General features: G+C 65.4%; 43 protein-coding genes and 1 pseudogene (1 of these 44 running past the window's edge). 18 read left to right on the forward strand and 26 right to left on the reverse strand.

The annotated features are described in order from the left end of the window. Window positions 1-172: 172 nt before the first annotated feature. Window positions 173-2,344: a TonB-dependent receptor gene (locus tag QRN25_RS21985; RefSeq protein ID WP_285021440.1), complete on the reverse strand. Its 2,172-nt coding sequence runs from the start codon at window positions 2,342-2,344 to the stop codon at window positions 173-175. Window positions 2,345-2,852: 508 nt separating this feature from the next. Here QRN25_RS21985 and QRN25_RS21990 point away from each other — a divergent pair. Next, entirely contained in the window at window positions 2,853-4,988 is a 2,136-nt protein-coding gene (locus QRN25_RS21990) for an acetate--CoA ligase family protein (protein ID WP_285021368.1), read from the forward strand. Then, the gene (locus QRN25_RS21995; RefSeq protein ID WP_285021370.1) at window positions 4,985-6,676 is read left to right on the forward strand and encodes an acyl-CoA dehydrogenase family protein; all 1,692 of its coding nucleotides are present in this window, start codon (window positions 4,985-4,987) and stop codon (window positions 6,674-6,676) included. The genes QRN25_RS21990 and QRN25_RS21995 overlap by 4 nt, the downstream gene beginning before the upstream one ends. A 151-nt stretch (window positions 6,677-6,827) precedes the next feature. Here QRN25_RS21995 and QRN25_RS22000 read toward each other — a convergent pair whose 3' ends face one another. Further along, a complete protein-coding gene (locus tag QRN25_RS22000) occupies window positions 6,828-7,586 on the reverse strand; it encodes an SDR family NAD(P)-dependent oxidoreductase (RefSeq protein ID WP_285021372.1) in 759 nt (252 codons plus the stop codon). A 178-nt stretch (window positions 7,587-7,764) separates the two neighbouring features. Between QRN25_RS22000 and QRN25_RS22005 the strand changes: the two genes are divergently transcribed. From QRN25_RS22005 to QRN25_RS22015, 3 genes are all read left to right on the forward strand, one after another. Beyond that, a complete protein-coding gene (locus QRN25_RS22005) occupies window positions 7,765-9,306 on the forward strand; it encodes an SDR family oxidoreductase (protein ID WP_285021373.1) in 1,542 nt (513 codons plus the stop codon). 99 nt (window positions 9,307-9,405) lie between these two features. Then, window positions 9,406-10,167: an enoyl-CoA hydratase/isomerase family protein gene (locus QRN25_RS22010; RefSeq protein WP_271183682.1), complete on the forward strand. Its 762-nt coding sequence runs from the start codon at window positions 9,406-9,408 to the stop codon at window positions 10,165-10,167. Window positions 10,168-10,207: 40 nt separating this feature from the next. Beyond that, the gene (locus QRN25_RS22015; protein WP_285021375.1) at window positions 10,208-11,524 is read left to right on the forward strand and encodes an MFS transporter; all 1,317 of its coding nucleotides are present in this window, start codon (window positions 10,208-10,210) and stop codon (window positions 11,522-11,524) included. Window positions 11,525-11,549: 25 nt separating this feature from the next. On the opposite strand, the gene QRN25_RS22020 is transcribed toward QRN25_RS22015, so the two are convergent. The 7 genes from QRN25_RS22020 to QRN25_RS22050 form a co-directional block, all read right to left on the reverse strand. Then, complete coding sequence (locus QRN25_RS22020) at window positions 11,550-12,020, reverse strand: hypothetical protein (RefSeq protein WP_285021376.1); 471 nt, start codon at window positions 12,018-12,020, stop codon at window positions 11,550-11,552. A 217-nt stretch (window positions 12,021-12,237) separates the two neighbouring features. Next, window positions 12,238-12,519 carry an AbrB/MazE/SpoVT family DNA-binding domain-containing protein gene (locus QRN25_RS22025; protein ID WP_285021378.1) on the reverse strand — a complete coding sequence of 94 codons (282 nt, stop codon included), beginning with the start codon at window positions 12,517-12,519 and terminating at the stop codon, window positions 12,238-12,240. 31 nt (window positions 12,520-12,550) lie between these two features. Then, complete coding sequence (locus QRN25_RS22030; RefSeq protein ID WP_285021379.1) at window positions 12,551-12,982, reverse strand: acyl-CoA thioesterase; 432 nt, start codon at window positions 12,980-12,982, stop codon at window positions 12,551-12,553. Further along, window positions 12,979-14,127 (reverse strand): iron-containing alcohol dehydrogenase, encoded by a 1,149-nt coding sequence (locus QRN25_RS22035; RefSeq protein WP_285021380.1) that lies wholly within the window; start codon window positions 14,125-14,127, stop codon window positions 12,979-12,981. Before QRN25_RS22035 ends, QRN25_RS22030 begins: the two co-directional genes overlap by 4 nt. Further along, window positions 14,124-16,142, reverse strand: coding sequence for a 3-hydroxyacyl-CoA dehydrogenase NAD-binding domain-containing protein (locus QRN25_RS22040; protein ID WP_285021381.1), 2,019 nt, complete (start codon window positions 16,140-16,142; stop codon window positions 14,124-14,126). Before QRN25_RS22040 ends, QRN25_RS22035 begins: the two co-directional genes overlap by 4 nt. Window positions 16,143-16,175: 33 nt before the next feature. Continuing rightward, a complete protein-coding gene (locus QRN25_RS22045; protein ID WP_285021382.1) occupies window positions 16,176-16,946 on the reverse strand; it encodes an enoyl-CoA hydratase/isomerase family protein in 771 nt (256 codons plus the stop codon). 179 nt (window positions 16,947-17,125) lie between these two features. Beyond that, complete coding sequence (locus QRN25_RS22050) at window positions 17,126-19,093, reverse strand: alkyl/aryl-sulfatase (protein WP_285021384.1); 1,968 nt, start codon at window positions 19,091-19,093, stop codon at window positions 17,126-17,128. A gap of 212 nt (window positions 19,094-19,305) precedes the next feature. Between QRN25_RS22050 and pcaF the strand changes: the two genes are divergently transcribed. Further along, window positions 19,306-20,517, forward strand: coding sequence for a 3-oxoadipyl-CoA thiolase (gene pcaF / locus QRN25_RS22055; protein ID WP_285021386.1), 1,212 nt, complete (start codon window positions 19,306-19,308; stop codon window positions 20,515-20,517). 159 nt (window positions 20,518-20,676) lie between these two features. On the opposite strand, the gene QRN25_RS22060 is transcribed toward pcaF, so the two are convergent. Further along, window positions 20,677-23,052 carry a TonB-dependent receptor gene (locus QRN25_RS22060; RefSeq protein ID WP_285021388.1) on the reverse strand — a complete coding sequence of 792 codons (2,376 nt, stop codon included), beginning with the start codon at window positions 23,050-23,052 and terminating at the stop codon, window positions 20,677-20,679. Window positions 23,053-23,278: 226 nt separating this feature from the next. On the opposite strand from QRN25_RS22060, the gene QRN25_RS22065 reads away from it, so the two are divergent. After that, window positions 23,279-24,994: an arylsulfatase gene (locus QRN25_RS22065; RefSeq protein WP_502910491.1), complete on the forward strand. Its 1,716-nt coding sequence runs from the start codon at window positions 23,279-23,281 to the stop codon at window positions 24,992-24,994. Window positions 24,995-25,140: 146 nt separating this feature from the next. Here QRN25_RS22065 and QRN25_RS22070 read toward each other — a convergent pair whose 3' ends face one another. Continuing rightward, complete coding sequence (locus QRN25_RS22070) at window positions 25,141-25,914, reverse strand: SDR family oxidoreductase (RefSeq protein WP_271183693.1); 774 nt, start codon at window positions 25,912-25,914, stop codon at window positions 25,141-25,143. A gap of 138 nt (window positions 25,915-26,052) precedes the next feature. Between QRN25_RS22070 and QRN25_RS22075 the strand changes: the two genes are divergently transcribed. Continuing rightward, complete coding sequence (locus QRN25_RS22075) at window positions 26,053-26,952, forward strand: LysR family transcriptional regulator (RefSeq protein WP_285021391.1); 900 nt, start codon at window positions 26,053-26,055, stop codon at window positions 26,950-26,952. A 229-nt stretch (window positions 26,953-27,181) separates the two neighbouring features. After that, complete coding sequence (locus QRN25_RS22080; RefSeq protein ID WP_285021393.1) at window positions 27,182-29,650, forward strand: TonB-dependent receptor; 2,469 nt, start codon at window positions 27,182-27,184, stop codon at window positions 29,648-29,650. 148 nt (window positions 29,651-29,798) lie between these two features. Here QRN25_RS22080 and QRN25_RS22085 read toward each other — a convergent pair whose 3' ends face one another. Then, complete coding sequence (locus QRN25_RS22085) at window positions 29,799-30,083, reverse strand: hypothetical protein (RefSeq protein WP_271183696.1); 285 nt, start codon at window positions 30,081-30,083, stop codon at window positions 29,799-29,801. Window positions 30,084-30,113: 30 nt separating this feature from the next. On the opposite strand from QRN25_RS22085, the gene QRN25_RS22090 reads away from it, so the two are divergent. The 5 genes from QRN25_RS22090 (at window position 30,114) to QRN25_RS22110 (ending at window position 35,522) form a co-directional block, all read left to right on the forward strand. Then, window positions 30,114-30,890 carry a TonB-dependent siderophore receptor gene (locus QRN25_RS22090; RefSeq protein ID WP_285021395.1) on the forward strand — a complete coding sequence of 259 codons (777 nt, stop codon included), beginning with the start codon at window positions 30,114-30,116 and terminating at the stop codon, window positions 30,888-30,890. Next, the gene (locus QRN25_RS22095) at window positions 30,863-31,027 is read left to right on the forward strand and encodes a hypothetical protein (protein ID WP_285021396.1); all 165 of its coding nucleotides are present in this window, start codon (window positions 30,863-30,865) and stop codon (window positions 31,025-31,027) included. The genes QRN25_RS22090 and QRN25_RS22095 overlap by 28 nt, the downstream gene beginning before the upstream one ends. Window positions 31,028-31,258: 231 nt before the next feature. Continuing rightward, window positions 31,259-33,544, forward strand: a complete 2,286-nt coding sequence (locus QRN25_RS22100; protein ID WP_285021398.1) for a TonB-dependent receptor — start codon at window positions 31,259-31,261, stop codon at window positions 33,542-33,544. Continuing rightward, entirely contained in the window at window positions 33,541-34,143 is a 603-nt protein-coding gene (locus tag QRN25_RS22105; protein WP_285021400.1) for a hypothetical protein, read from the forward strand. The genes QRN25_RS22100 and QRN25_RS22105 overlap by 4 nt, the downstream gene beginning before the upstream one ends. Next, the gene (locus QRN25_RS22110; protein WP_285021402.1) at window positions 34,140-35,522 is read left to right on the forward strand and encodes a PepSY-associated TM helix domain-containing protein; all 1,383 of its coding nucleotides are present in this window, start codon (window positions 34,140-34,142) and stop codon (window positions 35,520-35,522) included. The genes QRN25_RS22105 and QRN25_RS22110 overlap by 4 nt, the downstream gene beginning before the upstream one ends. 157 nt (window positions 35,523-35,679) lie before the next feature. Here QRN25_RS22110 and QRN25_RS22115 read toward each other — a convergent pair whose 3' ends face one another. Continuing rightward, window positions 35,680-36,432: an SDR family NAD(P)-dependent oxidoreductase gene (locus QRN25_RS22115; RefSeq protein ID WP_285021403.1), complete on the reverse strand. Its 753-nt coding sequence runs from the start codon at window positions 36,430-36,432 to the stop codon at window positions 35,680-35,682. A 114-nt stretch (window positions 36,433-36,546) separates the two neighbouring features. Here QRN25_RS22115 and QRN25_RS22120 point away from each other — a divergent pair, with 114 nt between their 5' ends. After that, entirely contained in the window at window positions 36,547-37,449 is a 903-nt protein-coding gene (locus QRN25_RS22120; protein ID WP_285021405.1) for a LysR substrate-binding domain-containing protein, read from the forward strand. A 6-nt stretch (window positions 37,450-37,455) separates the two neighbouring features. On the opposite strand, the gene QRN25_RS22125 is transcribed toward QRN25_RS22120, so the two are convergent. The 9 genes from QRN25_RS22125 to QRN25_RS22165 form a co-directional block, all read right to left on the reverse strand. Next, entirely contained in the window at window positions 37,456-39,783 is a 2,328-nt protein-coding gene (locus QRN25_RS22125; RefSeq protein WP_285021407.1) for a TonB-dependent receptor plug domain-containing protein, read from the reverse strand. A 126-nt stretch (window positions 39,784-39,909) separates the two neighbouring features. Further along, a complete protein-coding gene (locus QRN25_RS22130) occupies window positions 39,910-41,241 on the reverse strand; it encodes a dicarboxylate/amino acid:cation symporter (RefSeq protein ID WP_285021409.1) in 1,332 nt (443 codons plus the stop codon). 403 nt (window positions 41,242-41,644) lie between these two features. Then, entirely contained in the window at window positions 41,645-43,006 is a 1,362-nt protein-coding gene (locus tag QRN25_RS22135) for an NtaA/DmoA family FMN-dependent monooxygenase (RefSeq protein ID WP_285021410.1), read from the reverse strand. An 11-nt stretch (window positions 43,007-43,017) separates the two neighbouring features. Continuing rightward, the gene (locus QRN25_RS22140) at window positions 43,018-44,709 is read right to left on the reverse strand and encodes an ATP-binding cassette domain-containing protein (protein WP_285021412.1); all 1,692 of its coding nucleotides are present in this window, start codon (window positions 44,707-44,709) and stop codon (window positions 43,018-43,020) included. Continuing rightward, entirely contained in the window at window positions 44,706-45,527 is an 822-nt protein-coding gene (locus QRN25_RS22145) for an ABC transporter permease (RefSeq protein ID WP_285021414.1), read from the reverse strand. Before QRN25_RS22145 ends, QRN25_RS22140 begins: the two co-directional genes overlap by 4 nt. 4 nt (window positions 45,528-45,531) lie before the next feature. After that, complete coding sequence (locus QRN25_RS22150) at window positions 45,532-46,563, reverse strand: ABC transporter permease (RefSeq protein WP_285021415.1); 1,032 nt, start codon at window positions 46,561-46,563, stop codon at window positions 45,532-45,534. Next, entirely contained in the window at window positions 46,560-48,086 is a 1,527-nt protein-coding gene (locus QRN25_RS22155) for an ABC transporter substrate-binding protein (RefSeq protein WP_285021416.1), read from the reverse strand. Before QRN25_RS22155 ends, QRN25_RS22150 begins: the two co-directional genes overlap by 4 nt. Beyond that, the gene (locus tag QRN25_RS22160; RefSeq protein ID WP_285021417.1) at window positions 48,083-49,459 is read right to left on the reverse strand and encodes an LLM class flavin-dependent oxidoreductase; all 1,377 of its coding nucleotides are present in this window, start codon (window positions 49,457-49,459) and stop codon (window positions 48,083-48,085) included. Before QRN25_RS22160 ends, QRN25_RS22155 begins: the two co-directional genes overlap by 4 nt. A gap of 47 nt (window positions 49,460-49,506) precedes the next feature. Further along, on the reverse strand, window positions 49,507-51,864 hold the full coding sequence (locus tag QRN25_RS22165; RefSeq protein WP_285021418.1) for a TonB-dependent receptor: 2,358 nt from the start codon (window positions 51,862-51,864) through the stop codon (window positions 49,507-49,509). A 369-nt stretch (window positions 51,865-52,233) separates the two neighbouring features. On the opposite strand from QRN25_RS22165, the pseudogene QRN25_RS22170 reads away from it, so the two are divergent. Continuing rightward, window positions 52,234-52,448 (forward strand): annotated as a pseudogene (locus QRN25_RS22170) (tyrosine-type recombinase/integrase); the annotation flags it as partial. Window positions 52,449-52,966: 518 nt separating this feature from the next. Continuing rightward, window positions 52,967-54,619, forward strand: a complete 1,653-nt coding sequence (locus QRN25_RS22175) for an FAD-binding protein (protein ID WP_285021419.1) — start codon at window positions 52,967-52,969, stop codon at window positions 54,617-54,619. A 67-nt stretch (window positions 54,620-54,686) separates the two neighbouring features. Here QRN25_RS22175 and QRN25_RS22180 read toward each other — a convergent pair whose 3' ends face one another. Further along, window positions 54,687-55,289 (reverse strand): TetR/AcrR family transcriptional regulator, encoded by a 603-nt coding sequence (locus QRN25_RS22180; RefSeq protein WP_285021420.1) that lies wholly within the window; start codon window positions 55,287-55,289, stop codon window positions 54,687-54,689. 224 nt (window positions 55,290-55,513) lie between these two features. On the opposite strand from QRN25_RS22180, the gene QRN25_RS22185 reads away from it, so the two are divergent. Continuing rightward, entirely contained in the window at window positions 55,514-56,179 is a 666-nt protein-coding gene (locus QRN25_RS22185) for a helix-turn-helix transcriptional regulator (RefSeq protein WP_285021421.1), read from the forward strand. 35 nt (window positions 56,180-56,214) lie between these two features. On the opposite strand, the gene QRN25_RS22190 is transcribed toward QRN25_RS22185, so the two are convergent. The 3 genes from QRN25_RS22190 to QRN25_RS22200 form a co-directional block, all read right to left on the reverse strand. After that, complete coding sequence (locus QRN25_RS22190) at window positions 56,215-56,721, reverse strand: YybH family protein (RefSeq protein WP_285021422.1); 507 nt, start codon at window positions 56,719-56,721, stop codon at window positions 56,215-56,217. 63 nt (window positions 56,722-56,784) lie between these two features. Continuing rightward, window positions 56,785-57,261, reverse strand: a complete 477-nt coding sequence (locus QRN25_RS22195) for a VOC family protein (RefSeq protein ID WP_285021424.1) — start codon at window positions 57,259-57,261, stop codon at window positions 56,785-56,787. 113 nt (window positions 57,262-57,374) lie between these two features. Continuing rightward, a protein-coding gene (locus QRN25_RS22200; RefSeq protein ID WP_285021425.1) for a TonB-dependent receptor crosses the window boundary here: on the reverse strand, window positions 57,375-57,671 show its end. 1,959 nt of this gene lie beyond the right edge of the window; 297 of the gene's 2,256 nt are visible here — the last part of the coding sequence; its start codon lies off the right edge, out of view — the gene reads right to left on this strand; its stop codon occupies window positions 57,375-57,377.

Raw genomic sequence — 57,671 nt, forward strand, 5'->3', positions numbered from 1 at the left:
GAATCCTGCGCGCCATCAATTCGGAATGGTGCGCGCGATAATCCCGGAATCCGCATGCTTGAACAGGCTCAGCAAGAGCGGAATGGATAGCACAGGTGGGTCGTGGGTATTCAAAAGCCGGCCGGCGGGCAGTTGGTGGGTGCAAAACCCGCCGGCCTTGGCGTCGTCGGCCTCAGAACTTGGCCGAGACCTCCACGCCGTAGACGCGGCCCTTGTTGAGCGGCGAGAAGGTGGAGCCGCTGAAGAACGCCAGCGGGGCCTCGGCGCCGAAGGTGGCCTCGTTCAGCAGGTTGGTGCCGTAGAACGAGATCGAGTAGTTGTCGTAGCGCACCGCGATGTTGGCATCGACCATGGTGGCCGCGCGCATCAGGCCGGTATTGGCGTCGTTGTACCAGTCGGCGTCGCGGTAGTTCGCGGCGACGCGGGCGTCGAGGCCGAAGTCGCCGAACTGGCCGGTCCACGCGATCGAGCCGCCGTAGCTCCAGGGCGACAGGCGTGGAAGCTTCAGGTTGTAGTCGGTGTCGTTGATGACGCCGTCGTTGTTGAGGTCGTAGAACACGTCGGTGTACTTGCCCTCGGTATAGCCGAACTGGCCCGCCAGGGTGAAGCCGGCGCCGGGCTTCAGCGTCAGTTCGCCTTCCAGGCCGCGGATGCGCGCGTCGGCCGAGTTGGTGATGATCTGCGCGGTGCCCACGCCCACGACGGGGATCTGGATCTCGCGCTGGACGTTGTCGATGGTGTTCCAGAACGCCGCGAGGTTGATGCGGGCGATGCCGAAGAGATCCTTCTTCACGCCGATTTCATAGGAGTTCTGGACTTCGTCGTTGAACGGGCCGGGATCGACCTGGGTGTAGACGTTGCGGAAGTTGTAGCCGCCCGAGCGGAAGCCCTTCGACCAGAAGCCGTAGACCTGCGTTTCGGGATCGGGCTGCCACTGCATGCCGACGCGCGGGGTCAGGCCCTTCCAGGTGTGCTTGTCGTTGAAGGTGTAGTTGCAGGTCTGCGCCTCGTAGTCGCAGCCGGTCGCGGTCAGGTTGGCGACCTTCACCGCCTTGGTCTCGGCGGTGTAGCGCGCGCCCACGTTCAGCGTCAGCGTATCGGTGAAGTGCCAGTCGGCCGAGGCGAAGATGCCGTAGGTGTCCTGGTTCTGGATGCCGCCGCCCGACAGGGTGCGGGTGCCGTTGGAAAGCTTGCGCTGTTCCTTGTAGTCGATGCGCTGCGTGAAGTAGTACAGGCCGGTGGTCACGTCGACCTTGCCGAAGGTGCCGGCCCAGCGCAGTTCCTCGCTCATCTGTTTCTGATGCGTGGTGTTGCCCGAGTGGAACGCATAGGACGGCGAGGCGTCGATGTCGTTGAACACGCGCGCATTATATTCGCGGTAGGCCATGATGTTGGTGATCTTGCCGTCACCGAATGCGGTATCGATGTTGGTTTCGTTGGACCCGAAGTGCCAGTAGTTATGCGCGAAGCCTTCTTCGTCGATGTTCACCTTGAAACTGTCGCGCGGGTTGAGGCCGTGGTTGCTCGCCACCGCGCCGTCGCCGTCGTACTTGCCGTATTCGTAGCGGAACACGGACTCGAACCCGTCGATCGGCGTGAAGCGCAGGGCCGGGCGCACGATCAGCGTGCGGTTCTTCCCGAGATCGTGGTTGTTGTTGTAGTCGTTGACGTAATAGCCGGTGTCCTTGTCGTAGTAGACTGCCAGCTTGGCCGAGATCTTGTCCTGCACGATCGGGCCTGTCACGGTGCCGCTGATCTTGTATTCGGGGCCGGACGAGACCGAGGCGCGCACGTCGGCGGAGAAGGTGTCCTTTGGCGTGGTGGTGCGGATCACCATGGCGCCGCCGGTCACGTTGCGGCCGAACAGCAGGCCCTGCGGACCGCGCAGCACTTCGAGGCCCTCGATGTCGAAGTTGCCGAACACGACACCGGCGCTGACGCCAAGGTACACGCCGTCGACGAAGACGCCCACGGTCGGGTCGATCGAGGGGATCGAGGAGTTGATGCCGAGGCCGCGGATCGAGAAGTTGGCATAGCCCGGCGTCGTGCCGACCGCGTTCAGCTGCACGTTGGGCATGTTGTAGCTGAGCGACTGCAGCGTGGTGAAGTGCTGTTCCTCAAGCTGCGCGGCGCCGAATGCGGTGACGGCGAAAGGCACGTCCTGCACGTTGGAGGCCTGGCCGCGCTTGGTGGCGGTGACGACGATGGTGTCGAGGGCGCCAGAGTCATTGGCCGAAGAAGAGGCGCTGTCGGCGGCGGCATCCTGCGCCATGGCGGCAGGTGCGATGGCGAACGCCAGCCCTGCACTGGTCGCGAGCAGGCCGCACTTGATGATCGAGGACATCTTCACTCTTCTTCTCCCACAAACCGTGGCGCTCACTCGCGCCTTGTTATCTGGCCCCGGCGCGATGCGCCTTGTTCTCTCACGTCGCGGTTCGCAAGCGGCAGATGCTGCGCAGCATGCTTCGTGACGGGACACTCAAGTCCGCGCTCGGGGCGTTTCGTTCAATCTGCGGGGCGGGTCCGGAGGGGAATATCACAAGGCTGATATCCCGGGCCGGTCGGCGCGCGGCGGCGCTTATCACGGATGGGATGGCGGCCGCGCGGTGGCCCTTCCATTCGTCATTGCGAGCGGAGCGAAGCAATCCAGGGCAACGCTCACCGCCCTGGATTGCTTCGCTGCGCTCGCAATGACGAAAAAGGGTGCCTGATGACCGTTCAAGGTGAGCGTGTTCATGTCCAGGCGTCATATCACGGATATGAAACAGGGCGCGTTGGCGCCTTGACGATACCGACGCGCGAGGGCCCGTGACAAGGCTTCGCCTCGAACGAATGTGAGAGGAAAAGCCGACGTGACGACCTGCGAAGACATCCGGCCCGGAGCGCAAACGGCAACCGGCGGCCTCGACGCGCTGTTCGCGCCGCGCTCGATCGCGCTGGTCGGCGCCTCGGACGATGCCGCGCGGATCGGCGGACGCCCGCTGCGCTATCTGCGCGCCAGCGGCTATCAGGGCCGCGTCTACCCGGTGAACCCCAAGCGCGAGACGGTGCAGGGCGAGCAGGCCTGGCCTTCGGTCGCCGCGCTGCCCGAAGTGCCCGACCTCGCGCTCCTCGCCGTGCCCGCCGCCGCCACCCGCGCGGCGGTGGAGGACTGCGTCGCGAAAGGCGTGAAAGCCGCGATCATCTTCGCCGCCGGGTTCGCCGAGATGGGCGAGGAAGGCCGCGAGGAACAGGCGCGCATCGTCGCCATCGCCCGCGCCGGAGGGCTGCGCCTGCTCGGCCCCAACTGCCTTGGCGCGGCGGACAGTTCGATCGGCTACTACGGCACCTTCTCGGTGATGCTCGACGACGGGTTCCTCGAACCCGGCCCGGTGGCGATCGTCTCGCAGAGCGGCGCCTACGGCTCGCACATCGCGCAGCTGGCACGCAATCGCGGCCTCGGCATCCGTCACTGGATCACGACCGGCAACGAATGCGACGTCGACATGGCCGAGGCGCTGCGCTGGGTGATCGACCGCGAAGGCGTGAAGGTCGTCATGGCCTATGCCGAGGGCGTGCGGAACCGCGCGGTGTTCTTCGAGGCGCTCAACCTTGCGCGCAAGCGCGGCATCGCGGTGGTATTGCTCAAGGTCGGCCGCTCTGAAGTGGGCGCGCATGCGGTGGGCAGCCATACCGCCGCGCTGGCGGGCTCCGACGGCGTGTTCGACGCGATCTGCCGCCAGTTCGGCGTCCACCGCGCGCGCAGCACGGCGGAGCAACTCGACATCGCCTACGCCGTGGCCCGGGCGGGCCTGCCGGGCGGGAACAAGCTGGGCATCTTCTCGATGTCGGGCGGCCTCGGCATCCAGATGGCCGACGACGGCGACGAGGCCGGGCTTGCCGTCACCCCGATGCCCGCCGGGGCGCAGGCGGAACTGAAGGCGCTGCTGCCTTACGCCTCGCCGGTCAACCCGATCGACGCGACCGCGCAGGCGATGACCGACCTGCCGCTGATGACGCGCTATATCCAGGTCGTGCTGGAGCAGGGCGGCTATGACATCTTCGTCGCGATCCTGGGCACCACGCCCGCACTGCCCAGCTATTCCGCACGGCTGGCCGAGGCGTTGGAGGCGGCAGGGCCGGGCGGCGAGGGCCTGATCCGCGCCGTCACCATGAGCGCGCCGCCCGAAGTCGTGCGCGCCTATGAGGAACGTGGCTTCCTGGTGTTCGAGGACAGCGTCGCGCTCACCCGCGCGCTCGGCGCGGTGGCGCGCTTTGCCGAGAGCTTTGCGGCTGCGCGTGCCGAGCGCCCGGCGCTCCCCGCCTTGCCTGCCCCGCTGACCGCCAGCGGCACGCTCAGCGAGCGCGCCGCCAAGCAGGTGCTGGCCGAGGCCGGGATGCCGTTCCCCGACGAGCGCCTTGCCGCCACGCCCGATGAGGCGGCGGCGGCGGCCGACGCGATCGGCTATCCGGTGGTGGTCAAGATCTGCTCGCCCGATATCGCCCACAAGACCGAAGTGGGCGGCGTCGTGGTGGGCCTCAAGGACGCCGCCGCCGTGCGCGAGGCAAGCGCGCTGGTGCTCGAACGCGCCCGCACCGCGATGCCGGGTGCCATGATCGAAGGCGTGCTGATCGCGCCGATGATTGCGGGCGGGGTCGAGGTGATCGCGGGCGTCAGCGTCGATCCGACGCTCGGCCCGGTGGTGATGTTCGGCCTCGGCGGGGTGCTGGTGGAAGTGCTCAAGGATGTGACTTTCCGCGCCGTGCCCTTCGATGCCGAGGAGGCGCGCCGCATGATCGCCGAGACCACGGCAGGCAAAGTGCTGCAGGGCGTGCGCGGCGCAGCCCCTTCGGACATCGCCGCGCTGGCCGAGAGCCTTGCCGCTCTGTCGCGCTTCGCTGCCGCCAACGACGGTCGCCTTGCCGGGGTGGACATCAACCCGCTCAAGGTCATGCCCGAGGGTGAAGGCGTGGTGCCGCTCGACGCGCTGGTGTTGCTGCAGTCATGACGTGCCTGCTCGACCGCGAATTCCTCGACCTGTGCCTGCACGACTGGCTCAAGGTCGGGGCGCTTGCCGAGCGCGATACGGTGGACGCCGTGCTCGACCTGTCGGAAACGCTGGCGCGCGAACGCTTCCTGACGCACTTCAAGGCGGGTGACGCGCAGGAGCCGCAAGTCGGCCCGCAGGGCGTCACCGTCCACCCCGAAGTGCGCGTGGCGCTGGGCGAATATGCCGAGCTGGGCCTGTTCGGCGCGGGCTTTCCCGAGGCGCTGGGCGGCCACGGCCTGCCGTTCGTGGTGAGCTGCGCCAGCTTCGCATGGTTCGCGGCGGCGAACATCGCCACGTCCTCCTACGCGATGCTGACCGTCGCCAACGCGCGGCTGATCGCCGAGTTCGGCAGTCCTGCGCAAGTCGATGCCTTCGCGCGTCCGCAGATCGCGGGCGCGTGGCTGGGGACGATGTGCCTGTCCGAACCGCAGGCCGGGTCCGACCTCGGCGTCGTGCGCACCCGCGCGACGTTCGAGGGCGAGGATGATCTCGGCCGCCGCTACCGGCTGGTCGGCTCGAAGATGTGGATCTCGGGCGGCGAGCATGACGTGGGCGGCAACATCGTCCATCTCGTGCTGGCGAAAGTCGCGGGCGCAGACGGCGCGTTGCCCGAGGGGACGGCGGGCCTCTCGCTGTTCATCGTGCCGCGCGTGCTGCCCGATGGCATGCGCAACGACGTCGCGGTGGCGGGGCTCAATCACAAGATGGGCTACCGGGCGATCCCCAACTGCCTGCTGGCGTTCGGCGAGAACGGCGGCGCCACCGGCTGGCTGGTCGGCGCGGAAGGGCAGGGCCTGCGCCAGATGTTCATGATGATGAACGAGGCGCGTATCTCGGTCGGCCTCGGTGCGGCGGCGCTGGCGTGCCGGGGCTATGGCCATGCGCTGACGTACGCGCAGGAGCGGTTGCAAGGGCGCGGGAGCGATGGCGCCTCGGTGCCGATCATCGCGCACGCGGCGGTGCGGCGCATGCTGCTGGCGCAGAAGGCGCTGGGCGAGGGCGCGCTGGCGCTGTGCCTCTACGCCGCGCGGCTGGTCGACGCGGACGATGCCGACAGCGCGGCGCTGCTGGCGCTGCTGACGCCGGTGGTGAAGACGTTCTCGTCCGAAATGGGGCTGGAGGCCAATGCCATGGCGATCCAGGTCCACGGCGGCTACGGCTACACCCGCGACTTCGACGTCGAGCAGGTCTACCGCGACAATCGCCTCAACCCGATCCACGAAGGCACGACCGACATTCAGGCCATCGACCTGCTGGCCCGCAAGCTGCTGAAGGGCGGCGAGGGGCTGGCGGTGCTCAAGGCGCGGATCGCGGCGACGCTGGCTGCGGCGGACGGCTTCGCTGCGGAGACCGAAGCGCTGAGGGCGGCGTGGGCCGAGGTCGATGCCGCACTCGAAATGCTGCGCGGCTCCCAGAGGGCACTGGAGGTGGCGACGCCGTTCCTCTTCGCTTTCGGGCATGCCGTAGTGGGCTGGATCTGGCTCGACCTCGCGCTGGCTGCGCGCGGCAAGGGCGCGCGGATCGCGGCGGGCACGACAGCGGCATTGCGTTACTTCACCGCCTGCGAACTGCCGCGCGTGGGCGCATGGCTGGCATGCTGCACGGCCGGGGGTGAGGTGTTGGAGGTCGATCCGGGCTGGCTGTGAGCGGGAGGGGAGGCCCTTCTCCCAAAGCTCCGTCACCCTGAACTTGTTTCAGGGTGACGGGATGAGTTTCGTCATTGCGAGCGAAGCGAAGCAATCCAGGGCGGTGCGGAACTGTCCTGGATTGCTTCGCTTCGCTCGCAATGACGAGCTGTCAAAGGATCGCGTTCGCCAGCCCGCCGTCCACCGTAATCATCTGCCCTGAAACGAACGCCGAGTCCGCCGAGGCCAGCCACAGCGCCGTCTGCGCGATGTCGTCGGTCTCGCCCAGGCGGCCCAGCGGAATGCGCGCCTTGCGCTGCGCCAGTGCCTCGTCATCCAGCATCGAGAGCACGCCTTCGGTCGCCACCGTCGCGGGCGAGATCGCGTTCACGCGGATGCCCTGCGCGCCCAGTTCCACCGAGGCCGCGCGGGTCAGCCCGCCGACGCCCGCCTTGATGCCGCAGTAGAGCAGCGCATTGACCATGCCCTTGAGCGCCGAGACCGAAGCGATGTTGATCATCGATCCGCCGCCGCGCTGCGCCATGAAGGGCGCCGCCGCCTGCGTCATCCACACGATGCCGTCGAAGCCCACGCCCGACATGCGTGCCAGCGTCTCGGGGGTGATGTCCGCGATCGGCTCGTACTTGTTCCACATCGCGCTGCTGACGGTCACGTCGAGCCCGCCGAGTTCCTCTACCGTACGGGCCACTGCCGCCTGCACCGCGTCGCGATCCGACACGTCGCAGCCGATGGCGATGGCGCGGCCGCCCTGCGCGGTGATGCCGTCGACGACGGCCTGCGCCCAATGCTCCTTGAGATCGAGCACGGCGACGGCGGCGCCCTGTGCAGCAAAGAGTTCGGCAATGGCGCGGCCCAGCCCGCGCGAAGCCCCGGTGACGAGCGCGACGCGCCCCGACAGTCGTTGCGACATGATGGTCTCCCTAATGAATGACCGCAGCCTTGGACCGGCCGCCGCGCGCGCCCAAGCGGGCGCCGCCCGGGCCGCCGCCTTATCCCATAGGTGATAGCCGTGGCGCCGCGCCGGAGCCGGGTTGAGGCGCCGCCGCCGCGGTGCTTCGCTGACGCGAACACGAGAACGGGAGAAGACGATGGAGCGGCACGGTGTACGAGTGGTGCTGGTGACGGGCGCGGCGGCCGGGATCGGCCTTGCCACGGCGCGGCTGTTCGCGGCGCGCGGCGATACCGTGGTGCTCGCCGATCGCGATGCCGGGGCGGTCCGGCGCGCGGCGGCCGATCTCGGCGCGCCGCATCAGGCATTGGTGCTCGACGTGGCCGACGAGGCCGCCGTGGTCGCGGGCGTGGCGGAGATTGCTGCGCAGCATGGCGGGATCGACGTGCTGGTGAACAACGCCGGGATCGTCGATCCGGCAGGCACCTCCGCGCTCGACCTCGATGCCGCGACGGTGGAGCGGCTCCTGCGGGTGAACCTCACCGGAAGCTACCTTCTGGCGCGAGAGGCGGGGCGCGGCATGATCGCGCGCGGGTCTGGCGCGATCGTGAATCTCTCCTCGGGCATCGCGTTGCAGGCGATCGCGGGGCGTACGCCTTATGCGATGTCGAAGGCGGCGATCCTCGGCTTCACCCGCGCGCTTGCCTGCGAGTGGGCGCAGCACGGGGTGCGCGTCAACGCGGTGCTGCCGGGCTACGTCGCGACCGAGATCGTCGAGGCGTTGGTGGCCGAAGGACAGGTCGATCCCGCCACGGTGGCCGCGCGCATCCCGTTGGGCCGCATGGCGCGCCCGGCCGACGTGGCGGAGGCGATCGTATGGGCGGCCGGCAACGCTTACGTCACCGGCGGCAGCATCGCGGTGGATGGTGGCTATTCTGCCTATGGCGGCACCGCAGCGGCGGCCACGGCAGAGGCGCCCGCAGCGCCGCAGCGTGACCGCCCGGTGGTGGTGATTTCCGGCGGTGCGCGCGGCATCGGTGCGGCCACGGCGGACCGTTTCGCGGCAGACGGTGCGCGGGTGATCGTGCTCGACCGCGAACTTGGCGCGTTGCCCGAGGGGCGCGAGGGGCATGTGCTCGACATCACGGACGAGGCCGCGCTGGTCGCCGTCATCGAGGCTATTGCTGCGCAGCATGGTTGGATCGACGTGCTGGTCAACAACGCCGCCATCGCCGACGATTTCCAGCCGACCACCGAACAGACGCTCGCCGCCTTCGAGCGTGGCCTTGCGATCAACCTCGTCGCCCCGCTGCGGCTCGCCACGGCGGCGGCGCGGGTGATGCGGGGGCAGGGCGGCGGCGCCATCGTCAACCTCTCCTCGATCGCGGCGCGTGGCGGGCTGCCCCGCCGCAACAGCTATTGCGCGGCCAAGGCGGGGGTGGAGGCGATGACGCGCCAGCTCGCCTGCGAATGGGCGCAGCATGGGGTGCGGGTGAATGCCGTTGCCCCCGGCTACATCGCCACTCCCGGCGTCATGGCGCTGGAGGCCGAGGGCAAGCGCTCGCTGCGCGGCGTGCGGCGGCGCATTCCGCTGGGGCGGCTCGGACGGCCGGAGGAGATCGCCGACGCCATTGCCTTCCTCGCCTCGCCGCGTGCGGGCTACATGACGGGCACGATCGTGCCGGTGGACGGGGGCTGGTCCGCCTTCGGCGACGCGGGCGATGCTGCGGATGTGGAGTGAGCCTCATCGCATATGGGATTCTCCCGCGCGCGGGCTGCCGATGCGCGACGGGAGGGCCGCAGTTGCGGCTAGATGGCCGCCAAACCTGAGGATGCCGAAATGACGATCAGACTCGAAGTGGCCGACTATGTCGCCGTGGTCACGATGGACAATGCCCCCGTCAATGCGCAGTCGATGGAGATGATCCACGGCCTCGCCGATGCCTTCGACGAGATCAGCGACCGCGACGACGTGCGCGTGGCGGTGCTGACCGGCGCGGGCAAGTGCTTTTCCGCCGGTGCCGACCTCAAGAACCGGCCCGACGTCTCCGCCCCCGGCGCCACCTGGAAGCGCAACCGCGCGGTGCGCGAATCGAGCTATGCCATCATCGAGTGCAACAAGCCGGTGATCGCGGCGGTCAATGGCCCGGCGCTCGGCGGCGGGCTGGGGCTGGCGGCGAGCTGCGACATCATCGTCGCTTCCGAAACCGCCGTGTTCGGGCTGCCCGAGGTGGACGTGGGCCTGATGGGCGGCGGCAAGCACGCCGCGCGCATTCTGCCGCATTCGATGGTGCGCCGCATGATGCTGACGGGCTGGCGCGCGCCTGCGGCGGAACTCTATCGCCGCGGCGTGATCGAGGCGTGCCTTCCGGTCGAGGAACTGATGCCCTGGGTCATGGAGATGGCGCGCAGCATCGCCTCCAAGAGCCCGATGGCGACGCGGCTCGCCAAGGATTCCATGCGCACGATCGAGAACATGACCCTGCGCGACGGCTACCGCTACGAGCAGAACAACACCAACGCGTTGTCGAAGACCGAGGATTCGAAGGAAGCCATCGCCGCCTTCAAGGAAAAGCGCGCGCCGGTGTTCCAGGGCCGCTGATCGCGGCTATAGCGCTACAATAACGGGTCGGGAGAAGAACATGGCAACCACGATGCAACCGGCGAGCGCGCCTGCCTCCTCTCGCGAGGTGGGCGGTTACGACTGGTACGTCGTCGCCATTCTCTTCTCCGTCTCGGTGCTGGGCTACATCGACCGCGTGATCCTCAGCTTCCTGGTGGAGGCGATCAAGGGCGATCTGGCGCTGAACGACGCCGAGATCGGCGCGGTGACCGGCATGGCCTTCGCGGTGCTCTACGTGTTCGGCGGGGTGTTCATCGGCCGTATGCTCGACAAGGGGCGGCGGGTGACGATCCTTGCCGCCTGCATCCTCGTCTGGTCGATCGCCACGGCGGCGAGCGGGTTCGCCACCGGCTTCGTGACGCTGTTCCTGGCGCGCATGTTCGTGGGCGTGGGCGAGGCGGGGCTGAACCCGGCGGCGATCGGCATCATCTCCAGCCGCTTCCCGCAGGACAAGGTGCAGAAGCCGATCGGGCTGTTCACCACCGGGCTCTACGTCGGTGGCGGCATGGCGATGATGCTGGGCGCGCACCTGCTGGGCAAGTTCAGCGCGGCCGGGCCCTATGACCTGCCGCTGATCGACACCGCAGAGCCGTGGCGCGTGGTCTTCCTGCTGCTCGCGGTGCCGGGCCTCCTGGTGGCGCTGCTGGTGCAGACCACGGTGCGCGATCACGGTGCCGCGCAGCGCGCCGCCGCTGCGCCTGCCAAGGGCGAGGCGCTGGCCTTTGCGCGCGAGAACCGCACGCTGATAACGCTGCTGGCGCTGGGCATCGTCTCGTGGTCGATGAACAATTACGGGCTGCTCAACTGGTATCCGGCGATGCTGATGCGCTCCTACGCGATGACACCCGCGCTGGTGGCGACGAGCTACGGCCCGGCGTTCCTGCTGGCCGGGATCGCCGGGTGCCTGGCGGTTCATCCCTACCATGCGTGGCTGCGCAAGCGTTTCGGCGGCAAGGCGGCGTACTGGCTGACCTTCACCTCGATGGCGGTGCTGAGCGTGACCACCATCCTCGGCCCGATCGTGCCGACGGTGGGGCTGGCGGTGTTCATGTCCTACGCGAACCTGTTCGTGAGTTCGATGTCGGTCGCCTCCATCTTCGTGCTGATCGTGGCAGTGGTGCCGCCGACGCTGCGCGGGCTCTACACCGGGCTCTACATGGCGCTGGTGAACCTGACGGGCGGCGCCTTCGGCTCGGTGCTGGTGGGGCTGATGACCGACCACGTCTACGGCGCCAAGGGCCTGAACCTGGCGCTGACGACGATGGCGGTGGTGTTCGGCCCGCTGGGCGCGGGGCTGCTCTACGCGGCGCTGAAGCGGGCGCCGGAGCGGGGGTGAAGGACGGCTTTGAGTGTTCTAGCGTTCAGTAACGCGGCAGCGGCAACTGTTCGAAGGTACGGCGCAGTTGGCTATTCCGTGTCGCATGACGCTTGGGATCGCATCCGAAATCCATCAGGAAGTGCATGTCGTACTCCGGGCCTCTCCACCGTATATGCATGGCACCCGCGTCCGTTATACGAGGCACTCTGGGTGGGCACGGGTTCTTGATAAAGCGCAAAGCGCTCTCGTCGGTATAAGGTTCTGCTTCGGCCCGGTACGGCTCAAGACTGGATAACAAGCTCACGAACTGCTCGTGCGTCATTTTGAAGGTGCCACTTTGCCCTTCGGGGTAAGGCTCGCTGATATGATAATTGCCGAGGCCCGTGGAGGCTATGGTCACATCCTCAGATTGCCAGCCTGATTGCCTGATCTCGATTTTCTCAATTTCAGGACGATCGGCTTTGCCGCAAGCAACGACGAATAAGATGACGATCGATGCAACGAACAAGCGCATTCTGAACTCTGTCACAATGGGCCAGTGTCTGCAAAGCGGCGCGGGCGGCCTGACCGAAATCCACATCAAAGATCGCCGCTCAGAGTAGGAGAATGGCGAATACTGTTACTTAGAGGCGGTCCCCACAATGTGAGATGCGAGTTCGAATCTCATCGCTGGCCATGGCTGTAATGGCACGGTTGTATGACCCCGATAATGCCTGGAGCCATCTTACGTCTCAGCAGTCGCGCTCGTTGGCGTCCTCCCGATCGAAGGTCCACCCCGGAGGCCAGGTGCGGCGTAGGCGGCGAATGTGTTCGAGAGCGGCGGCGCGGCTGGCGGCGCGGTCAACGGTAAGTGCCCGGTCGTCCGAAACGCGGACCTCGATGTCGTCGCCCTCTTTGAGAGCCAACGTCTCGACAACGGCGGTAGGCAGGCAGATCGCCAGACTGTTGCCCCAGCGGATGACCTGCATCAGCACCCTTTCGACGATATATTGACGCGAGAAATATGCCTCCACAGCGCAATGTCGTCAAACCCGAGCCAAATACTCAGCCAATCCCCTGCAGCACCGCCCGCCACGCCTCGGGCAGCGGGGTCGGGCGGCGGGTGTCGCGGTCGACGTAGACGTGGGTGAAGTGTCCTTCCGCCGCCGGTTCCTGTGCCCCCTCGACGAAGATGCCGAGGTGGTAGGTCACGCTGCTCGAACCGAGGCGCGCGACTTTCAGGCCGACTTCGACCTTCTGCGGGAACTCCACCGAGGCGGCGTAGCGGCAGCCGGTCTCCACCACGAGGCCGATCGGGTTGCCGTTCTCGATGTCGAGCAGGCCGACCTCGATCAGCCAGGAATTCACGGCGGTGTCGAACCACGAATAGTAGACCACGTTGTTGACGTGGCCGTAGACGTCGTTGTCATGCCAGCGGGTGCTGATCGGGGTGAAGTGGCGGTAGGCGCTGCGCGGGCGCAGGGGTTCGCGGCTCAAAGGGCGGCCTCGTAGAGTTTGCGCGCGTCATCCAGCGTGATCGGGCGCGGGTTGTTCTTCAGCAGGCGTTCCTGCAGCATCGCGTCGGCGGCGAGCTGGTCGAGGTCGTCGGCGCTCACGCCCACGGCGGCCAGCTGCGCGGGCATCCCGGCCTTTTCGGCCATATCGCGCAGCGCTTCGAGCAGGCCCTGTGCCTGCGCCTGCTGGCCGAGACCCTCCAGCGCCGGATCGACCAGTGGGCCAAGCTCGGCATAGAGCGGCATCGCCGCGCTCATATTGAAGCCCAGCACATGCGGCAGCATCAGCACGTTTGAAAGGCCATGCGGCACATGGAAGCGCCCGCCGAGCGGATAGGCGAGGGCGTGGACCCCTGCGACCGGGGCGTTGGAGAACGCCACCCCCGCCAGATGCGCGCCCAGCAGCATCGCCTCGCGCGCGGCCATGTTGCCCGGCTCCTCGCAGGCGGGGAGCAGGTTGGCGGCGAGCAGGCGCAGCGCTTCGCGGGCGAGCAGGTCGGACATAGGGTTCTTGAGATGCGCCGAGGTATAGGCCTCGATCGCGTGGACCATCGCGTCCATGCCGGTGGCGGCGGTGACGGGGCGCGGCAGGCCGAGCGTCAGCGCCGGGTCGAGCACCGCATGCCCGGCGACCAGCGCGGCCGAGGATACGCCGCGCTTCTCGTCCCCCGGAAGCGTGATGATCGAGACGGGGGTGGCTTCCGAGCCGGTGCCCGCCGTCGTCGGCACCAGCACCAGCGGCAGGCCCTTGGCGCGCGCATTGCCGACGCCCCAGATCGCGTCGAGATCGTCGCCCGAGCCGAGCAGGTAGGCGGCCAGCTTGGCGATGTCCATCGGGCTGCCGCCGCCGAAGCCGACGACGCTTACCGCGCCGCATTCGCGGCCGCGTGCGACCACGGCCTCCAGCGTGGCGCGCGAGGGATCGGCCTCGACTTCGGAGAAGATCGTCACGTCCCGGCCCGAGGCGGCCAGCGCTGCCAGCGCGCCGCCGGCAAGGCCGAGCTTCACGATCATCGCATCGGTGACGAACAGCACCGGGCCTTCGGGCAGCAGATCGGCGATGCGATCGGCGCTGCCCGCGCCGCTGACGAGGCGCGGGCCGTAGGAGAAGGCGAAGCTGCCCGTCATGCGACCGGCTCGGGCTGGGGGCTGCGCAGCAGCGGGGCGATGGAGAAACTTTCGGGCATGCGGTCCGTGTAGTGCTCCAGTCCGGCGACGATCTTGGCGAAGCCTTCGCGCTCGCCCCAGAACATCGGGCCGCCGGTCCAGCGCGGCCAGCCATAGCCGTAGAGCCACACCACGTCGATGTCGGACGAACGCTGGGCGATGCCTTCCTCCAGGATCAGCGCACCTTCGTTGACCATCGTGTAGAGCGTGCGCGCGACGATCTCCTCGTCCGAGATGGCGCGCGGGGTGATGCCTTCACGCTCCCGGAACTCCTCGATCAGCGCGGCGACGACGGGGGAGGTGCTGCGCTTGCGGTTTGCGTCGTAGTCGTAGAAGCCGGCCTTCGTCTTCTGGCCCCAGCGGCCCTGCGCGCACAATGCGTCCTTGAGGTTGTCGATGCGCGTCTCGTCGCGGTGCCAGCCGATATCCACGCCCGCAAGGTCGGTCATCTGGAACGGGCCCATCGGCATGCCGAAATCGGTGTGGACCTTGTCCACCTGCTCGGGGCTGGCGCCTTCCATGACGAGGGCGAGGGCGTTGTCCTGGCGCGGGATCAGCATGCGGTTGCCGATGAAGCCGTAGCACACGCCCGCGACCACCGGCACCTTGCCGACTTTCTGGCCGAGCGCCATCACCGTGGCGAGCACGTCGGGCGCGGTCTTGGCGCCGCGCACCACTTCGACCAGCTTCATGACGTTGGCGGGCGAGAAGAAATGCATTCCCAGCACGTCCTCGGGCCGCGAGGTGCAGGCGGCGATCGCGTCCACGTCTAGGTACGAGGTGTTCGAGGCAAGGATCGCGCCGGGCTTGGCCACCGCGTCGAGGCGGCCGAAGACCTGCTTCTTGACGTCCATGTTCTCGTACACGGCCTCGATCACGAGGTCGCATTCGCCCACCGCGCCGAATTCGAGCGTGGGCGTCAGCAGCGCCATCGCGGCCTCGACCTGATCGGTGGTGAGGCGGCCCTTGGCGGCGGTGGCTTCGTAATTGCTGCGGATCAGCGCGGCACCGCGCTCCAGCGCCTCGGCATTGGTCTCGACCATGGTGACCGGCAAGCCCGCCGAGAGGAAGTTCATGGCGATGCCGCCGCCCATCGTGCCCGCGCCGATGATGCCGACGCGCGCGATGTCGCGCTTCACCGTGTCCTTGGGCAGATCGTCCACTTTGGCGGCGGCGCGCTCGGCGAAGAAGGCGTGGCGCAGGGCCTTGGACTGATCGCCCGCGACGAGTTCGAGGAACAGGCGGCGCTCCACCGCCATGCCTTCGGTCAGCGGCAAGGTGGCGGCGGCCTTTACCGCCTCGACGCAGGCAGTGGGTGCGGTGAAGCCCTTGAACAGGCGCGGGTTGGCGGCGGCGAAGGCATCCGCAGCAGCGGCGTCGCCCGAGACGGCGCGCTCGCCGGTCGGGCGGGCAGGACTGTCGGCAAAGCCGGCGGCGGCGGTGAGCAGGTCAGCGGCGTTCTCGACGACCTTGTCGACGAGGCCGCTGGCGAGCGCCTTGGCGACGGACACCGGATCGCCCGAGACGATCATCTTCAGCGCCGCCTCGACGCCGACGAGACGCGGCAGGCGCTGGGTTCCGCCTGCGCCGGGCAGGATGCCGAGCTTCACTTCGGGCAGGCCCAGCTTCGCCGAAGCCAGTGCGACGCGGTAATGGCAGGCGAGCGCGACTTCGAGGCCGCCGCCGAGCGCGGTGCCGTTGATCGCGGCGATGACCGGCTTGGGGCAGGCCTCGATCGCGGCGAGGACGTCGGGCAGCTGCGGGTCGGCGAGCGGCTTGCCGAATTCGGAAATGTCCGCGCCCGCGCTGAACAGCTTGCCGCTGCCGGTGACGATGATGGCGCCGACGGAGATGTCGTCGGCGGCCCTGGCGATGGCCTTGGCCAGCCCGCTGCGCAACGCGGCGCCCAGCGCATTGACCGGGGGATTGTCGAGAGTGATCGTCAGGATCGGGCCGGTCTGTTCGGTACGGATCATTGTGGGCTCCATGGAAGAGGGATGCGCGGGCGGTCAGCCGGCGTTGAAGGTGGGCGCGCGCTTGTCGCGGAAGGCGGCTACGGCATCGCGGTGGTCGCGGGTCTGGCCGAGCAGCGGCTGCATCGCCGCCTCGAAGTCGAGGAAGCTTTCAAAGCTCATCGCGGGCGCGGCGGCGAACTGGCGCTTGGCGAGGTGGAGTGCGGTGGCCGGGCCGTCCGCGATCATCCGCGCCAGCTCCATCGCGCGCGGCAGCAGCGCCTCGGGGGCGAGCACTTCCATCGCGAGGCCGAGTTCCAGCGCCTCGGCCGCGTGGACCTCGCGGCCGGAATAGACGATCTCCTTCGCGCGCATCGGGTTGATGGTGTGCAGGAAGTGCCAGGCAAGCCCGGCGTCGGGGGCGTAGCCGATGCGGCGGAAGGTGGCGGCGAAGCGCGCACGCTCGCTGGCGAGCACGATGTCAGCGGCCAGCGCGAAGCCCCACGCCGCGCCGATGCACACCCCGTCCACCGCCGCGATGACCGGCGCGGGGAAGCGGGCGACCGCGCGGGCCATGGCGTGAAGCTGGCGCATGCGGCGCAGGAAGTCGTCGGGGGTGGTCTCACCCATCTCGCCGATGTCCGCGCCCGAGCAGAACGCGCCGCCGGTGCCGGTCAGCACCACCGCGCGCACGCCGGGGTCGGCTTCGAGATCGGCGAAGGCGGCGATGAACTCCCCGCGCATCGCCATGGTGAAGGCGTTCTTCGCGGCGGGCCGGTCGAAGGCGACGACGGCGGCGGCGCCGTCACGGGTTACGGTGATGGTCATGGACGAGGCTTAGGCCCGTCGCCCTTCGGGCGGGGAGGCCCGGCGCTTTGGCCGGGCCATATTCACGGATATGATGGTGTCCTCTCCCCTTTCGTCATTGCGAGCGAAGCGAAGCAATCCAGGGCCGCGTAAATCGCCCTGGATTGCTTCGCTGCACTCGCAATGACGAGGGGTGTGGTTCAGGGGTTCGGGGTCACCAGTCCGAACGTGCCCTTGGGCGCCTCCACCAGCGCGAGGAACGCGCTCAGGCGCTGTGCCGTGTCGGCGGGCAGTGCGCTTTCCTGCGGCTTCTTCGTGATCGCCGCGACGAGCTGCGCGCGCGTCAGTTCCAGCTTCTGCGCGGAAGCCTTGCCGATAGGCTGATGGATCAGCACGCCGTTGCGGATTTCCACGTGCTCCGCGACGCCGTCCAGCACGAGGTCGAAGGCCATCGGCGCCGCCAGCGCCCGCTCGGGCACGAGGCGCACCGCCAGCAGGTCGAGGATGTCCGAAAGCGGCATCGCCGGGATGGCGCCCGCGACCGAATCGAAGCCGCCGGTCTTCACGCCCTCGCGCAGTTCCTTGGCGCTGGTGAGGAAGGCATTGCGCCACATCGAGCTGGTCGCCTGATAGCCCTGCTGTTCGAGGCTGTCGGCCAGCGCCAGCTTGGCGGCGTGGTTTTCCGGCTGCGCGAAGACGAGGCGCGAGAGCAGTTCCGAGGCCCAGCGGTAATCGCCCGCCGCCACCGCCTTGCGGCCCAGCGCCAGCACCGCATCCGGCCCGCCCATTGCCTCGACGTACTTGGTCGCCACGGCCTCGGGCGGCAGCGGGTTGAGGTTCGCCGGGTTGCCGTCGTACCAGCCGAGATAGCGCTGGTAGACCGCCTTGGCGTCATGGCTGAGCGTGCCGTAATAGCCCTGATTGAACCAGCGGTCGGCCAGTGGCTTCGGCAGCTTGAGGTTCTCGGCGATCTCCTCGCCGGTCATCCCTTCGTTCATCATCCGCACCGACTGGTCGTGCAGATACTTGTACATGTCCCGGTGTGCGCCGAGGTAGTCGAGGATCTTCGCATTGCCCCAGTGCGGCCAGAAGTGCGAGGTGATGAGCGTGTCAGTCCGGTCGCCATAAAGCGCGATGGACTTGGTCAGGTCATCCGCCCAGGCCTTGGCATCGCGGACCTGCGCGCCGCGCAGGGTCAGGATGTTGTGGAGCGAGGAATTGGCGTTCTCGGCCATGTCCAGCACGCGCAGCTGCGGCATGTAGATCGCCATCTCGGCGGGCGCCTCGGTATCGGGCATGTACTGGAATTCGAGATCGACGCCGTCGATCGTCATCGTCTCGCCGGTCTTCGTGACTTCGTGCGTGGGCGGCAGCATCTGCACCGCGCCGGTCGCGTTGCCGAGGCGGTTGAAGGCCGGGCCGATGCCGTCGCTGATGTCGGCCTTGGGACCGGTGCCGATGAGGTGCCCGAACGCATAGATCGCGCGGCGGCTCATGGCCGGGCCGGCGATCACGTTCTCCGAGATCGCTTCCTTGAGGAAGCCGCCCGGCGCTACGATCGGCACCTTGCGCGCGGCGACCTCCTCCGGGCTGATGACGCCCGCCGCGCCGCCGAAGTGGTCGATGTGCGAATGGGTGTAGATCACGCCCATGACCGGCTTGTCGCCCAGCTTCGCGCGGACGAGGTCCATCGCCGCCTTCGCGCTCTCCACCGTGGTCAGGGTGTCGATGACGATATAGCCGGTCTTGCCGAGCACGACCGTCAGGTTCGCCAGCTCGATCCCGCGCACCTGATAGACGCGGTCGGTCACCTTGAAGAGGCCGGATTGCGAGAGCAACTGCGCATTGCGCCAGAGGCTGGGGTTCACGGTATCGGGGCGCTTGCCCTTGAAGATATCGAGTTCCTTCAGGTCGCGGATGCGCTTGCCGTCGGACTTTGTGATCTCGCCGCCGGGAATGCCTGCGACGAAGCCGCGCGTGGCGAGGTCGAAGTCCTCCCTGTCGTTCCACGGCAGGCTGGCGGTTGTCTCCTCGAAGTAGCGCAGCGTCGCGGCCGAGGCGGGCTTCTGCGCGCTATCCGCATCCTGCGCGCCGACATGGCCGCCCGCGCCGAGGGCTAGGAGCGAGACGGCGGCGATTGCCGCTGCGAAGCGTGGGCGATGGTCCATGGACATCCTCTTTTATGCGACCGTAGCGCAAACCCTCACGGCCCGCGCCTGACAGGCCGGACGCACTGTCGGGATGCCGCCGGGAGAGGCAAACGCGCCGGTCTGCGCGCGCCATCTTTCCCGGTTGTGATATTCCCCCGGAGCGCCTCGCGTAAGCCCCTCGCTCGCCCATCCGCTTGCTAAGCGGCGAAAAAAGCGAGCGAGGACGAGCGATGAGTGGAACTGCCTATATCTGCGACGCGGTGCGCACGCCCATCGGCCGTTACGGCGGCGGTCTGGCCGCGATCCGTGCCGACGATCTGGGCGCGGTTCCGCTGAAAGCGCTGCTGGCGCGCAATCCCGGCCTCGATCCGGCGGCGGTGGAGGAAGTGTTCTACGGCTGCGCCAACCAGTCGGGCGAGGACAACCGCAACGTCGCGCGCATGAGCCTGCTGCTGGCGGGCCTGCCGCATACGGTGCCGGGCGTGACGCTCAACCGCCTCTGCGCCTCGGGCCTCGAAGCGGTCGGCGCGGCGGCGCGGGCGGTGGTCGCGGGCGAGATGGACCTGGCCTTCGCGGGCGGCGTCGAGAGCATGACGCGCGCTCCCTTCGTGATGGGCAAGGCCGACAGCGCCTTCGGCCGCGCCCAGAAGCTGGAAGACACGACGATGGGCTGGCGCTTCGTCAACCCGGTGCTCGATGCGCTCTACGGCACCGAGACGATGCCGCGCACCGGCGAGAACGTGGCGAAGGACTTCGGCATTGCGCGCGCCGATCAGGACGCCTTCGCGCTGCGCAGTCAGGATCGCGCGGCGGCGGCGCAGGAATCCGGCTTCTTCGCCGAGGAGATCGTCACCACCCCGGTCCCCGGCCGCCGCAGCGGCGACGTGGTGGAAGTCTCGGTGGACGAACATTTGCGGCGCGGCACCACGCTGGAGACGCTCGCCCGCCTGAAGCCTCTGTTCGAGCCGGGCGGGACGGTGACGGCGGGCAATGCCTCGGGCATCAACGACGGCGCGGCGGCGCTGATCGTCGCCAGCGAGGCGGCGGTGAAGGCCCACGGCCTGACCCCGCGCGCACGTATCCTGGGCATGGCTTCGGCCGGGGTGGAGCCGCGCGTGATGGGCATCGGCCCGGTTCCGGCTACCTGCAAGCTGCTGGCGCGGCTGGGGCTGACGATCGGAGACTTCGACGCGATCGAACTGAACGAGGCGTTTGCCAGCCAGGGCCTTGCCGTCATGCGCGAACTGGGTCTGGCCGATGATGCGCCGCAGGTGAACCCGAACGGCGGCGCGATCGCGCTGGGCCACCCGCTCGGCATGTCGGGTGCGCGGCTGGCGCTGACGCTGGTGCACCAGTTGGAGAAGACCGGCGGCAGGCGCGGCCTCGCCACGCTGTGCGTGGGCGTGGGCATGGGTCTGGCGCTGGCGGTCGAACGGGTTTGAGGTTTCTGCCGAGCGCGCCATGAATACATCGATTTCCTGAAGCAGCAGCGCTGCATCGACGAAGTTGCTGCCCGCACTTGCACGGCTTTGAACTCTGCTCAAAGCCGTGCTGGTTCTCCGCAGATCAGGTGGAGTGCTGAATGATGCTCATGCCGGATTTCAGAACTTGGTCCTGAGCGTCACACCGTAGGTACGAGGATCGCCCAGGGTGCCGGTGACCGCACCGGTGTTGCCTGCCGACAGGCTCAGGTAATAGAGCTTGTCCGTCAGGTTGCGCGCCCACAGCTGGATGTCGAGCACCCCGTCCAGCGCCCGCACGCCGATGCGTGCGTTGACCAGCGAATAACCGGGAATCAGCGAATAGCGCGAAAGGCTGGCGGTGGTGTTGAAGTCCGAGCGGTAGCTATAGTCCGCGCCGAAATAGACTTCGCTATCGCGGCCCAGCACAGATCCCACCCCCTGACGCGCCTCGCCGCCTGCCGAGGCCGCCCACTTCGACACGCCCGGCAGGCGCTTCCCGCTAAGGTCGCAGGTGGTCTGCCCGGTGACCTCGATCGGGCACGGCGCATTGGGATAGTCCACGTACTTCGCATCGGTGAACGCGCCCGAGGCGTAGAGTGAGAGCCACGGCGCCGGATTTGCGCGCAGGTCCGCCTCGAAACCGCGCGTGCGAACTTTGCCGACGTTGGTGAAGTAGGACTGGTTGTTGCGCTCCACATCGACCACGGTAGTCTGGTAATCGCTGTCGTCGGTCCAGAACGCGGCGAGGTTGGCGGTCAGTTTATTGCCGAACCATGCGGTCTTCACGCCCAGTTCGTAGCTGTCGATCGTCTCGGGCTTGATGACCGGATCGGCGGCGAAGGCGCCCGTCGTCACGATGTTGGCAAGGTTGAGGCCGCCGAACTTGTGGCCGCGCCCATAGGTCGCATAGACCAGCGCATCGGGCGAGACCTTCCACGACAGCGTCGCCGAGCCGGACAGGCGGCCTTCCTTCGTGCTGGCGGAATAGGAATTGGCGATGCCGTAGCGCGAGCGGATCGTATTGGCGGCGGCAAGCTGCGCGGTGGTCAGCCCGTCGAGACTGGCGCCGGTGGCGGTCTGCTCGAACCAGCCGGTCTTGGTCTCGTAGGTGTAACGCAGGCCCGTGGTGAGATCGAGCGTGGGCGTCACGTGCCAGATCGTCTGACCGAAGGCGGCGTAGCTGTTGGTCACAGGACGCGAGTGGCCGAGGATGGTGTAGCCGTTGAGTGCGGCTGCGGCGGCTGTGCGGTCCACGCTGGGCGCCACGAACCATGCGGCGGCGTCACTGCCATAGGCATTCAGCGACTCGGCATCGATTGCCTGCCACAGGTAGTAGAGGCCCGCGACGTAATCGACCTTGCGCGTACCTTCCGAGGCGATGCGCAGTTCCTGGCTGAATTGACGCTGCTCATTGCTCTGGTGGAAGTCGGTGCCGGCATCGAGGCTGGTGGAATCGCCGTCGTTGTGCGGATACCAGTTCCACGCGCGGTAGGCGGTGACCGAGGTGATCGTATTGCCCGGGATGGTGAGGTCGGCGATCGAGGTTACGCCCCACTGGTTCATCTTGTAGCGGGGGTTGGCGTCCACATCGACCTGCCGCGCCGAAGGATCTATCGGAAGCGGCGTATAGCCGGTGCGCGCGGCGCGGGCGTAATAGTTGTTCGCGAACGCCGTGCCGTTGTCGTACTGGGTCAGCACGTCGGTCAACACTGCCGCCGCCGTCTTGGAATGCTGGCGGCCATAGTCACCGATCAGGCGCAGCTTGAAATTGCTGGCGGGGGTGAACAGCAACTGCCCGCGCAGGCCGAAATCGTGGTAGTCCTGCGTGTCCGAACCGTCGTAGCGGTTGGTCATGTAGCCGTCGCGGTCGGTCTTCGAGACGTAGAGGCGCGCGGCCAGCAGATCGTCCACCAGCGCGCCGCTGGCATAGGCGTGGACCTGCCGGAAATCGTAGTTTCCGAAGGTCACGTCGCCGCCCGCCTCGGGCTCGAACGTCGGCGACTTGGTGGTGACGACGACCGCGCCCGCCGACGTGTTCTTGCCGAACAGCGTGCCCTGCGGGCCGCGCAGCACTTCGATGCGCTCCACGTCCGAGAGGTCGAACACTGCCTGTCCGGGCCGCGCGAGGTAGACCTGATCGACATAGACGCCGACCGCCGGCTCCAGCCCGTCGTTGTAGACCGAGACGTTGTTGCCCAGCCCGCGGATGTTGATGCTGGTGTTGCGCGGGTTGGTGTTGGTGACGACGAGGCTGGGAGTCAGTTGCTGCAGGTCGCGCAAGTTGTAGGTGCGCGTCGCGGCCAGCTGCTCGCCGCCGAAGGCATTCGCGGCCACCGGTACGTCCTGGATGCGCTCGTTGCGGCGACGGGCGGTGACCATGATATCGAGGCCTCCACCACCTTCTGCGTCGGCAGCGGCTTCGGCGGCTGGTGCCTCTTCGGCGTATGCGGGGACGGCAGCCAGCGCGCTCGACCCGAGCAGGACGAGCGTGGTGGCACGCAGGAACGTGTTCATGGAAAGACCCTCATTGCATGGCGCGACCGGCGACCGGGCGGCCGCCTGAAACTCAACCGTTTGAGTAGAGAACTCATGGTGCGCGGCAACAAAGATTCTCTACATAACTGGTAGAGTAAAACTTTGTGGGCCGCCGGAACTGCTCCCGTTAGGTCTCACGCTCCCACGCATCGCCACGAACGGAACCGACGTGACCCGCAAGGCCGCCCTGATTGCCGCCGCTCTCATGAGCACCCTGATGACCCGTCCCGCCGCCGCGCAGGTTGTGAATGCCGCCGCGCCTGCGCCTGCATCAACCGCCGCTCCGGGCGCTGCGCAGAGTGCAGCGCGCCCGAACTTCCTCGTCATCGTCGCCGACGATCTCGGCTGGTCGGACCTCGGCGCCTTCGGGGGCGAAATCGCGACGCCCAACCTCGACGCGCTAGCCAACAGCGGCGTGCGTTTCACCGGCTTTCACACCGCGCCGACATGTTCGCCGACCCGCTCGATGCTGTTGAGCGGCGTGGACAACCACGAAGCCGGGATCGGGACCATGGTGGAATCGCGCCCCGCCACCCTTGCGGATCGCCCCGGCTATGAAGGCTATCTCAACGACCGCGTCGCCTCGATCGCGGAGCTGCTGCAACAGGGCGGCTACCGCACGCTGATGTCCGGCAAGTGGCACCTCGGCCTCACCGAGGATCGCGGCCCGGCCGCGCGCGGGTTCGACCATTCCTATGCGCTGCTGCAGGGACTGGGCAATCACTTCGGCGCCGACCAGAACGCGGCATGGACAAAGGCCAAGGCCAATTCGCTCTACCGGCAGGACGGCAAGCTGGTGAAGTTCCCGGTCGGGCACTACTCGGCGGACCAGTTCGCCGACAAGCTGATCGGATTCCTTGATGACGGAGCCGCTGACAAGCGCCCGTTCTTCGCCTACCTCACTTTCACCACGCCGCACTGGCCGATGCAGGCCCCGTCCGAGACGATCGCGAAGTACAAGGGCCGCTACGACGCGGGCTACGAAGTGTTGCGCGCACAGCGGCTCGAACGGCAGAAGAAGCTTGGCCTCGTCGCGCTCGACCAGCAGCCCCATGCGCTCGACGGCGTGAAGCCGTGGGACAGCCTGACGGCCGAGCAGAAGGCGTTCGAGGCGCGCAAGATGGAAGTCTACGCCGCGATGGTGGACCGCATGGACCAGAATGTGGGCCGCGTGGTCGCCGAACTGAAGCGCACCGGCCAGTACGACAATACGGTCATCGTGTTCCTGTCCGACAACGGCCCCGAGGGTAGCGAGATCGATGCGCCGTTCCAGGTGCGAGGGCTTCCTGACGGCGCGAAGAAGCTGGGCATCGACAACCGGCTGGAGAACATCGGCAACGCCACCTCCTACGTCGGCTACGGCGCGGGCTGGGCGCAGGCCAACAGTACCCCGTCGTGGCTGGTGAAGGGCTATCCCACCGAAGGCGGCACGCGGGTCTCGGCTTTCGCCTCGGGCAAGGACGTCGTCGGCAATCGCATCGCACGCGGCTATCTGAGCGTCACCGACATTGCGCCGACCCTGCTCGACCTTGCCGGGCTGACCCAGCCGACCACTTATAAGGGCCGCACGATCCTGCCGTTCGAGGGGCACAGTCTGGTCCCCGTCCTTGCCGAGAAGGCCAGCGAAGTGCGCTCGCCGGACGAGCCGGTCGGCACCGAGCTGTTCTATCGCCGCGCGCTGCGCAAGGGCGACTGGAAGGCGGTCTACCTGCCGAAATCCGGCTCAACCTACCCGCGCGACGGCGTTGGCGAGGGCAAGTGGCAGCTCTTCAACCTCGCGACCGATCCGGCGGAAAGCACCGACCTTGCCGCCACTCATGCCGAAAAGTTGGCCGAACTCGTGGCGGACTGGGATCGCTACGCTGCGCAGAAGGGCGTCGCGCTACCACAGGATGCCGCGCCCTCGGCGGCAAAGCCCTGAAGCGCGTGGCGTGCCGGACTCAATACTCGGCACGCCGCCAGCCGTAAGGCTTCGATCGATTTGTTCCGGCACACTGATGAAAGCTGCAGACGACGCCCTGTATGGCGCCAAAGGTATGGGCGGGACACAATGGACCGCCCATACCTTTATTTGGTGGTATAGCCGCCATTGACGAGAATGGTCTGCCCGGTCATCCACCAGCCATCCGAAACCATGAAGCGGATATAGGGAACTATGTCCTCAATGTCGGTCAGTCCGGTCTTCGAGAAGCCCGACAGCGCTGCAGCAGTTTTGTGATAAGCGACCGCATCTGCGCCCTCGGCCGGGTAGAAAAATGGCGTATCCATCGGGCCAGGCCCAATTGCCGTCACCGAAATGCCGCGTTCGCCGAATTCCTTGGAGGCAGCGCGGGTGAAGTGTTCGACCGGCGCCTTGGTTCCGGCGTAGCTTGAATAGAAGGATGTGTAGGCGCCCAGAAGAGAAGTGACGAGCGTTACCAGCTTTCCATTGTCATTAAGGTGCTTGCCTGCTTCCTTTATGAAGAAGAAAGCCGCCTTTGCATTGACCGCGCTCATCTCGTCATATTCGGCTTCGCCGATTTCGAGCATGGGCTTCTTCAGGACCTTTCCAACCGTGTTAATGGCAATGTCCGGGCGGCCGATGGCGGCAACGGCGTCGGCAAAGAGCTTTTCGACGGCAGCTGCAGTGGTCATATCCGCCTGAAATGCAACCGCTTCCGCGCCAAATCCCTTGATTGCTGCGACCGTCGCATCTGCCTCTTCCTTTGAAGTGGCGCTGTTATAATGAATGGCGATGGCCTTCGCGCCTTGCTCGGCAAGATCCCGTGCGATCAGGCCGCCGAGATTTTTTGCCCCACCGGCGATGATGACGGTTTTCCCTTTAATGCTATGGTTGGTCATTCACTGCCTCTTTTACCAGATGGCCGACCATTTATTGGCCCCCTCGAGGTGCGAACATATGTTCAACATTTGAACGATAAAGTTGTTTAATTTGAATTAACTTGTCTGAAAATCCGAACAATGGATATTCAGGGTAATATGGATCGTATCGAACTGTTCCGGGTTTTCATCCGTGTCGCCGAATGTGAGAGTTTTACGCGCGCGGCAGATACCCTCGGGGTTCCCAGATCATCCGTTTCGGCAGCCATACAGGCGCTTGAGGACCGTGTCGGGGCGCGACTGCTTCATCGTACAACCCGCAAAGTTTCACTGACGTATGATCGCATAGCATTTTATGAGCGCTGCCAGCGGGTTATCGCTGAGGTCGAGGATACCGAAAACCTGTTTCGTCAAAACGCAACTCAGCCAACGGGGCGTCTGCGCATCGACGTTCCGGGCCGGATCGGCCGGTTGATAGTGGCGCCTGCACTACCCGGTTTTTTCGACACCTACCCCAAGATCGAAATCGACATGGGGGTCACTGACCGCGCCATCAATCTGACGGGGGATGCAGTCGATTGCGCGCTTCGTGTTGGTCCACTGGCCGATTCCGGACTGATCGCGCGACCGATCGGTAAACTGCCACTGATCAATGTGGCAAGTCCGTCTTATCTGGCACGTCATGGGATACCAAAGTCGCCCGATGACTTACGCAATCATCATGCGGTCAACTATGCCTCGCCCTCTACGGGAAAAGTCGAGGCTTGGGAGTGGGGCGAAGACAGAGGTCTGCGCACTATGTCTCTGGGTGGACCCGTTACGGTCCACAATGCTGAAGCCTATATTGCTTGCTGTCTTGCTGGCCTCGGCCTGATCCAGATCCCGGCCTATGACGTCAGATCTCATGTGGAGGCGGGCGAATTGGTCGAGGTGATGCCAGATAATCGGGCTGCCCCGATGCCGATGAACTTGCTTTATCCTCATCGCCAGCATCTGTCGCGCCGATTACAGGTGTTTGCCGATTGGCTCGAAGAATTGCTCAAGAAGCGACTGGCGTAGCACGCGGATTGCGCCTGCGAAGGTGCTCCAAAGTCTGGCAAGGTAAGGGGCTGCCCTGTTGCTCCGCAGTGCACGGGCTTTCGGTCATCATGCGTTCCCGGCAGCATGATTAGAGCGCCAAATGTCTCGGAAAGGCCGTCCCTGAAACATGAGCGCAAATCAGCTGAAATATTTCATTGATAATGAGACTGACTATCAGTATCAGCCGCCTTGTTCACAAGGGGGAATTATGCCAATCAAGCCATCCAAGGCGACCGCGCGTCGCACTTTCCTTGCGCTGTCCTGCATCGCGCCGGCTTTCGCGCCGGTCGCTCATGCGCAGCAGGCGGATCCTGCCGATCGCAGCCTCGGCGGCGTCACCGTTTCCGATTCCGCGATCACCGAAGCCCCTGGCCGCAAGCTTGAATCGCCCAAGCGTACGCGGTCCGTTCGCGACACGCCGCAGACGATCACGGTACTGTCCAACGAAGTGATCGAGCAGCAGAATCTCCTGACCCTGCGCGATGTGCTCTCCACCGTGCCCGGCATCACTTTCGGCGCGGGCGAGGCGGGCACCGGCCCCGGCGACAACATCACCTTCCGCGGCTACAGCGCGGCCAACGACATCACCGTCGACGGCGTGCGCGACAGCGCCCAGATCACCCGCACCGACCCGTTCAATCTCGACCAGGTCGAAGTGACCAACGGCGCCAACTCGGTGATCTCGGGCGCGGGCTCGGTCGGCGGCAATATCAACATCGTCACCAAGCGCCCCAAGGCCGATGACGCCTATGTCGCCACGGCGGGCATCGGCACCGACAACTACTATCGCGCGACCGTCGATCTCAACAAGCGCGTCAGCGACCTCGTCGCCTTCCGTTTCAACGGCATGTGGCACCGCAACGACGTGCCCGGCCGCGATGTCGAGGACTACAAGCGCTGGGGCATCGCGCCTTCGGTGACCATTGGTATCGACAGCCCGACCCGTCTGACGCTGCAGTACAGCCACCAGGAAGACGACAATATCCCGCAGTACGGCCTGCCGTATTATGCGGCAGCAGGTGGTCTGATTTCCGGCGTCCATCGCAGCGACTACTTCGGCTACCGCAACGTCGACAAGCAGAAGATCAATGTCGATCAGCTGACCGCGATCTTCGAGCATGAATTCAGCGACACCGTCTCGATCCGCAACCTTGCCCGCTGGCAGGATTCGCGCCAGCTCACCCAGGTCGATCCGCCGCAGGGCACGTACTGCCTGTCGAGCGGCGTGACCCCGCTCGGCGCCGCGTGCACGGTCAACATCGGCACGACCGCCGCGCCCAACAACGTCCTCGTCCCTGCCGGATACTACTATCCGACCGGCCCGCGCGGCACCACGCGTGACACGCGCAACCAGCTGATGTTCGACCAGCTCGACATCAAGGCCGTCTTCAACACCGGCGCGATCGAGCACACGATCACGCTGGGCGGTGCCGTCACCTGGGAAAAGTATGATCTCTACAACGGCAACGTGCTGCGCAATGCCGACGGCACCAACGCCTTCACCCGCCTGCCGCTGATCAACATCGACAATCCGAACGAGGTGATCACCGGTCCTGCGACTCCGGCGTTCACTTATGGCAGCAACGTCTACACCGGCGCGGTCAACTTCATCCGCACCGGTCACACCATCGGCGAGCAGACCAACGTGGCGGGCTACCTGTTCGACACCATGAAGCTGGGCAAGTTCGAATTGAGCGGCGGCGCCCGCCTCGAGCGCAACACCGGCACCTCGCGTACCGACACGCTGTGCGGCCTCGCCGTCGGCTGCGCGGTCAGCGGCGTGCAGTACGGCTTCGGCGATGTCAGCGCGACCACCCGCGGTCGGAACGCCAACACGCTGTTCTCCTACCGCGTCGGTCTGAACTACAAGCCGGTCGAGGCGGTCAGCCTTTACGTTGCCTACGGCAATTCGCGCACGCCTTCCAAGAATTCGGTCAACGGATCGTGCACGGCTGACGGGCTCGCCGCCGATGGCTCGGCGATTCAGAACACGACCTGCAACATCAGCCCGGAATCGGCCAAGAACTACGAGATCGGTGCCAAGGCGGAGCTGTTCGACGGCGGCCTGTTGCTGACCGCATCGGCCTTCCGCAACGAGCGTGACAAGTACGCGGTCGTCTCGGGCGATCCGACGGTGCCGAACCAGCAGCTCGACGGCAAGTCACGGGTGGACGGCATCGCGATCGGCGCGTCGGGCACCATCACGCCTGCATGGACGATCACGGCCAACTACACGTACCTCAAGGCCAAGCTGATCCAGTCCGTCTCCGACTTCTGCCTTGCTAACCCCGGCGCGGTGACGGGCACGCGGACCTGCACCAATACGGCTGCGAACCCGAACCCGGGTGCCGGACAGTACCTGCCGCAGACGCCCAAGCACTCGGCCAGCCTGTTCACCACCTATCGTCTGCCGTTCGGCCTGACTGTCGGCTACGGGTTCACGTATCAGGGCAGCTTCCTGCTGACCGCCGCGACCCCGACGGCCGAGGCGATCAACGCGAAGGACTACCTGGTTCACCAGGGCTACCTGTCCTACGAGTTCTCGCCCAACCTGTCGGCGCAGCTCAACGTCAAGAATATCGGCGACAAGCTGTACTTCACCCGTATCCGCAACAATGGCTGGGCCACGCCGGGCGATGCCCGATCGGCGGTCCTGACCCTGACCGCGAAGATGTGACACGAAAGCATACCGTCACGAAACGCTTCAAGCGTTTCGTGACGGTATGCGGTTCGATTATAAACAAAAGACGGCTTGAGCAGACGTCAGATATTCCTACTCAAGCCTTACGCTGCTGCTGTTCTGCGTGGCCGAACGAGGTCTCGCGTCAGTACAAATTATCCTTGTAGTCCTTCTCCAGGCCTTTCCGCATCAGCGCGCTCATTCCGGGCACAGCGATACTCGCGCGGGCCAATGCAGCAGCGACGCCTTTGTTCTTGTTGAGCTTGATGTGCTCGATGAAAGGCTTCGTCGGCTCGATGCTCGTCCCGGGAGTGACCGGCCATAGCGCGGCGCGCTTCAAGGCGGGGCTTTCGCGCAATTCGAGGGCCTCGATCTGCACGCCGATCGCCAGTGATGGGACTTTGCCTTGTACCGTGAAATGTTCGCGCATGACGGGGTCGGTGGTGAGGTGTGCCCGTCCGTGGACGCGGGCGACGCAGGCAGAACCCGGCACCAGCAGAACCGTCGCACCTACTTCAGCGCCGGCGACTACGATTCCACGCATTTCCCGCTGAACATCGCCAATCCCGATTACGACGAAGCATACGATACCGATTCCGTGCTAGGCTCGTCCGGCGGCAGCAAGGCGCACCAGACCGGGATATATCTGCAGGACCACCTGAAGTTCGGGGAGTTCGCCACACTGACCCTTGGAGGCCGCTATGACTGGGCCGAAGCATCCGGGCAGAAGGATGACGCTTTCAGTCCGCGCATCGGCGCCACCGTGAAGCTGGCTGGCGGTGTGAACGCCTATGCCAGCTGGTCGAAGTCGTTCCTGCCGCAGCTCTATACCCTGCAGGTCGTGGGCTTCGACGGTGAGGGTAATCCCATTGGCGGGCCGGTGCCGCCCGAGCGGGGCAGGAACATCGAACTGGGCGTGAAGTTTGCGCCGGACGGCACCCGGTTCAGTGGTAGCTTGGCCGTCTATCAACTGACTCGGCAGAACGTGACGACGTCCGACGCGGGTTATCTCGACTTTTCGGTCGTGACCGGCGAGCAGCGGGCACGGGGGATCGAGGCGGAGTTGCAGTGGCAGCCGATCGGCGGCTTCAGCCTGAACTTTGCCTACACCTACACCGATGCGGAGGTGACAAAGGATAATTTCTTCACTGTCGGCGCGCTGCTCTCCAACATTCCCCGTCACATATCGGGGCTTTCGCGCAGTACGAGTTGCAGGACGGCCCGTTTGCCGGATTAGGCGCGACACTGGGCATCACTTACAACAGCAAGCGCAACGGCAACATCTACTCGGTAAATTCCGACGGTTCGGTGCTGCTCTGGCTGCCTGCCTACACGCTGGTCGATGCAGGGGTGTCGTGCAGGCGTGAGGGCTGAGGGGTGCAACTGACCGTCGCCAACCTGTTCGCCGAGCGCTACTTTCCCGACACCGGTGGAATCGATCGCGTGACCCCCGGCAATCCGCGCAACTGGAGGCTGACGCTCTCACGGACTTTCTGAGCGGTCCCTTCCCGGTGTCGGAACATTTGCCGTATCGCTTCACTGGAGTGCAATTGACTCGCAATATCGGAAAAGCCATATGCGCTGCTGACAGTCCATGGGGGGTGCATGATCCGTTTTTCCGTCTTTCTTTCGAGCGCTGCTGTGGCCGCGCTCTCGGTTTCCGCACATGCACAGCAGATGGCATCCGCCGATGAAACGACGATCCGGCCGGCCGATATTATCGTTACCGGCGAAAAGTCGACGCGCACACTGCAGGAGACCCCGACCAGCATCGCCGTGACCACTGCGGAGAAGATCGAGCGCGAGACGTTGATCTCCATCCAGGACGTCTACAACCGTACCGCGAACCTCTCGGAGACCTATGGGTCTTCCGGCTTCACCATTCGCGGCGTGAGCAATACCGGCGTCGGCGCGGGCGGGCAGGCCGATGCTGCCAGCGTCTACGTCGATGGCGCACCGATCCCGAAGTGGGCGCTGTATGGCGGCCCAACCGACATGTGGGACGTCCAGCAAGTCGAAGTGCTGCGTGGCCCGCAGTCCACTATTCAGGGCCTCAACGCGCTGGCGGGCGGCATCGTGATCACCACCAAGGATCCCTCGCTCGACCGCTGGACCGGCGATGCGCGCGTGCTGTGGAGCGAACATGACGACCGCACGTTCTCGGCGGCTGTCGGCGGCCCGATCGTGGAGGACGAACTGGGCATACGCCTTTCGGCCGAGCGCCGGGCCGACGGGGGGCTTATCCGCAACCTGACGCGCGGCGGCTATGACGACGAACTCAAGTCGCTGAACCTGCGCGGCAAGGTGAAGTGGACGCCCGCCGCAATTCCGGGGCTGGAGGCGGTCGCCAGCTACAATCGCGTGCGGCGCGACGGCGGTTACCTTTACGAATATGCACGCACCGATACGCCCGATTTCTACGACCACCGCGTCGCCACTGGCGACCAGCCTACCAGCGGCAAGATCGACAGCGACATTGCCGTGTTCAAGCTGAGCTACCCGCTGGCGGACCACCTTAAGCTGTCGAGCGTCACCTCGTGGAATCGCTCGAAAGTCCATTCGCAGATCGATACCGACGGCACGCCGCAGGATATCCAGGCGATCGACAACCGCTATCTCTATCGCACGCTGACGCAGGAACTGCGTCTCAACTACGAAGGCGAGCGGCTGAGCGGACTGCTCGGCGCGTGGTACTATCGCCGCAGCGGCGCCATCGACCAGAACAGCCGCGTCAACATCGCAACGCCCACTTCGACGATCGCGGCATTGCTGCAGTCAGGCGGGGCGAGCGCCGCGCAGGCACAGACGATCGCTGCAGCCTATGCCACCCAGTTGCCGGTGATCCCGGTACTCTACCGCGCGACGCAGCCGGAAAAGGTGGAGACGATGGCGCTGTTCGGCGATGCGCGTTTCAAGCTGACCGACCAGCTGACGCTGATCGGCGGCTTCCGCTTCGACCACGAGCGCAACCGCTATGCAGCCGAGACCGTGGCGGCCTTCAACGGCACTTTGCCCGACGTCAATTTCCTCGGCACTGCCTATGCCCCGATCATCGGGCTGATCAACCAGGGCGTGCTGGGCCTCGTCGACGATGCCTCCTCGCCGCTGGCGTCGAACCGCCGCACGTTCAACGCGTTCCTGCCCAAGTTCGGCGTGAGCATGGACTGGACGCCCGACCTGACGACGGCGTTCACCGTACAACGGGCCTATCGCTCGGGTGGATCGAGCCAGAACCCGGCGCGTGCCGAACTGGTGCCGTACGATCCCGAGTATAGCTGGAACTACGAAGGATCTTTGCGCTCCAAGTGGCTGGGCGGCAAGCTCGTGGTCAATGCTAACGTCTTCTACATGCAGTGGAAGGACCAGCAGGTCACCGCCTACTTCGGCCTCAATGCCTATGACTACAACACCGTCAACGCCGCAGGCTCGCATCTCTACGGGTTCGAATTGGAGGCGAACGCCAATGTCGCCCCCGGCATCGACATCTATGCCTCGGTCGGCCACGTGCGTACCAAGTTCGACGATTTCGACCTGCCGACCGGCGCGACCAGCACGGTGGACCTGACCGGGACGCAGTTCCCCTATGCGCCGCGCTGGACACTCTCGGGCGGCATCAATGCGACCGTACTGGGCGGCGTCACCGCCAATCTCAATGCCAACTACCGCACTTCGGTGTTTACCGGCGTCGGGCAGGATCAGGACCAGTACGCCGTTGCCGCGCGCACCGTGGTCAATGGCCGGCTGGGTTACGAGACCGACAACTGGCAGGTCTTCGTGTTCGCGCGCAACATCTTCAACGAAAAGTACAAGCAGTACGAATATGCTGCGATCCATCAGGCGATCCTTGGCGATCCGCAGACGTTCGGCGTCGGCGCGGGCGTCCACTGGTGACGTCGCCACTGGCAATGTTGGTTGCGAGCCTGTTCCTGCTTGCGGCGGGCGTTCTGGGCGCCGGGCTGCTGCGTACATTGTGGCGTCGGCGTGAAGGCGCCGCGCCTGCATTGCTGGCCGGAGGGTGGGGCGTCCTGATCGGCGCGATCCTTCTCGCCGGGTGGGTGGTCGGCCCGGTCAAGGGCACCGCGCTGGCGTTGGCGATGGAAGGGATCGGTGCCTTCGGTATCGTCTGGCACGGCAGAGTCCGCAAGGTTGCGCGTGAGCGCGATGGCAAAGGCGAGGGCGGGGATGCACCCGAGCCGCTCGACGAGCCGGGCCGCGTATGGCGCGGCATGCTGCGCACGCTACTGGCGGGGCCGCTCGGCATGACGGCGGCGATGGCGCTGGCCTTCTGCGTCACTGTTTACATGCCGGGTGATGCGCGCACGCGCATCGTCACCGGCGGCATGCTGCTGCCGGTTCTGTGGGGTCTCGCAATGACCTGGACACTCGCCGACCGCCGCCTGCTGCGTGCGACTGCCGTGCTGGTGGGCACCAGCGTGCTCGGCTTCGGCCTCGCTTTCCTCGGCGGCATCCTTTCCGGGGCGTCAACATGAGCAACACTCGCAAGAAACGGTGGCGCTGGCCGATCTCGCCCGAGACGGTGCGCTCGGTGCTGAGCAGCCACTCGGTGTTGGGGCTGGCTTTCGCCGCGATCATCTATCTTGTCTGCCTGACCGGCACGATCGCGGTCTTCGCGCCGGACCTGCAGCGCATCGAAGTGCCGGGTACTCCGGTCGCCATGCACTTGTCGGAGGCTGCTGCAGCCCGCGCGCTTACCGAAGCAGTTCGCCAAACCCCGTCGGACAGTTCGATCTATCTGACGATGCCGAGCCCGGCCAAGGAGGGCGCAACGCTGGTTGCCTTCAAGCCGGGTTTCGAGCGCAACTGGGCGGTGGCCGAGGACGGTACGCTCTCCCCCCTCGATGCGATCTGGACCGAGTTCCTGATCTACCTCCATATCTGCCTGCACCTGCCGCGCAGCTGGGGCGGATTCATCGTCGGGCTAACGGGAGTGGCGCTGCTGTCCTCGCTGGTTTCAGGCATCCTTGCACACCCTCGCGTTGTGCGTGATGCGTTTCACTTGCGGCTCGGCGGATCGAGGCGGCTGCAGGAAGCGGACCTGCACAACCGGCTGGGGGTCTGGGCGCTGCCGTTCCACTTCACGCTGGCGCTGACCGGGGCGCTGCTGGGGCTGAGCACGATTATCGTCGCCGGGCTCTCGCTGCTGCTCTATCGCGGCGACATGACCAGGGTTTATGCTCTGTTCCTCGATCCGCCCCCGGCCATCGATGCCCGCACGGTGCCGATGCCCGATCTTGCCGCACTGATCGCGCAGGCCCGCGCGCGCATGGCCGAAGCGGCGATCGACAGCGTCATGGTCGAACGCCCCGGCCGCGCCGACATGCGTATCTCCGTCCATGGCCGCCGGCCCCGCCACCTTGTAGTACAGGATGAGGTGCAGTTCGATGCGCAAGGCGCGGCGATCCACGAGGAGCACCCGAAAGACATGGTGGTCGGCACTAGGGTGCTGAGCGGTATTGGTCAGCTTCATTTCGGCTGGTTCGGTGGTCCCGTCGTGCGTGTGGCATATGGTCTGTTGGGACTTGCGCTTTGTGTCGTAACCTCCAGCGGGGTGACTATCTGGCTCGCTCGCCGCCGCGATCGCGGCCGCCCGGCGCCGCAGTGGGAGCGCATCTGGTCGGCGGTCTGCTGGGGGCAGCCGGTAGTGCTGATGCTCACGGCAATCCTCGCCTTTGTATATCCCGAAAGTCCGCTGGCGCCGGCCTGGCTGATCCTGACGACGATCGCGATCGTGCTCTGCGCCGTCATGAACCGGTGTTCGGGTGAGTATCTGGCGCGGCTCTGGCGGCGGGGTCTTGTCGTCGCGTCGGCTCTTGCGGCGGTGCTCTATCTTGGCAGGGCATTGTACTGAGAACGATGCCGCATGAGATGGGCGGTGCGATACTGTGGAACTGGAGTTCTACCTCGGGAATGTGAGGGGGCAGCGCTCTAGCGTTAGTGACACCCGGCCATGAGCCTCGCACCGCCGAAATGGTGCAAGGCTCATGGTGGGAGGCCCGACGCCCCGGTCAGATCTGGGCCAGCCCGCCATCGACGAAGAGTTCGACACCGTTGATATAGGATGCATCGTCTGAAGCGAGGAACATCACGGCCTTGGCGATCTCTTCCGGCTGGCCGATGCGCCCGGCAGGAATCTGGCCGATCATGAAGTCCTTAACGCCCTGGGCTTGTTCGCCACCGCCGAACAGCTCGTTCAGGCCGGCGGTCTCGGTCAGGCCGGGGCTGACGGCATTGACGCGGATGCGGCGGTCCTTGAGGTCGAGGATCCAGCTGCGCGCGAAATTGCGCACGGCCGCCTTGGTCGCCGAATAGACGCTGAACGCCCCGGTGCCCTTGATGCTGGTGGTGGACGAAGTGAGGATCACCGAACCGCCATCGCGCAGCAGCGGCAGCGCCTTCTGCACCGTGAACAGGACGCCCTTCACGTTGCTGTCGAAGGTCTGGGCGTAGTGTTCCTCGGTGATCGCGCCGAGCGGTGCGAGTTCGCCGCCACCGGCATTGGCGAAGACCACGTCGATCTGCGGGTGGCTCTGCTGGACCGCATCATAGAGACGGTCGATGTCGGCAAGGTTGGCCATGTCGCCGCGCACGCCGGTGATGTGGCCGCCGATCTGCTTCACCGCCGCATCCAGCGCATCCTGCCGCCGCCCGGTGATGAACACCGCCGCGCCTGCGGCCGCGAATGCCTTCGCCGTCGCCAAGCCGATGCCGCTGGTGCCGCCGGTAATTACCACTACCTTGTTCTCGAATGGGCTCGTCATTGTCTGTCTCCTTGGATTGCCGACCGATCGCCGGCGCCCCGCACAAATGAAACAAGAACGATGGTGCCTGTAGTCGGCAAATGTGGCACTCAGCGTTCCACGTAAGGAACGATGATGCGAATAGACCTGAACGACTATGCCTATTTCGCCGAAGTGGTGGCGCATGGCGGGTTCGCCCCGGCGGGCCGCGCGCTGCGTGAGCCCAAGTCGAAACTGAGCCGCCGCATCGCCGGACTGGAGGCGCGGCTCGGGCTGCGCCTGATCGAGCGATCCAGCCGCCGCTTCCGTGTCACCGATACCGGACAGGCCTTTTACGAACGCTGCCGGGCGATCCTGGCGGAAGCCGAGCAGGCCGAGGCACTGGTGCTGCAGGCGCAGGCCGAGCCGCATGGCCGGGTGCGTTTCAGTTGCCCGACCGGGATGGTGGCGCCGATCGGCGGGCTGATCGCCTCGTTCCTCGCGCGCTATCCCAAGGTGCGGCTGCAACTGGTCGCGACCGATCGGGCGGTCGATCTGATCGAAGAGCGGATCGATCTGGCCTTGCGCGTGCGAGCCAGCCTGACCAGCGACGCCGCGCTGACGATGCGCTCGCTCGGCACCTCGACGCGCATTCTCGTCGCCGCGCCGCAACTCGCGAGCCGCATCGGCACCATCGCGCAGCTTGCCGAGGTTCCGGCGCTTTCCACCGACGATGCCGCTGACGATCTGGAGTGGAATCTGGAGATGGTGGACGGGACCCGCCACATGCTCCGCGTGGTCCCCAGGCTGGGGTGCGAGGACATGGCGGCGGTGCGCGACGCCGCCGTTGCCGGACTGGGCGTGGCGATCCTGCCCGATCATGTCTGCCGCGATGCCCTGCGCACGGGAACGCTCGTGCGCGTGCTGCCCGAATGGCGCGGGCTGCAGGGCATCGTGCACCTCGTCTTCACGACCCGGCGCGGGCTGCCGCCGGCAGTCCGCGCCCTGATCGACCATCTGGCCGCCGGCTTCCCGCGCGACGGCCTCAACTCCGATTGAGGTCGATTACCAACTCAGTCCCGCACGGACATAGAGGTAGCGGCCGTTGAAACCGAACGGCGAGTAGTAGGGAAACGCGGTCACGCCGGTGGTGTTGAGCGTGGCGGGCACTTTTTTGGGATAGACATCGAGCAGGTTGCTTGCTCCCAGCGCCAGATTGAACGGCGCATCCTTGGGCTGGTAGCGTAGTTCGAGGTCGGTGATCGCGTGCTTGCCGGTGTGCAGGTCGCTGGTGGCGACGGTGCCGGGCTGTAGAACGTCCCCATAATAGGTGACACGCGCGGTCGCGCCCAGCGTATCGCCGGTCCAGACCACGGTGCCCGAGACCTTCTCGCCTGGCGTGCCCTCTTCGATCGTCAGGATGCGGCTGCGGGCGAACAGGGCGGTGTTGGCAGGCACCTTCGTCACCTTGATGTCGTTGACGTTGCCCGCGACGGTCAGGTCGAAGGTACCCGCGACTTCGGTGACGATCTTGTAGTTGGCGACCGCGTCGATGCCCTTGGTGGTGGTCGCCAGCCCGTTCAGGAAGAACCGGGCGGCCGAGACGTTCGGGATCGTCGTGACGGCGATGTTTTCGGACAGGCCGATCTGGTTGCGCACGTGGATGCGATAGCCGTCCACCGTCAGCGAGAAGCCGCCGGTGCGCAGCACGAAACCGGCCGAGAGGTTGGTGGACTTTTCAGCCTCCAGCGCCTTGCCGCCCAGCGAGGTCGCTTCCGCCGAGGTTGAGGGATAGGTACCCGTGACGATCTGGTTGCCGTTCTGGATGACCGAGGTGATCGAGGTGTAATACTGCTGGATCAGGCTGGGTGCGCGAAAGCCCGTCGAGGCGGTGCTGCGGATCGCGAAGGCGGGGCTGAAATCATAGCGCAGCGATAGCTTGCCGGTGGCGGTGCTGCCGAAGTCCGAATACTTCTCGCCGCGTCCAGCCACGGCGACCAGCAGCTTGTCGGTGACCTGTGCTTCGAGGTCGAGGTAGATCGAGCCGTTCTGGCGGTGCTCGTTCACTTCGTTGAGTGTCGAGAAGCCCGGGAAGCCCTGCGCGCCCGGCGTCGCGCCGGGATAGGCGGTACCATACCCATAGGATGCAGGTTCGCCCGCCTTGATCTCGTAGCTTTCGCGGCGGCCTTCGACGCCCCATGCCACGTTCAGCGATTGGAACACGTCGAACTGCTTCGAGAAATCGATTCCGGCCACCCACTGGTCGTAGATCGAGGCGCCGTCGTAAAAGTCCGTCTGGCTGTCCGCGCCATACGTGTAGTTGGCGGAATCGCGGGTCCAGTAATCGATCCGGTTGCGGCCATAGCTGACGTTGAGGTCGGTCTTCCATCCCGCGATCTCGCCGCGCAGGCCTCCGGTTACGGTCAGATCCTTGGAGTGGGTGTTGATCTTGGGCAGGAAGCCATCGAGGTCGTAGACCGCTGCCGCCGTATCCAGCCGTGGGAATGCGGCGGAGCTGGAATCGCGGTACTGGTAGCCGCCGAAGGCATAGACTTCCCAGGTGTCGTTCAGCGGCTTGGCCGAGTTGACGTAGACCGAGTAGCTTTCGACTTCCGGATCGCCGAAGCGATTGTCGACGACGGGCGTGGTCAGGCGCGGGTCCACGTCGCCACGGCTGGTGGGGTTGCGCTTGGTGTACTCGCCCGAAACCGTCAGGAAGCCGTCCTGTCCCAGCTTTATGCCCTGCCACCCGGCGGCGGTGACGGTGCTCTCCCCGGTGACGTGGCGGCTGTCGCGCGCGGTGTCGATCTGGGTGTCGTAGATGCCGTAAGTGACGGTGGCGCCGCCGCCGTGATCGGCTTCGCGCAGGCGCAGGTTGACGACACCGGCGATAGCGTCCGAACCGTATTGCGCCGAGGCGCCGTCACGCAGCACTTCGATCGACTGGAGCGCAGTGGACGGGATCGTGTTGAGGTCAACCGCTGCCGAGCCGCGGCCCACCACGCCGTTGACGTTGAGTGAGGCCGAAGTGTGCGCGCGCACGCCGTTGATGAGCACCAGCGTCTGGTCCGGGCTCATGCCGCGCAAGGTGGCGGGACGGATCGCGTCGGTGCCGTCGGTGGCAGAGGGACGCGGGAAGCTGATCGAGGGGACCGAGTTGGCGAGCGCGGTGCCAAGCTCGGTCGTGCCCTGCTGCTTCAGGTCCTGGATCGTCACGACGTCCACCGGAGATGCGGTGTCGAGCTTCGAGCGCCCTTGGGCGCGGCTGCCGATGACGACGATCTCGCTGTCGGCGCCTGTAGCTGCAGCCGTTTCTTGTGCGGCGGCCACCTGAGCCTGAGCGATGGCGACGGTCGATACGGCGGCGAGCGCCAGGACATTCGTGAACTTCATGACTTTCTCCTCATGCCGCGAACCGGTTGCGGTCGGATGCGACGGGACCTGAACACATTTAATTCTTTTGGGGCGCCTGGTGAGACATTGCCGCATCGCATGCCGGTACGAATCTGTCTCATAAATTTATCCAATATGTTCCGATATTTGCTTATCTGGAGAGGCGATGGTGTCAGTCTCCGGCAACCCCAGGCGTTTTGCGACGATCACCGGGACGACCACCTGTCCTGCAACGTTCACCGCAGTACGACCCATGTCGAGTATCGGATCAATCGCGAGCAGCAATCCGGCGCCTTCCAGCGGAAGGCCGAGTGTCGAGAGTGTAAGGGTCAGCATCACGACAGCGCCGGTAAGGCCGGCGGTTGCTGCCGATCCGATGACGCTGACGAAGGCGATCAGCACGTAGTCGGAAGGCTGCAGCGCGATTCCGTAAAATTGCGCCACGAATATGGCTGAGATCGCAGGATAGATTGCGGCACAGCCATCCATCTTCGTAGTCGATCCGAGCGGCACGGCGAAGGCGGCGTAAGCGCGGGGTACTCCCAGTCGCTCGGCAACTTGCTCGGTGACCGGCATCGTGCCGATGGAAGAGCGCGACAGGAAACCGAGCTGGATGGCGGGCCAGGCCACTGCGAAGAACTTGCGCGGATCGATCCGATGTAGTGCAAGCAGGCCCGGGTAAACGGCCAGCAACACAATAGCCAGCCCGGCGTAAACCGCAGTTGCAAAACTGCCCAGAGCCGCCATTGCATCCCATCCATAACGTACGACAGCGTTGGCCAGCAGCGCAGCGGAGCCAATGGGGGTCAAGGCAATGATCCAGCGCAGTACTTGGCGCAGCACTTGGTTGGCAGAGGTCATGAAACTCAGGAACGGCCTCGCCTGTTCGCGGACCCGCACGGCGGCCGCGCCGACTGCAGCAGCTGCTATGATGATCTGCAGGACATTGAACGTGACCGACGTGCTCGCCTTGCCATTCTCGACGTTCGTGGAAGCCGAAATTCCCAGATAGTTGGATGGTACGAGCCCGGTCAGGAAGTCCAGCCAGCTGCCGGCCGAAGCGGGCGTTTGAGCGGCGGTCCGGCTGATGCCGGCGTGCAGTCCGGGTTGGATCGACAAGCCCAGTACCATGCCGATCATCACTGCGATGAGCGCGGTGATCGCGAACCATACAAGTGTATGCACGACCAGTCGCGCTGCATTGTCCAAACCGCGCAGCGCTGCCACCGACGCAACGATGGCAGTGAAGATGAGCGGGGGAACGAGTGTCCGCAGCAGTTGGACAAATATTTGAGCTACAGTTTGAAAGGTGAGCGTGGCACTCATGGCGAAAGCGCTCTGCGGGTCCAATCCGCGTATGATCAACCCGCCCAGTATCCCCACGATCATGCCGAGCAGCACTTGCATCCCAAAACCGGGAAATCGTGGGCGGCGGACAATATCCGAATAAGGGATCATTCGGCTTTGCCTAATCATCATGAGTTGAAGCGCAAACAAGTTTCTCTATCTAAATGATAGAGAAATATCTCGTCGCTTGTACGTCATGCAGGTTTTCCACGCGCTCCCGCGAGCGTCAGTTGGACTTGATCCTGGTCAACCTGTCTTCCCGGGCTTGTCGGATCAGATGATTCCGTTTCCGCGTCTGCATCATCTGACTGAGCTGAGATGTCATGGGTGATCCCGACATTGCCACCGATTTCGGAGCCGACGCCAATGGTCACTCGGTCAAGGATCTTGGTGCGGCATAGCTGACCACGTCGTTCTCGATGATAGGGTGCCGTGGCAGGGGATTGATCAATGCGAGCGGCGGCACTGTTCGTTCATACCGCTCATTCCTTGTGATGGTGGGCCGCCTGCGCTTTCAGGTTTCGATCGGTTCGAAATGCCGGACCGCCCCGTCCGTCCGGCCCGCAGCAGCATGGCGGTTGCCGATAAGCGGCAGACCTAGATGACCGCGCAGGGTCTCGGCTTCGTATTGCCCGCGAAACAGCCCGCGTTCCACCAGGATTGGAACGACCTTGGCGCGGAACCGATCCCAGTCGGCAGGATGTTGGACGAAGAGATTGAACCCGTCGGCGGCGCCGCTTTCGTACCAGTGCTGCACCTGATCTGCGATGGTTTCGGGCGAGCCGACGAGCCGCAGCCAGCCGAGCGCTTGCGCCTCCAGTACACCGCGCAGAGTGACGCCCGCGCGCCGGGCATTATCGATATCATCGTGAAACCGCCTGATCCCGGCGTCTTCGCTGCGGGGAAGCTCGGGAAAAGGCGCGTCGAGATCGTAAGTGCTGAAATCATGCCCGTCGAACTGTCGCGAAAGCGCATCCAGACGGCGGCGTATATCGCCGGCCGTCGTTCTTTGGCGCTCGATCTGCAGCGCTTCCTCGTCGGTATCAGCGACGATGATGCTCAACGCCGGAATGAAGAGCAGTTCGTCCGGATCGCGCCCGACCACTTGTGCGCGGGCGCGAATGTCCTGTGCCAGTTCGATGGCTTCATCGGTGCTGCGCGCGAAGCTGAAGACGATATCGGCGCGTCTCGCGCTGAGGGCGCGGCCCTGATCGGAGGTGCCTGCCTGAACCAGCGGGGGCTGCCCCTGAGGCGAACGCTGGATATTGAGTGGTCCCGCCACCGAAAAGAACTCGCCGCGATGATCGAGCCGATGCTGTCTTGCAGGATCCAGGAATCGCGGCGCAGTCCTGTCGCGGGAGAAGGCACCTTCTTCGTAGGAATGCCATAAGCCCTGTACCGCCTCGACCGCTTCGTCCGCGCGCCGGTATCGCGTGTCGTAATCACCATGGCCGGAGCGACTGAAGTTGCCCGCCGTCCCGGGATCCTGGCTGGTCACGATGTTCCACCCGGCGCGGCCGCCGCTGATGAGGTCGAGCGAAGCCAGTCGCCGGGCAATATCGAAAGGCTCGCTGTACGTCGTGCTGATCGTCGCCACCAGGCCGATGCGGTTGGTGGCATGGGCGACGGCGGAGAGCAGCGTTAGCGGCTCCAGCCGGTTCAGGTGGTGGTTGGGAAAGTCGGGCGTGATGTACTGGCTGTCGACGATGAAGACGAAGTCGAAATGGGCGTCCTCGGCTTCCCTGGCCTGCTTCACATACCAATCGATGTTGACGCTGGCGTCCAGCGGCACTTGCGGATCGCGCCAGAGTTCGGTCCCGGATGCATCGCCCACGCCGATCAGGACGGCTCCCAGCTTCAGTGTATCGCGTGCCATGATCGGACCTTTCAGTGAGCGGTGAATACGGCGGGGGCTTCGCTGCGTTGCGCGGACAAGCGCGGCGCAGCGGCCAGCAAACGACGGGTGTAGGGATGGGACGGGTTGGCAAGCACCAGGTCGGCCGGCCCGGTCTCGACGATGCGGCCGCGATAGAGCACCGCCACCCGGTCCGCGATCCCCGCGACGGAGCCGAGGTCGTGAGAAATGAAGACCTGCGCGATACCCTTTTCTTGCGCCAGACCACGCAGAAGTTTCAGGACATGGAGGCGATTGACCGCATCCAGCGCGCTGACGGGCTCATCGAGCAGCAGCACCCTTGGAGCGAGCGCCAGCGCGCGGGCGATCACCGCCCTTTGCCGCTGCCCACCGGAAAGGTGCCGGGGTAGGCGCGAGGCCAGCGCGGCATCAAGGCCGACGGCCTGCAGGGCTTCGCCGAGTGCCTGCGCGATGGAGGCGCCATCGGTTTCACCGCGCAGATGGAGACCCTCGGTGACAGAGGCCGCGATCGTCAGGTCGGGATCGAGGCTGCGCAGCGGATCCTGGAAAACGTATTGCAACGCGCCGGACCGTCGCAGTTCGCGCAGCGGTCCGGCTTTCAATCCGTCGATCCGCGCGCCATCGAGTTCGATAGTGCCGCTCGCCGTCGGGATCAGGCCCAGGATCGTACGCAGGAGCGTGGTTTTTCCCGAGCCGGTCTCGCCGATCAGGCCGAGAATTTCTCCGGGAGCCAGTTCCAGATCGACGTCCTCGATCACCGTGCGGATTCCGTAGCCCGCATGCAGCCCCTTCACTGCGAGCAGTGGCGTTCGCTTGCCGCTCACCGATGCCGGGCAGGCGCTTTCGATAGTGTGGACCGCGTGGTCTTCGATCAGGCTGCGGGTATAGGCGCTTTGCGGATTGCCGAGTACGCTGCGCGTGGGCCCGGCGTCCACGATCGCGCCGTCGCGCATGACGATGACGTGCTCGCAGATCTGCGACACCACGGCGAGATCGTGCGACACCAGGATCAGGGTCAGGGCCTGTTCCCGGCGCAGCCTGTCAATCAGGTCCAGCACTTCGGCCTGCACCGTCACGTCGAGCGCGGTGGTGGCCTCGTCGGCGATCAGGAGGCGCGGTCCGGCGCAGATCGCAATGGCGATCAGCACGCGCTGGGCCATGCCGCCCGAAAGCTCGAAGGGGTACTGCCGATAGACGGCGCTCGCATCCTCGAAGCCGACCTGGCGGAGCAGTTCCAGCGCGCGGTCGCGGGCGGCAGTGCGGCCGAGCCGCAGCGTCGCCCGGATCGCTTCCACCAGTTGGCGGCCCACCGGGATCGAAGGATTGAGGTAGGAGCCCGGATCCTGGAACACGGCCGAAAGCGCCTTCCCCCGCAAATCCTTCCACGATGCCGCGTCGAGCCGGGAAAGGTCCACGTCCCCGAAGCGTATGGAGCCGGAGGCGATGTTCAGGCCCGGCGGCAGGACATCCAGGATCGCCCGGCAGGTGAGCGACTTGCCGCTGCCGGATTCGCCAACGATGCCCAGCGTCCCTCCTGCTGCCAGTTCGAAGCTCACATCGCGCACGAGTTCTCGCCCCTGCGCCGTCACGACATGGAGATTTCGGACCGAGAGCAAAGGCTCGGCGGGCGGTTCCGGGCGGCGGTGGCGGATGCCGAGAGTAACGACGTTGTCGGCGGGAAGGCCGGAGTGGGCTTGCGTCATGCGGCGGTCTCCTTGCGTCCGGAATCCCTGAGCGCGTCGGCAAGCGCATTGAGCGCCCAGACGGTCGCGACGATCAGCAGGGCAGGGGCGACCGGGCCGAACGGGCGGTCGTAGAGGTTGGCGAGGTCGGTCGCGAGCAGGCCGCCCCAGGTCGGGTCGGGCGGCACGACGCCGATGCCGAGGAACGTCAGCGAGGCGACGATCGAAAGGCACGCGCCGGTCATCGACGCAGCAGCGACCGCCACCGGGGGCAGCACTTTGGCGACGACGTGGCGGCGCAGGATGGCGGAGGTCGAGGCACCCATCAGGCGCGCGGCCTCGATGTATTCGGCATTGGCGATGGACAGGGCCGCCGCGCGGGTCACCCGGAAGAAGGCCGGTGTGATGAGGATGCCCACGGCGAACATCGCCTGGACCAGCCCGTTGCCCAGCATCGCGGTCATGGCGATGGCGAAGACCAGGAACGGCAGCATCATGAGCGCATCGATCACACGCAGGTTGATCCATTCGAACCGGCGTCCGAGAAAGACCGACAGCAGGCCGGGAACGACGCCCAGAACCAACCCGATCGACACCGAGAGCAAGCTGGCAAGGACGGAGACGGTCGATCCGGCCAGCAACCGGCTGAAGACGTCGCGGCCTAGGGCATCGGTGCCCAGCCAGTATCTCGTGCCGGGTGGTTGCAGCAGTGCCGAGCCGTCCTGCGCCAGCGGATCATGCGGTGCGAGGAAAGGCCCGAAGACAGCGAGTATGGCCACGACAGCGAGAATCACGAAAGCGGCGCGGGCGCTGGGATAGCGCAGGAGCTGGCGGATCATGGTTTCAACTCCGTCGCCGCGCGGCTGGCTGGAGGACGCCCAGCAGGACGTTGACGCACAGGTTGCAGGCCAGGATCAGCAGGATCGACACGACGAGCGTGCCCTGTACGACCGGCACGTCGCCGCGCAGGGCGGAGTCGGCGGCGAGCTTGCCCATTCCGGGCATGTTGAAGATCGCCTCGGTCACGACGGCGCCGCCGATCAGCATCGGCACTTTAAGCGCCAGCACCGTCAGCGCCGGGCCTGAGGCGTTGCGCAGGACGTGAACGAACAGGATGCGGCGGCGCGAAAGGCCGCGCACGACCGCGCCGGTCACGTAATTTTCCGAGAGCGCGACAACGAGGCCGGTGCGCAGTTGCCGGGCGAGGTCCGCGACGACATCGACGCTGAGAGCCACGGCCGGGATGCTCACGGCGGCCAGCCAGCCGATCGGATCGTCCGCGAAAGGCACGTAACCCGAAGACGGGAGCCAGCCGAGCCAGAGGCTGAAAATCAGGATCAGCACGAAGGCTACGACGAAAGGCGGCAGGGACGAGACTAGGGCCGCGAACAGCGTGATCGCGCGGTCCAGCCGCCCGCCATGGCGCACGCCCGCCACGAGGCCGAGGCCCAGCCCGAATACCACGCCCACCAGCAGCGCCACGCCCGCGATCGAAAGGCTGATCGGCAGGCGCTGCAGGATCAGTTCGGAAGCCGGTACGCCGTTGAACCAGGAGGTGCCGAGGTCGCCGTGCAGGACGCCGCCTATCCAGTGCAGATACTGGAACACCACCGGCTGATCGAGGCCGAGATCGGCGCGGATGCGCGCGACGGTCTCGGGCGATGCGGCGTCGCCCGCGATCCCCGCTGCCGGGTCCAGCCCGGACACCACGCCCAGCAGGAAGGTGATGAGCGTGGCGATGAAGAAGACCGGCAAGGTGATCCCCAGCGTCCCGCCGACATGGCGCAGCAGCGCCTTGCCGTGACGCAGGCGGATGGCCCGCCCGGTCACGGCAGGCGCTGTCTGCGGCGGTGCTGGTTCGGAAACGCTGCTCATTCGACCGTCACTCCTTCCCAGCGGATCTGCGAGGGCACGATGTTGAGGTGCTTCACCCTCGAACGGGTGGCGACGATGAACGGCGTGCTGAACAGCCAGACGCTGGGCGACTGCTCGGCGCCTAGACGGGTGGCGCGTTGCAGGCGCTCCTTGTACTGAGGCGCGTCGATCGGCGTGGCCCGCACCTCGTCGATGGCCTTGAGGAACGCGGGCGGCGCATAAGGACCGCTGAGGTTCATGATGCCCTGCGGCCCGTAGACCGCCAGAAGGTTCTGGACCGGCGATTCCCGTCCGACCGTGCCGTCAACCGCAGTGGCCGGGCGCTTGGCGATATAGACCTCGCTCTGCCAACTGGACGAACCCGGCGGCACGATGCGCAGGCGCGACTTGATTCCGACGCGCCCCAGTTGGGCCTGCAGCAGTTCCGGCAGACCCTCGTTGATCAGCGGATTGATGACGATCTCGACCGTCAGGGAGCCCGGTGCGTGGCCGGCCTGCGCCAGCAGCGCTTTGGCCCGTGCAGGATCATAGGCCCACTTGTCCCTCGTCTGCGGATCGAAGGCGAAATAGTGCGGCGGGAAAGGCTGGTTGGTGGGCGTGCCGAGACCAGCCGTGAGCGTCTTCACCAGTTCGCCGCGATCAATGGCGTAGCGCACCGCCTCGGCCACGCGCGGGTCGTCGAAGGGCGGCTTGTTGCGGTTTATCATGAGATCGCTGGCATTGAGCGACGGGGCGGTGGTGACCGTCAGCTTGCGCGCACGGGCTTCCTCCACGCGCTTGGGTCCGATCGAGGCCACGTCGATCGCGCCCGAGACGAGCGAGGCGATCGTCGTCGACGGCTCAGACAGCGTGGTCAGTTCCAGACGCTCGACGTGGATGTTCGCAGCGTCCCAGTAATCCGGATTCTTGACGAAATAGGCGTGCGATTCCGGTACGAATTCGACCATCTTGAACGGCCCTGCGCCGATCGGCCACAGCGCCAGCTTCGCCTTGTCCTTCGCTGCGGCGGTGGGGCTGGCGATAGCGCCGACACGGCCCGCCATCACGTAGGGCAGCTGGTAATCGAGCCGCGAAAGGTGAAACACCACGCGCAGCGGCCCGTCGGTATCGAAGCTGGCGATGCTTTCGATCTCGGGGCGCAGGAAGGAATCCTTCTGCGTCTTGCCGCGCTCGAAGAAGGCCTTCACGGCGGCGGCATCGAGCGGGGTGCCGTCAGTGAATTTCAGCTTGTCGCGCAGCTGGAAGGTCAGTGTCCTGCCGTCCGGCGAGTATGTCCAGCTCTGCGCCAGTGCGGGCTGGACGTTGCCATCCTTGTCGAGCCGGGTGAGCGAGGCATAGGCGAGGCTGACCGTGTTGATGTCGGCCCCGGTGCGGCTCGTCACGGGATCCCACGACGTGGGCAGCATGAAGGCCCAGCGGACGCGCGCCTTTTCGGCGGCTTTGTCGCCCGAGCCGCCGCACCCGGCCGTGGCCAGGACGGCGGCCAGGACCACCGCCCAGCCTGCGAGGGAGCGTGCTTTCACGAGACCGCCAGCACCGGCTCTTCGCGCCGGGCAGCCGGAGGCACGGAGGCTTCGGCGCGAATGTTGGCGGGTTTGGGCAGTCCCAGGTTGCCACGCAGCGTGGTGTCCTCGTACTCGCTGCGATAGACGCCGCGCGCCTGCAGGATCGGCACGACTTCGTTCAGGAACCGGTCGAACTGGTCCGGGTGGCCGAGCATCACATTGAGGCCGTCGAGTGCGCCGCCCTCGAACCAGCGGATGATCTCGTTGGCAACGGTTTCGGCACTGCCGACGAACGGGCTTCCGCGCGAGGCGCTGAGAACTTCCACGGTCTGGCGCAGGGTCAGGTCGTCCTTGCGGGCAAGTTCGACGATGCGCTGTGCCTGCGTGAAGAAGCTGCGCCGTGCGTGTTCGAGCGTCTCGGCCGGGAACGGGGCGTCGAGGTCGTACTGGCGGAAATCATGCCATCCGAACGAGCGTCCGAGTTCGCCGAGAGCCTGCTCGAAGCTGTGGTCCGCGCGGCGGGATTCGGTCTCGATGCGGCGGGCGTCCTCGTCCGTGTCGCCCACGTATATGCTGACGCCGGGAAGGATCAGAACGTCATCCGCGCCGCGTCCTGCCGCGACGGCCCGGCGGGTGATGTCCTGCTTGAAAGCGCGGCCATCCTCGATCGAGGCGGAGTGCGTGAAGATGGCATCGGCGGTCTGCGCGCCGAGGTTGCGGCCGTGATCGGAATCGCCGGCCTGGAAGATCACCGGCTGACCCTGCGGCGATCGCTGCAGGTTGAGCGGCCCGGTGACCGAGAAATACCTGCCCTTATGATTCAGCGCATGCAGCTTGGCGGGATCGAGGAACACACCGGTCTCGCGATCACGCGGGAAGGCGTCATCCTCGTACGAGCGCCATAGGCCCTGCACCACGTCGATATATTCGAACGCACGGCCATAGCGGGTTTCATAGTCGTAATGCTCGTCCAGACCGAAATTGCCCGCAGCTCCGGGATCGCCGCTGGTGACGACGTTCCAGCCGGCGCGTCCGCCGCTGATGAGATCGAGCGAAGCGAGGCGGCGAGCGAGGTTGAACGGCGAGTTGAACGAGGTGGTGAGCGTGCCGACAAGGCCGATATGGCTCGTCGCCGTCGCCAGCGCGGAAAGCAGGGTCAGCGGCTCCAGCCGGTTCAGGTAGTGCGGCGGCGAATCCTTGGTGATGTACTGGCTGTCGACGATGAACACGAAGTCGAACTTTGCGGCCTCGGCCTTGCGCACCTGTTCGATGTACCACTGGATGTTGACGCTGGCGTCCGCCGGAATGTCGGGATCGAGCCAGCGGTTGTGCTGGCCGGGACCGCCCGCGCCCATCGTGACGAGGCCGAGCTTCAAGGTTCTTCTGGTCATTGCCGTAACTCCTTTGCCGGATGGTCGTTCGGTGATTGCAGTCTGGCTCACAGGCGCCCCTTGAGCGTCAGCCCGTACATGCGCGGCTCGCCCAAAGCGCCCTGGACGATGCCGTTGGAAGCGCTGACCGAGAGCGTGTTGAAGTAGTTCTTGTTGAACAGGTTGCGCACCCACAGCGAGGCCTCCCAGCGGTCATCGGGATCGCGCACGCCGCCGTGCAGGCCGACCAGCGTGTAGCCACGCACCCAGGTGAAGGGATCGAGGTTCACCGCTGCGTAGAAGCCCGAACGATAGCTGATGTCGCCGCCCGCGAAGGCATCGACGTTGCCCACCGAATGCAGGTATTCGGCGTTGCCGGTCAGGGCGAGGCGCGGTGCGCCCGAAGCGCGGCGGCCCGACAGGTCCATCGAGGACAGGTAGGAATAGAGGAACTGCGAAGGCGCGTTGCGGTACGAGCGGTACTCCGCGTCGTTGTAGGTTCCCGCGACGCCGATGTTCAGCCCGTCGAACGGCTGGGCACGGGCATCGACCTCGACACCGCGCGATCGCAGCTTGCCGACGTTGCTGATGTAGCCGACGGCAGGCGTCACCGCGTAGTTGACGAAGTTCGCCTGGTAATTGCTGACGTCGGCCCAGAACAGCGCGAGGTTGAATTCCGCCTTGCCGCCCAGCAGGCGCGTCTTGATGCCCAGTTCGTAGTTGTCGACCTTCTCGGGCCGCACGAAGATGTCCACGCCCAGTGACTGGCGCACGAGGTTGATGCCGGGCGACTTGTACCCGCGCGAATAGGACGCATAAGTATGGACGTCGCTCGAAAGGTCGTAGGCGGCGATGGCGGTGCCGGACACGTTGCTGGTGTTGTCCGACGCGGTGTAGGCGCCCGCAGGCGCATAAGCGGCGCGCAGCACGGCGACGGTGGACTGGATCGCCGGATCGAAGCTGGACAGCGCCGCGTAATCGCCCGTCGCGTAGGCTTCATAAATGCCGGTCTTGTGCTCGTAAGTGTAGCGAAGACCGCCCGTCAGGCGCAGCGAGGGGGAGATATTCCAGGTCGCCTGCCCGTAGGCGGCATAGCTGTGGGTCGCGGGAAGGACGTGATTGTACGATGTCAGGCCGTCGAACACGGCGGAGGGCAATGTCGATACCGAAGCCGTCGGCGTGTTCGCGGTGGTCAGCCACGTTGTCGCGTCGCGGCCATAGCGGTTGATGACGTCGTCGTCGGCCTCCTGCCAGAAGAAGTAGAGCCCGGCAGTATAGTCGATGGTTTCGCCGCCCTTGGATGCGGCGCGCAGTTCCTGGCTGAACTGCTGCTGTTTGGTGGCCACCACGCTGTTGGTGATGATGTTGGCGCCAAACTGGTCGCCGTCGTAATTGGGCACCCATTTCCAGTTGCGGTATGCGGTGATCGAGGTCAGCGTCAGCGGGCCGACGTCCCAGTCCGCGCGGGCCTGAACACCCCAACTGGGCATCTCGTCGTACTGCGAGGAGTCGATGTCGGTCTTGCGGTCGAAGGCGTTGACGGTGCCCGGCGTGTATCCGACGTCGGCGGCACGGCGGTAGAACCCGCGGACCTGCGCGCCGTTCGCCAGTGTCGTCGGCAGGACGCCGGCGATGCTGGTAAAGCCGACGTCGCCCTTCTGGATGCTGTAGTCCGCGATCAGGCGCAGCTTGAAGTCCGCGCTCGGCTTGTAGAGCAGATCGAACCGCGCGGCATGATTGTCGAGGTTGTCCCAATGCTCGCGCTGGGTGGTGTTGTAGATCAATCCGTCGCGCCGGTTGCGCAAGTACGAGACGCGGAACGCCAGGTCATCGCTGACCACCCCGTTGTACGCGAAGTAGCCGCGCACCTGGTTGTAGTTACCGTAGCTCAGCTCCGCCCGCGCTTCCTGCTGGAACTGCGGCTCGCGCGTGGTGATGTCGATCGCGCCCGCAACGGTGTTCTTGCCGAACAGGGTGCCCTGCGGCCCACGCAGGACCTGAATGCTTTCGATGTCGATCAGGTCAGTGATGACCGATCCGGTACGCGGCCGGTAGACGCCGTCCACATAGAGCCCGACACCTTGTTCGAGCCCGTCGTTGGTGCCGCCGGCATTGGTGCCGATGCCGCGGATCGTGATCGTCTGGTTGCGGCCGCTGAAGCCCTGGATATTGAGGCTGGGGAGCTGCTGAACCACCTGCTTGAGCGAGCTGACGCCCTGCGCCTCCAGCTGGCGGCTGGAAATGGCGGAAATCGCGATGGGAACGTCCTGCGCACTTTCCGTGCGGTAGCGCGCGGTCACGGTGATTTCGCCGATGTCTGCGGCAACGGCCGCTGCATCCGCCGGGCTGGCCGCTTCCTCGGCCGAAGCGGCCTGAGGAACAACCACCGCGGAGACGGCAATCGCGGACGCCGCACCGGCAAGCAATCTGCGCCTTCTTCCGGAAAAAGACGTACTGAACAACGCTATCAAACCGACCCCCTGAACCAACTGACGGGGGCGGTCTGGCGGAATTATGTCTACTCAATCAATAGACATAGTCTGAAGTCTATATGACTTCGCCTAAAGTGCGAATTTGGTTCAGAGCCTCGCGCAGATGCTGATGGCCGTTGAGACAGCCTCGGGCTCATTGCGCAAGCCACCAATGCAGATAGTGCCGAGCACAACAATTCGGTGGCCACGACCGCATTGTTCGCGGCAGAAGACGATGTCCTTCTGAGCTATCCGATGGTCACTCTCGCCGAGGCGAGAGCGAAACGTTCTACCTATAGCCGTTAAGGCCGCAGGAGATGTGTCATGGGATTATCAGAATTTGATCCCGCCGCTCGTCAGCGGGTATCTTGGAACCCTGGGCGAAAGGTTGGTGCGAAGCAAGCGTTCAAACCCGTCAGATATGGGCGATCCGCTGCTTTCTCGACCAGCATGGGCGAATCCGAGATTGTGCGCTCTTTCACCTCACTATCGATAGCAAGCTTCGCGGATGCGATCTGGTGAAAATCAGGATAAGCGATTTCCGCGCAGTTCAAATTTTGCTTGGGTAAACGAAGATCGAAAGCACGGTCAGACACCTTGGAGTGGACGTGGAGGACGCATTGACGTTGGCCGAGGGCACCGAAATCTGAGATTGCCTGGCTCCTTGCGACCACGAGGACCCACGCCCTAAAATCGTGGCGGCTCCGCACCCGAAACCAGATGTTCCGCCCATTTTTCATCCTATACGTTGCCGTTCGCGGAAACGCGACTTGTCGGCTGACAGTTGATCCGAGAAGTCCGAATCCAGTTAGGCCGAGATAAGTCGTACTCGGCGGGGCCGCCTAGGCGGCTTCCTGAGTTCCCATGCGCACGATCACAACCGCGGATAAAAAGCTCCATGAGAACGAAGGGGCCAGGGTACGCATGGCGCGCGCTCTTTATCCTACGACTTTTCAGAGGTGCCATCTCCTTAGAGTGCAAGTTATAACTATGTTATAAAATGACTATGGCTTCATTCCGATCGGGTCATTTGGGTGGAAGGTTGAGAGGAGTTTCGATGGCTGAAGAGTTCTCGTGGGATCGGGAGGTTGACGTAGTCATCCTCGGGTCTGGCGGCGCGGCGATGACGGCGGCGATAACGGCGCACGATTTCGGCGCCAAGGACGTGGTCATCCTCGAAAAAACCGGGATGGTCGGCGGAACCACCGCAATGTCCGGCGGGATGCTGTGGGTGCCGGGTAACCACTACCAGACCGAGGCCGGTATCGAGGATTCCGACGAGGACGTGGTGACATACCTCGACACCCTGTGCCCTGACGCGCTCGATCCTGATACGCTGATGGCCTTCATGGAACAGGGGCCGGAGATGATCCGCTACTTTGCGGATAAGACCCCGGTACGTTTCCACGTCTTCGCGGACTTTCCGGATTACCAGTCTTACGTGCCGGGCGCCAAGGCGGACGGCGGCCGCTCGCTCGACAACGAGGCGTTCTCCTTCGATCGCCTCGGCAAATGGGCCGGGCGCGTAAATCCGAGCAAGATGGCCTATCCGCTGCGCGGCAGTCTGATGGAAGCGATCACCGGCAGCCTCGACGAGGCCGCACTGGCCGAGCGCGAGGCGCAGGACTATCGCGGCCTCGGGCAGGCCTTGGCCGGATCGCTGTTCCTTGCCGTGCTGGAGCGCAATATCCCGGTCGAGTTCGAAAAGCGCGCTCGCAAGCTGATCAAGGATGGCGACCGGGTCATTGGGGTTATTGCCGAGGACGCTGATGGCCGGGACTATCGCGTGCGCGCGCGTCGCGGCGTCGTCATCGCGACCGGGGGTTTCGAGTGGAACGAGGCGCTGGTAAAGACCTTCCTGCGCGGGCCGCTGACCGGCCCCGTCAGCGTGCCTGAGAATGAGGGCGACGGCCTGCTCATGGCAATGGAAGCAGGCGCGCAACTGGGCAACATGCAGCATGCCTACTGGATGCAGAGCGCGCTCGAATTCAAACCTCAGCATCGCGAGGCCAAGCCCAACTACATGCTGGGCTCAGACGAGCGTGCCCGGCCGGGTGCGATACTCGTCAACCGCGCGGGCAAGCGCTTCGTGAACGAGGCGGCCAATTACAACGCCCTTGGCAAGACCCTCCACGCCTTCGACGCGGGCACCCACAGTTATGCCAACCTGCCGTACTGGCTCATCATCGACCAGCGCTACCGCAGCAAGTATCACACCTTCAACACACCGGCAGGCGGGCCGGTGCCGTCCTACATGATGCAGGCCGACACGCTGGAAGAGCTGGCGGAAATAGCCGGGATTGATCCTGCCGGGCTTGCCGCCACGGTGGCGCGCTTCAACGATATGGTCCGCAAGGGCCACGATGATGACTTCAACCGCGGCGATGCCACGTACGATAACTTCTACATGTGGGGCGATACCGATTTCGAAGCGCCCTACCGCACGCTTGGCGTGATCGACCAGGGGCCATACTTCGCCGTTAAGATGGAAGCGGGGGCTTTGGGCACTGCGGGCGGGCCAAAGACCAATGCCGATGCGCAAGTCGTCGACTGGAGCGGCGCTCCCATCCCGGGGCTCTACGCTGCCGGCAATGCGATGGCTGCCGTTCTTGGCGAGGCCTATGGCGGCGCAGGCGGTACGCTGGGCCCCGGCATGACCTTCGGGTATATCGCGGGCAAGCATCTGGGTACATACATTCCCAATCACTGAGACGCTGCGGGTCGGCGCCGTTCCTGCGCGCGCCGACCCGCAATGCGCAGGTGGGAGCCACGCGTACTCAAACCGTTTGCGACTTGGGGCGATATCCCAGGCGGACGAGTTGTCTGCGCAGCATTTCGCGCTGGCGGCTGGCTGGCCAGTCCGGACGCTGGATGGCCGCCAGCGTGGCTATGCCATTTATCGCGGCCTGAACCTCGGTCGCCACTTCTTTCGGGTCTTCGGCGGGATCGAATTCGCCCCGGCCCTGGGCCGCCGCGATCAGGTCGATGAAAAGGTCATAGCTGGTGGTGCTGCTCTCGCGCCATTCTGTCTCGATGCCCTTGATGTCGGGCGTCTGCCCCCAGAAGGCAAACAGGCAATGCCAGTCCTGCCAGCGTTGGCTGGTGGTCGGCAGGGCAAAGTCCAGGCACGTCAGCAAGTCCTTTCCCTCGCGGCTCGCCTTCCTGATCCGCGAGAGCCCCCGCTGCCATGCCATCCGCTGTGTGTAGGCCAGCATCTCGTGCTTGCTGCGGAAATAGTGGCACACGATGGCCGTGCTGTAGCCGCACTCCTCTGCCACGGCGCGGATAGTTACCGCTTCGGCGCCGCCTTTCAGAACCAGACCGGACACGACTTTCGCGATGCCCCGGCGGCGCTGTTCGTGATCGACTATGCGCGGCATGGGGGAAGTACCTCGATCTCTGGTCGTCGTTTCTGACAGCTACGCTACTGCTGCATATCGGGGAATCCAAGACCTGCCATTATGGACAGGTGCTAGCAATCTATTTGGTACATAGTTATATAATGATGCGGGGAAGCGGGATCATGCCTGATAGTTCCAAAGGATGGCCAGGGGGCGGCGCTCCGCCCGGCGACGACGCGCCAGAGATCACCGGTTCGGCCTTCTTGCGGCTTTCCGACTTCCTTTCGCAGCAGGGCGCCTTCGACCTTTCCGTCATGGATAACCGCCCAGGTCGACGCCGACGCACGGGCATTCCCGGCCCTAGGAGGCTGCCTTGGGAGACCCGCAAGGCCGGCGAACTGTCGCTTGTCGCCCAGGCGCTGATCGTCGAGGACGACGTGTTCTGGGCGAACCGTTCCCGGATCGTGACCGCGCGCGAAAACCCCCTGCTGACTCGGTTGTGGGCGGATACGCCTCTGAAACTGGGAGTTCCTGCGCTCATGGCTATCGCGGTGCGAACCGCGTTCGGCCGTATCGGCGGCGTGATCCTGACGCCGAAATCGGCCCGGCACACTGATCTATCAGCACAATACGCCGCATTCGGGCCGCAGTTCGCATCGCTCGCCCGTGAATTCATGCTGGAAGAGTTCGATCGGGACCGGCAGGCATCGACTGCAGGTCTGCAAGGTGTGCTCAGCCCGCGCGAGGTCCAGTGCATCAGGCTGATCGCGATGGGGCGGACTGACGAGGAAATCGCCGACACGATGACCATCGCCCGTACGACCGTGCGTTATCACTTCTCGAACCTGTGCGAGAAACTGGGCGCCAGCAGCCGCGCCAATGCGGTCTACCGTGCCGCCACGCTGGGGTTGCTCCCCAGCGCGGCGTAAGGGTTGAACGTCGGACTATTGCACTGGACGGTCCGTCAGAGGCTGATGTCCATCGTTGCCGTCATGCGCGACGGGTCCGGATCATGCGGCGGCATGCCATAGTCCATGACCGGGAAGAACTTGCCGTCGAGCGCGGGCGATCCGTAATAGACCTGATCGTAGCGATGCACCTTGATGAGCCATTCGCTGCCGTATTTCTGGAAGGTGCTGTGATAGATCCCCATTACCACCTGATACGAGCCATCGGGCATGCGCAGCACTTCATCCACGTGCCCGCGTGAGGCAGCGGTATCGCCCTCTACCTCGATCACCAGCGAGGAGATCGTCTGCCGCACGAAGGGAAAGCCCTGCATGACGTTCCACCAGTGTTCGACCACGGCTTCGCGGCCGCGCGTGATGGTCCCGAAGGCGTGCCACTCCCCGTCTTCGGCATAGCACTGGCCATGGGCCGCAGGATCGCGGCGGAAGATGGAATCGCCGAGGCGCGCAAGGGTGCGCCGCACGCCAGCATCGCCGTCCAGGCGGTTAAGAAGATCGCTCATGCTTGTCCTCGCTCATTGCGTGTATCGGGGAAAAGGAGGCCTGCCGGCTTCAGTCCTCAAAAATCAGCCAAGGGTCAGCGCGCCGCCCTGCCACCAGCGCTCGAATGCCTGGCGCAGCGCCGATGAGGCCAGTTCGACGACCATGCCCCCGCTAGCCGGCATCAAATAGGCGAACGGCCCCCAGCGATCTTCGGGACCAGCTCCCGCGGCAACCACGCTCCACCCTTGCGCAAGCAGTTCGTCCACCGTTCCAGCCACATCGTCCACCCAGAGGCCGACATGATCGCCGCGCGACAGTGCAGCATCGAAGAAGCTGCCCGCCTCGCCCTGCTGGAGTTCGAGCCGGACCGGCCCGTCGCACGAGATCGTGAAACGGTTGGTGATCGTCTTCAGGCCCTGCTCTGGCGTCCAGACCGGGAAACCTTCTAACGTGAACGGCTCGGCAAACCGCAGCCCCAGCGTGCGGGAGTAGAACTCGATCGCCGCGTCGAGGTCCGGCACCAGCACACCGGTATGAAACACCTTGCTGTAATCGATCACTGCACTCTCCATTGAGCCGGGAATGGCCGCCCCGGGGCGGAAGATTTGAGAGGTGTCCTCCCCGGGGCGGCCTGTCGGTCGTCAGCGGGCCGGCAGCCAGCGACCGTAACGGGTCAGAATTCGTACCCGAGGATCACACCGTAGGTGCGCGGCTCGCGGGCGCTGGAGAACGACCAGAGACCAGCAACCGTGAAGGCAGCGTTGGGTCCGCGATCGTCCAGCAGGTTACGCCCGAACACCGTAACGCGCGCGGTATGTCCGGCCAGATCGAACCGCGTCGTCAGGCTGGCGTCGACCAGATCCTGCGTATCCGAGCGCAGGCGCGGATCGTTGCGGGGCACCACCACCGTTCCGGTCGCGGGATAGGTCGCGGTCGCGTCCAGCCCGATCTGCTGGTCATACGGGCTGAT

The sequence above is a fragment of the Novosphingobium sp. fls2-241-R2A-195 genome (assembly GCF_030209485.1).
Classification (GTDB): domain Bacteria; phylum Pseudomonadota; class Alphaproteobacteria; order Sphingomonadales; family Sphingomonadaceae; genus Novosphingobium; species Novosphingobium resinovorum.

What these genes read in the sequence shown, in the direction of transcription:
- QRN25_RS22190 (WP_285021422.1), bottom strand. Translation starts at nt 56,721, where the DNA reads ATGAGCGATCTTCTTAACCGCCTGGACGGCGATGCTGGCGTGCGGCGC.
- QRN25_RS22065 (WP_502910491.1), top strand. Translation starts at nt 23,279, where the DNA reads ATGAGCACCCTGATGACCCGTCCCGCCGCCGCGCAGGTTGTGAATGCC.
- QRN25_RS22100 (WP_285021398.1), top strand. Translation starts at nt 31,259, where the DNA reads ATGATCCGTTTTTCCGTCTTTCTTTCGAGCGCTGCTGTGGCCGCGCTC.
- QRN25_RS22135 (WP_285021410.1), bottom strand. Translation starts at nt 43,006, where the DNA reads ATGGCACGCGATACACTGAAGCTGGGAGCCGTCCTGATCGGCGTGGGC.
- QRN25_RS22080 (WP_285021393.1), top strand. Translation starts at nt 27,182, where the DNA reads ATGCCAATCAAGCCATCCAAGGCGACCGCGCGTCGCACTTTCCTTGCG.
- QRN25_RS22005 (WP_285021373.1), top strand. Translation starts at nt 7,765, where the DNA reads ATGGAGCGGCACGGTGTACGAGTGGTGCTGGTGACGGGCGCGGCGGCC.
- QRN25_RS22000 (WP_285021372.1), bottom strand. Translation starts at nt 7,586, where the DNA reads ATGTCGCAACGACTGTCGGGGCGCGTCGCGCTCGTCACCGGGGCTTCG.
- QRN25_RS22125 (WP_285021407.1), bottom strand. Translation starts at nt 39,783, where the DNA reads ATGAAGTTCACGAATGTCCTGGCGCTCGCCGCCGTATCGACCGTCGCC.
- QRN25_RS22010 (WP_271183682.1), top strand. Translation starts at nt 9,406, where the DNA reads ATGACGATCAGACTCGAAGTGGCCGACTATGTCGCCGTGGTCACGATG.
- QRN25_RS22130 (WP_285021409.1), bottom strand. Translation starts at nt 41,241, where the DNA reads ATGATCCCTTATTCGGATATTGTCCGCCGCCCACGATTTCCCGGTTTT.
- QRN25_RS22145 (WP_285021414.1), bottom strand. Translation starts at nt 45,527, where the DNA reads ATGATCCGCCAGCTCCTGCGCTATCCCAGCGCCCGCGCCGCTTTCGTG.
- QRN25_RS22070 (WP_271183693.1), bottom strand. Translation starts at nt 25,914, where the DNA reads ATGACCAACCATAGCATTAAAGGGAAAACCGTCATCATCGCCGGTGGG.
- QRN25_RS22045 (WP_285021382.1), bottom strand. Translation starts at nt 16,946, where the DNA reads ATGACCATCACCGTAACCCGTGACGGCGCCGCCGCCGTCGTCGCCTTC.
- QRN25_RS22175 (WP_285021419.1), top strand. Translation starts at nt 52,967, where the DNA reads ATGGCTGAAGAGTTCTCGTGGGATCGGGAGGTTGACGTAGTCATCCTC.
- QRN25_RS22085 (WP_271183696.1), bottom strand. Translation starts at nt 30,083, where the DNA reads ATGCGCGAACATTTCACGGTACAAGGCAAAGTCCCATCACTGGCGATC.
- QRN25_RS22115 (WP_285021403.1), bottom strand. Translation starts at nt 36,432, where the DNA reads ATGACGAGCCCATTCGAGAACAAGGTAGTGGTAATTACCGGCGGCACC.
- QRN25_RS22050 (WP_285021384.1), bottom strand. Translation starts at nt 19,093, where the DNA reads ATGGACCATCGCCCACGCTTCGCAGCGGCAATCGCCGCCGTCTCGCTC.
- QRN25_RS22110 (WP_285021402.1), top strand. Translation starts at nt 34,140, where the DNA reads ATGAGCAACACTCGCAAGAAACGGTGGCGCTGGCCGATCTCGCCCGAG.
- QRN25_RS22015 (WP_285021375.1), top strand. Translation starts at nt 10,208, where the DNA reads ATGGCAACCACGATGCAACCGGCGAGCGCGCCTGCCTCCTCTCGCGAG.
- QRN25_RS21995 (WP_285021370.1), top strand. Translation starts at nt 4,985, where the DNA reads ATGACGTGCCTGCTCGACCGCGAATTCCTCGACCTGTGCCTGCACGAC.
- QRN25_RS22120 (WP_285021405.1), top strand. Translation starts at nt 36,547, where the DNA reads ATGCGAATAGACCTGAACGACTATGCCTATTTCGCCGAAGTGGTGGCG.
- QRN25_RS21985 (WP_285021440.1), bottom strand. Translation starts at nt 2,344, where the DNA reads ATGTCCTCGATCATCAAGTGCGGCCTGCTCGCGACCAGTGCAGGGCTG.
- QRN25_RS22035 (WP_285021380.1), bottom strand. Translation starts at nt 14,127, where the DNA reads ATGACGGGCAGCTTCGCCTTCTCCTACGGCCCGCGCCTCGTCAGCGGC.
- pcaF (WP_285021386.1), top strand. Translation starts at nt 19,306, where the DNA reads ATGAGTGGAACTGCCTATATCTGCGACGCGGTGCGCACGCCCATCGGC.
- QRN25_RS22040 (WP_285021381.1), bottom strand. Translation starts at nt 16,142, where the DNA reads ATGATCCGTACCGAACAGACCGGCCCGATCCTGACGATCACTCTCGAC.
- QRN25_RS22160 (WP_285021417.1), bottom strand. Translation starts at nt 49,459, where the DNA reads ATGACCAGAAGAACCTTGAAGCTCGGCCTCGTCACGATGGGCGCGGGC.
- QRN25_RS22180 (WP_285021420.1), bottom strand. Translation starts at nt 55,289, where the DNA reads ATGCCGCGCATAGTCGATCACGAACAGCGCCGCCGGGGCATCGCGAAA.
- QRN25_RS22150 (WP_285021415.1), bottom strand. Translation starts at nt 46,563, where the DNA reads ATGAGCAGCGTTTCCGAACCAGCACCGCCGCAGACAGCGCCTGCCGTG.
- QRN25_RS22140 (WP_285021412.1), bottom strand. Translation starts at nt 44,709, where the DNA reads ATGACGCAAGCCCACTCCGGCCTTCCCGCCGACAACGTCGTTACTCTC.
- QRN25_RS22020 (WP_285021376.1), bottom strand. Translation starts at nt 12,020, where the DNA reads ATGCGCTTGTTCGTTGCATCGATCGTCATCTTATTCGTCGTTGCTTGC.
- QRN25_RS22075 (WP_285021391.1), top strand. Translation starts at nt 26,053, where the DNA reads ATGGATCGTATCGAACTGTTCCGGGTTTTCATCCGTGTCGCCGAATGT.
- QRN25_RS22060 (WP_285021388.1), bottom strand. Translation starts at nt 23,052, where the DNA reads ATGAACACGTTCCTGCGTGCCACCACGCTCGTCCTGCTCGGGTCGAGC.